The 56,478-nt window shown below is 68.9% G+C and carries 52 protein-coding genes (1 of these 52 cut by a window edge); 26 read left to right on the forward strand and 26 right to left on the reverse strand.

Annotated elements, in window-relative coordinates; translation table 11 throughout:
- Positions 1-444 precede the first annotated feature (444 nt).
- The 3 genes from IFU11_RS08920 (at position 445) to IFU11_RS08930 (ending at position 4,395) form a co-directional block, all read left to right on the forward strand.
- Entirely contained in the window at positions 445-1,977 is a 1,533-nt protein-coding gene (locus tag IFU11_RS08920; protein WP_192018706.1) for a sugar transferase, read from the forward strand.
- A 415-nt stretch (positions 1,978-2,392) separates the two neighbouring features.
- A complete protein-coding gene (locus IFU11_RS08925; RefSeq protein ID WP_192018707.1) occupies positions 2,393-3,187 on the forward strand; it encodes a CDP-alcohol phosphatidyltransferase family protein in 795 nt (264 codons plus the stop codon).
- Positions 3,184-4,395, forward strand: coding sequence for a glycosyltransferase family 4 protein (locus IFU11_RS08930; protein ID WP_192018708.1), 1,212 nt, complete (start codon positions 3,184-3,186; stop codon positions 4,393-4,395). Before IFU11_RS08925 ends, IFU11_RS08930 begins: the two co-directional genes overlap by 4 nt.
- A gap of 96 nt (positions 4,396-4,491) precedes the next feature.
- Here the strand turns inward: IFU11_RS08930 and IFU11_RS08935 are convergent, their stop codons facing one another.
- The 4 genes from IFU11_RS08935 to IFU11_RS08950 all read right to left on the reverse strand — a co-directional run bounded on the left by IFU11_RS08935 (position 4,492) and on the right by IFU11_RS08950 (position 8,477).
- On the reverse strand, positions 4,492-5,409 hold the full coding sequence (locus tag IFU11_RS08935; RefSeq protein ID WP_192018709.1) for a hypothetical protein: 918 nt from the start codon (positions 5,407-5,409) through the stop codon (positions 4,492-4,494).
- On the reverse strand, positions 5,394-6,536 hold the full coding sequence (locus IFU11_RS08940) for a Gfo/Idh/MocA family protein (protein ID WP_197977383.1): 1,143 nt from the start codon (positions 6,534-6,536) through the stop codon (positions 5,394-5,396). The genes IFU11_RS08935 and IFU11_RS08940 overlap by 16 nt, the downstream gene beginning before the upstream one ends.
- Positions 6,529-7,680: a DUF1972 domain-containing protein gene (locus IFU11_RS08945; RefSeq protein WP_192018710.1), complete on the reverse strand. Its 1,152-nt coding sequence runs from the start codon at positions 7,678-7,680 to the stop codon at positions 6,529-6,531. The genes IFU11_RS08940 and IFU11_RS08945 overlap by 8 nt, the downstream gene beginning before the upstream one ends.
- A gap of 161 nt (positions 7,681-7,841) precedes the next feature.
- Positions 7,842-8,477 carry an arsenate reductase/protein-tyrosine-phosphatase family protein gene (locus IFU11_RS08950; protein ID WP_192018711.1) on the reverse strand — a complete coding sequence of 212 codons (636 nt, stop codon included), beginning with the start codon at positions 8,475-8,477 and terminating at the stop codon, positions 7,842-7,844.
- Positions 8,478-8,728: 251 nt separating this feature from the next.
- On the opposite strand from IFU11_RS08950, the gene IFU11_RS08955 reads away from it, so the two are divergent.
- The 5 genes from IFU11_RS08955 to IFU11_RS08975 are packed head-to-tail and all read left to right on the forward strand — an operon-like array spanning position 8,729 to position 14,999.
- Positions 8,729-10,171 (forward strand): polysaccharide biosynthesis tyrosine autokinase, encoded by a 1,443-nt coding sequence (locus tag IFU11_RS08955; protein WP_192018712.1) that lies wholly within the window; start codon positions 8,729-8,731, stop codon positions 10,169-10,171.
- 38 nt (positions 10,172-10,209) lie between these two features.
- Positions 10,210-11,313 (forward strand): glycosyltransferase family 4 protein, encoded by a 1,104-nt coding sequence (locus tag IFU11_RS08960; protein ID WP_192018713.1) that lies wholly within the window; start codon positions 10,210-10,212, stop codon positions 11,311-11,313.
- Positions 11,313-12,662 (forward strand): oligosaccharide flippase family protein, encoded by a 1,350-nt coding sequence (locus IFU11_RS08965; protein WP_192018714.1) that lies wholly within the window; start codon positions 11,313-11,315, stop codon positions 12,660-12,662. The genes IFU11_RS08960 and IFU11_RS08965 overlap by 1 nt, the downstream gene beginning before the upstream one ends.
- The gene (locus IFU11_RS08970; RefSeq protein ID WP_192018715.1) at positions 12,649-14,067 is read left to right on the forward strand and encodes a hypothetical protein; all 1,419 of its coding nucleotides are present in this window, start codon (positions 12,649-12,651) and stop codon (positions 14,065-14,067) included. The genes IFU11_RS08965 and IFU11_RS08970 overlap by 14 nt, the downstream gene beginning before the upstream one ends.
- Positions 14,064-14,999: a glycosyltransferase gene (locus IFU11_RS08975; protein WP_192018716.1), complete on the forward strand. Its 936-nt coding sequence runs from the start codon at positions 14,064-14,066 to the stop codon at positions 14,997-14,999. The genes IFU11_RS08970 and IFU11_RS08975 overlap by 4 nt, the downstream gene beginning before the upstream one ends.
- 116 nt (positions 15,000-15,115) lie before the next feature.
- Here IFU11_RS08975 and IFU11_RS08980 read toward each other — a convergent pair whose 3' ends face one another.
- Together IFU11_RS08980 and IFU11_RS08985 are read right to left on the reverse strand one after the other, a co-directional pair.
- A complete protein-coding gene (locus IFU11_RS08980) occupies positions 15,116-20,794 on the reverse strand; it encodes a PKD domain-containing protein (RefSeq protein WP_192018717.1) in 5,679 nt (1,892 codons plus the stop codon).
- Between the two features lie 214 nt (positions 20,795-21,008).
- Entirely contained in the window at positions 21,009-21,647 is a 639-nt protein-coding gene (locus IFU11_RS08985; RefSeq protein ID WP_137242278.1) for a hypothetical protein, read from the reverse strand.
- A 228-nt stretch (positions 21,648-21,875) separates the two neighbouring features.
- Here IFU11_RS08985 and IFU11_RS08990 point away from each other — a divergent pair, with 228 nt between their 5' ends.
- From IFU11_RS08990 to IFU11_RS09010, 5 genes are all read left to right on the forward strand, one after another.
- The gene (locus IFU11_RS08990) at positions 21,876-22,919 is read left to right on the forward strand and encodes a glycosyl transferase (RefSeq protein ID WP_137242279.1); all 1,044 of its coding nucleotides are present in this window, start codon (positions 21,876-21,878) and stop codon (positions 22,917-22,919) included.
- Positions 22,916-23,896 (forward strand): glycosyltransferase family 2 protein, encoded by a 981-nt coding sequence (locus IFU11_RS08995; protein WP_137242280.1) that lies wholly within the window; start codon positions 22,916-22,918, stop codon positions 23,894-23,896. The genes IFU11_RS08990 and IFU11_RS08995 overlap by 4 nt, the downstream gene beginning before the upstream one ends.
- On the forward strand, positions 23,893-24,615 hold the full coding sequence (locus tag IFU11_RS09000; RefSeq protein ID WP_137242281.1) for a polysaccharide deacetylase family protein: 723 nt from the start codon (positions 23,893-23,895) through the stop codon (positions 24,613-24,615). The genes IFU11_RS08995 and IFU11_RS09000 overlap by 4 nt, the downstream gene beginning before the upstream one ends.
- A 181-nt stretch (positions 24,616-24,796) precedes the next feature.
- The gene (locus IFU11_RS09005) at positions 24,797-25,267 is read left to right on the forward strand and encodes an adenylyltransferase/cytidyltransferase family protein (RefSeq protein WP_137242282.1); all 471 of its coding nucleotides are present in this window, start codon (positions 24,797-24,799) and stop codon (positions 25,265-25,267) included.
- Between the two features lie 101 nt (positions 25,268-25,368).
- A complete protein-coding gene (locus IFU11_RS09010) occupies positions 25,369-26,091 on the forward strand; it encodes a polysaccharide deacetylase family protein (protein ID WP_137242283.1) in 723 nt (240 codons plus the stop codon).
- A 91-nt stretch (positions 26,092-26,182) separates the two neighbouring features.
- On the opposite strand, the gene pip is transcribed toward IFU11_RS09010, so the two are convergent.
- Positions 26,183-27,142, reverse strand: coding sequence for a prolyl aminopeptidase (gene pip / locus IFU11_RS09015; RefSeq protein ID WP_192018718.1), 960 nt, complete (start codon positions 27,140-27,142; stop codon positions 26,183-26,185).
- Between the two features lie 133 nt (positions 27,143-27,275).
- Positions 27,276-28,163, reverse strand: coding sequence for a KPN_02809 family neutral zinc metallopeptidase (gene ypfJ, locus IFU11_RS09020; protein ID WP_192018719.1), 888 nt, complete (start codon positions 28,161-28,163; stop codon positions 27,276-27,278).
- Between the two features lie 164 nt (positions 28,164-28,327).
- Between ypfJ and IFU11_RS09025 the strand changes: the two genes are divergently transcribed.
- The 4 genes from IFU11_RS09025 (at position 28,328) to IFU11_RS09040 (ending at position 30,849) form a co-directional block, all read left to right on the forward strand.
- The gene (locus tag IFU11_RS09025; RefSeq protein WP_192018720.1) at positions 28,328-28,651 is read left to right on the forward strand and encodes a hypothetical protein; all 324 of its coding nucleotides are present in this window, start codon (positions 28,328-28,330) and stop codon (positions 28,649-28,651) included.
- 308 nt (positions 28,652-28,959) lie between these two features.
- Positions 28,960-29,298, forward strand: coding sequence for a hypothetical protein (locus tag IFU11_RS09030; RefSeq protein WP_192018721.1), 339 nt, complete (start codon positions 28,960-28,962; stop codon positions 29,296-29,298).
- Positions 29,299-29,852: 554 nt separating this feature from the next.
- Positions 29,853-30,212 (forward strand): hypothetical protein, encoded by a 360-nt coding sequence (locus IFU11_RS09035; RefSeq protein WP_192018722.1) that lies wholly within the window; start codon positions 29,853-29,855, stop codon positions 30,210-30,212.
- Positions 30,213-30,372: 160 nt separating this feature from the next.
- Positions 30,373-30,849, forward strand: coding sequence for a hypothetical protein (locus tag IFU11_RS09040; protein WP_192018723.1), 477 nt, complete (start codon positions 30,373-30,375; stop codon positions 30,847-30,849).
- On the opposite strand, the gene IFU11_RS09045 is transcribed toward IFU11_RS09040, so the two are convergent.
- From IFU11_RS09045 to IFU11_RS09090, 10 genes are all read right to left on the reverse strand, one after another.
- The gene (locus tag IFU11_RS09045; RefSeq protein WP_192018724.1) at positions 30,846-33,551 is read right to left on the reverse strand and encodes a phage tail tape measure protein; all 2,706 of its coding nucleotides are present in this window, start codon (positions 33,549-33,551) and stop codon (positions 30,846-30,848) included. The genes IFU11_RS09040 and IFU11_RS09045 overlap by 4 nt on opposite strands.
- A 369-nt stretch (positions 33,552-33,920) precedes the next feature.
- A complete protein-coding gene (locus tag IFU11_RS09050) occupies positions 33,921-34,172 on the reverse strand; it encodes a hypothetical protein (protein ID WP_192018725.1) in 252 nt (83 codons plus the stop codon).
- Between the two features lie 2 nt (positions 34,173-34,174).
- Complete coding sequence (locus tag IFU11_RS09055) at positions 34,175-35,131, reverse strand: hypothetical protein (RefSeq protein ID WP_192018726.1); 957 nt, start codon at positions 35,129-35,131, stop codon at positions 34,175-34,177.
- On the reverse strand, positions 35,128-35,307 hold the full coding sequence (locus IFU11_RS09060) for a hypothetical protein (RefSeq protein ID WP_192018727.1): 180 nt from the start codon (positions 35,305-35,307) through the stop codon (positions 35,128-35,130). The genes IFU11_RS09055 and IFU11_RS09060 overlap by 4 nt, the downstream gene beginning before the upstream one ends.
- Positions 35,308-35,343: 36 nt before the next feature.
- Positions 35,344-35,838, reverse strand: a complete 495-nt coding sequence (locus IFU11_RS09065) for a hypothetical protein (RefSeq protein WP_192018728.1) — start codon at positions 35,836-35,838, stop codon at positions 35,344-35,346.
- 25 nt (positions 35,839-35,863) lie between these two features.
- A complete protein-coding gene (locus tag IFU11_RS09070) occupies positions 35,864-36,685 on the reverse strand; it encodes a hypothetical protein (protein WP_192018729.1) in 822 nt (273 codons plus the stop codon).
- Positions 36,682-36,975, reverse strand: coding sequence for a hypothetical protein (locus tag IFU11_RS09075; protein WP_192018730.1), 294 nt, complete (start codon positions 36,973-36,975; stop codon positions 36,682-36,684). The genes IFU11_RS09070 and IFU11_RS09075 overlap by 4 nt, the downstream gene beginning before the upstream one ends.
- Complete coding sequence (locus IFU11_RS09080; protein ID WP_192018731.1) at positions 36,972-38,189, reverse strand: tyrosine-type recombinase/integrase; 1,218 nt, start codon at positions 38,187-38,189, stop codon at positions 36,972-36,974. The genes IFU11_RS09075 and IFU11_RS09080 overlap by 4 nt, the downstream gene beginning before the upstream one ends.
- Positions 38,186-38,635: a hypothetical protein gene (locus IFU11_RS09085; protein ID WP_192018732.1), complete on the reverse strand. Its 450-nt coding sequence runs from the start codon at positions 38,633-38,635 to the stop codon at positions 38,186-38,188. Before IFU11_RS09085 ends, IFU11_RS09080 begins: the two co-directional genes overlap by 4 nt.
- Positions 38,632-38,829 carry a helix-turn-helix domain-containing protein gene (locus IFU11_RS09090; RefSeq protein ID WP_192018733.1) on the reverse strand — a complete coding sequence of 66 codons (198 nt, stop codon included), beginning with the start codon at positions 38,827-38,829 and terminating at the stop codon, positions 38,632-38,634. The genes IFU11_RS09085 and IFU11_RS09090 overlap by 4 nt, the downstream gene beginning before the upstream one ends.
- A 98-nt stretch (positions 38,830-38,927) precedes the next feature.
- Here IFU11_RS09090 and IFU11_RS09095 point away from each other — a divergent pair, with 98 nt between their 5' ends.
- Positions 38,928-39,473, forward strand: coding sequence for a hypothetical protein (locus tag IFU11_RS09095; protein ID WP_192018734.1), 546 nt, complete (start codon positions 38,928-38,930; stop codon positions 39,471-39,473).
- Entirely contained in the window at positions 39,466-40,575 is a 1,110-nt protein-coding gene (locus IFU11_RS09100) for a tyrosine-type recombinase/integrase (RefSeq protein ID WP_192018735.1), read from the forward strand. The genes IFU11_RS09095 and IFU11_RS09100 overlap by 8 nt, the downstream gene beginning before the upstream one ends.
- A 143-nt stretch (positions 40,576-40,718) precedes the next feature.
- On the opposite strand, the gene IFU11_RS09105 is transcribed toward IFU11_RS09100, so the two are convergent.
- Positions 40,719-42,800, reverse strand: coding sequence for an acyl-CoA dehydrogenase family protein (locus IFU11_RS09105; protein WP_192018736.1), 2,082 nt, complete (start codon positions 42,798-42,800; stop codon positions 40,719-40,721).
- A gap of 161 nt (positions 42,801-42,961) precedes the next feature.
- Positions 42,962-44,956 (reverse strand): DNA helicase RecQ, encoded by a 1,995-nt coding sequence (gene recQ, locus IFU11_RS09110; protein WP_192018737.1) that lies wholly within the window; start codon positions 44,954-44,956, stop codon positions 42,962-42,964.
- 208 nt (positions 44,957-45,164) lie between these two features.
- On the opposite strand from recQ, the gene IFU11_RS09115 reads away from it, so the two are divergent.
- Complete coding sequence (locus tag IFU11_RS09115) at positions 45,165-45,824, forward strand: fasciclin domain-containing protein (protein ID WP_137242286.1); 660 nt, start codon at positions 45,165-45,167, stop codon at positions 45,822-45,824.
- Positions 45,825-46,460: 636 nt separating this feature from the next.
- On the opposite strand, the gene IFU11_RS09120 is transcribed toward IFU11_RS09115, so the two are convergent.
- The 5 genes from IFU11_RS09120 to IFU11_RS09140 all read right to left on the reverse strand — a co-directional run bounded on the left by IFU11_RS09120 (position 46,461) and on the right by IFU11_RS09140 (position 50,379).
- On the reverse strand, positions 46,461-47,120 hold the full coding sequence (locus IFU11_RS09120; RefSeq protein WP_192018738.1) for a copper resistance CopC family protein: 660 nt from the start codon (positions 47,118-47,120) through the stop codon (positions 46,461-46,463).
- Entirely contained in the window at positions 47,120-47,887 is a 768-nt protein-coding gene (locus tag IFU11_RS09125; protein WP_192018739.1) for a YcnI family copper-binding membrane protein, read from the reverse strand. The genes IFU11_RS09120 and IFU11_RS09125 overlap by 1 nt, the downstream gene beginning before the upstream one ends.
- A 145-nt stretch (positions 47,888-48,032) precedes the next feature.
- Positions 48,033-48,647 carry a hypothetical protein gene (locus IFU11_RS09130; RefSeq protein WP_192018740.1) on the reverse strand — a complete coding sequence of 205 codons (615 nt, stop codon included), beginning with the start codon at positions 48,645-48,647 and terminating at the stop codon, positions 48,033-48,035.
- 122 nt (positions 48,648-48,769) lie between these two features.
- Positions 48,770-49,213, reverse strand: a complete 444-nt coding sequence (locus IFU11_RS09135) for a DUF3592 domain-containing protein (protein WP_192018741.1) — start codon at positions 49,211-49,213, stop codon at positions 48,770-48,772.
- Between the two features lie 47 nt (positions 49,214-49,260).
- Entirely contained in the window at positions 49,261-50,379 is a 1,119-nt protein-coding gene (locus IFU11_RS09140; RefSeq protein ID WP_192018742.1) for an AI-2E family transporter, read from the reverse strand.
- A gap of 118 nt (positions 50,380-50,497) precedes the next feature.
- Between IFU11_RS09140 and IFU11_RS09145 the strand changes: the two genes are divergently transcribed.
- The 5 genes from IFU11_RS09145 to IFU11_RS09165 all read left to right on the forward strand — a co-directional run bounded on the left by IFU11_RS09145 (position 50,498) and on the right by IFU11_RS09165 (position 55,858).
- Positions 50,498-51,448 carry a pirin family protein gene (locus tag IFU11_RS09145; RefSeq protein ID WP_192018743.1) on the forward strand — a complete coding sequence of 317 codons (951 nt, stop codon included), beginning with the start codon at positions 50,498-50,500 and terminating at the stop codon, positions 51,446-51,448.
- A 113-nt stretch (positions 51,449-51,561) separates the two neighbouring features.
- Positions 51,562-52,143: an ECF transporter S component gene (locus IFU11_RS09150; RefSeq protein ID WP_192018744.1), complete on the forward strand. Its 582-nt coding sequence runs from the start codon at positions 51,562-51,564 to the stop codon at positions 52,141-52,143.
- Positions 52,144-53,892, forward strand: coding sequence for an ABC transporter ATP-binding protein (locus tag IFU11_RS09155; RefSeq protein ID WP_192018745.1), 1,749 nt, complete (start codon positions 52,144-52,146; stop codon positions 53,890-53,892).
- Positions 53,889-54,719 (forward strand): energy-coupling factor transporter transmembrane component T family protein, encoded by an 831-nt coding sequence (locus IFU11_RS09160; protein WP_192018746.1) that lies wholly within the window; start codon positions 53,889-53,891, stop codon positions 54,717-54,719. Before IFU11_RS09155 ends, IFU11_RS09160 begins: the two co-directional genes overlap by 4 nt.
- A gap of 47 nt (positions 54,720-54,766) precedes the next feature.
- Complete coding sequence (locus IFU11_RS09165) at positions 54,767-55,858, forward strand: Rv2578c family radical SAM protein (RefSeq protein ID WP_192018747.1); 1,092 nt, start codon at positions 54,767-54,769, stop codon at positions 55,856-55,858.
- Positions 55,859-55,926: 68 nt separating this feature from the next.
- Here IFU11_RS09165 and IFU11_RS09170 read toward each other — a convergent pair whose 3' ends face one another.
- The gene (locus tag IFU11_RS09170; RefSeq protein ID WP_192018748.1) at positions 55,927-56,349 is read right to left on the reverse strand and encodes a GNAT family acetyltransferase; all 423 of its coding nucleotides are present in this window, start codon (positions 56,347-56,349) and stop codon (positions 55,927-55,929) included.
- A gap of 67 nt (positions 56,350-56,416) precedes the next feature.
- On the opposite strand from IFU11_RS09170, the gene IFU11_RS09175 reads away from it, so the two are divergent.
- Positions 56,417-56,478: the start of a carboxylesterase/lipase family protein gene (locus tag IFU11_RS09175; RefSeq protein WP_192018749.1), read on the forward strand. The gene runs 1,456 nt beyond the window's last position; the window shows 62 of its 1,518 coding nt (coding positions 1-62); it begins with the start codon at positions 56,417-56,419; the stop codon falls past the right edge of the window.

Genomic DNA, 56,478 nt, shown 5'->3' on the forward strand with positions numbered 1-56,478 from the left:
TGACCGGCGCGAGGTCGGTGGACCGTGCTGTCCCCCACCGGACGGTGTCGAGAACAACCGACGAGGTCCGTCGTCATCGCGGCCGATGACGACGGAATCGCGCGTCGGGGGCCCTCCACACCCCCAGCATTGGGGGCGGCGACCCCCCTGGAGTGGGGGATCCGCCGATGACCCCCCGCTTCCTACAGTTGAGGGATATCCAAGGGGGACGCTCATCTCGACCGGTATCACCGGTCGGTCGTGGGCACACGAGCGACGTCGCGTTCTCCGCGGGCGGCCCGAACCGCCCTTGCGCATCGCGCATCCGAAGCACACCCGAACCCCACAAGTGGATAGCAGCCCCATGACGACGTACCCGAACCGCCGTCGGTCCTCCCGACAGACCCGTCCGCGCACCCGAAGCGCGGCGCTCGCCCAGTTCCGCTCCGAGGGGTCGACCCGAGCATGAGTGCCGACGTGAACGACAACGCCTTCCCGATCACAGGCCCCATCGCGCTCGTCCGACGCCGAGCTGCTGCGCTCGGCGCGGAGTCCTCCACCGTCGCGGTCAAGTCCATGACGCAGCGCGAGTGGTCGAAGCGCTACCGTCGCTGGCTCATCCTCACCGACAGCGTCATCGCGCTCTTCGCCGTCTCCGCCGCGTTCGTCGTGCGGTTCGGCGACGACCCGGTCGGCCCCGAGGCCCAGCAGCTCTACATCCTGCTGTCGGGGGTCATCGTGCTCGTCTGGCTCGCCTTCCTCGGCTTCACCAGGACCCGGGACAGCCGCATCATCGGTTCCGGCGTCGCCGAGTACAAGCGCGTCGTCAACGCCAGCGCGTTCGCCTTCGGCATCCTCGCCATCGTCTTCCTCATCCTGAAGATCGACATCGCGCGGGGGTACTTCATCCTCGCGCTCCCCGCCGGGACACTCGCGCTCCTCGCCTCCCGCTGGATGTGGCGCAGATGGCTGCTCAGCCGTCGTCGCGTCGGTGAGTACACCGCGCGGACGGTCGTCGTCGGCCGGCGTGACGACGTGGCGTACGTCCTCGAACAGGTCGCCAAGCAGCACAGCATGAGCTACACCGTCGTCGGTGCGGCCGTGGTCGACCAGGAGACGGCCGAGCCGTTCTCGAGCCGGGGAACCTCCGTCCCGGTCATCGCGCACATCGACGGCGTCGCCCAGGCCGCCGCGAACCTCACCGCCGACGCGGTCATCATCGCCGGCCCCGTCGACGGCGGCAGCGACTACGTCCGCCGACTCGGGTGGGACCTCGAGGGCACGGCGACCGAGCTCGTGCTCGCGGCCCGACTCACCGACGTGGCCGGGCCCCGCATCCACTTCCGCCCGGTGGAGGAGCTACCGCTCATCCACGTGGAGATCCCGCAGTTCGAGGGCGGTCACCACATCATGAAGCGCGCACTCGACATCGGGCTCACGAGCCTCGGGATCCTCCTCATCTCGCCAGTGCTGGCGCTCGTCGCCCTCGCCGTCCGGCTCGACAGCCCGGGCCCGGTCCTCTTCCGGCAGGAACGCGTCGGCAGGAACGGTGAGCGCTTCACGATGTTCAAATTCCGGTCCATGGTCACCGACGCCGAAGCCGTCCTCCCCGCCCTCATGGCGCAGAGTGAGGGCAACGGCGTGCTCTTCAAGATGAAGAACGACCCGCGCGTCACCCGCGTCGGTCGCATCCTGCGCAAGTACTCCCTCGACGAGTTGCCGCAGCTGTGGAACATCCTCACCGGCGACATGAGTCTCGTCGGGCCCCGGCCGCCGCTCGCGAGCGAGGTCGCCGAGTACGAGAAGGACGTCCACCGGCGTCTGCACATCAAGCCGGGCCTCACGGGCATGTGGCAGGTCTCCGGACGTTCCGACCTGACGTGGGAGGAGAGCGTCCGCCTGGACCTCTACTACGTCGAGAACTGGTCCATCACGGGCGACCTGATGATCATGTGGCAGACCGTCAAGGTCGTGCTCAAACCGGTCGGCGCGTACTGATGTCAGGACTGCTGTCGGTGATGCCCCCAAAGCGAGGGGTGTCCTGCGAAAAGAGGACAAATCCCCTTCCAGAGGGGGCAACACTTCGATACAGTCGTCACCATCACCGCCCGCAGTCGCACGGCGAGTCACCCGAAAACGGCTCGATCGCACAGCTGCTCACCGGCGAGACCCGCACACCCGAACCCGCCCGCGACGCACTGCAGCGACGACTTACCCGAGCCGTCGACGCATCACATCCGGCACCGTACGCGCCTCGCCACGATTCCCGCACCCCGGCACCCGTCCGGTCGCGGAACACCCGAACCCGGGCGCGCCTTCGTCGCCCGACCGCTCACGACCGCTCACCCGAATCAGCGATCGCCTGCAGCGCCCACATGAGAACACAAGGACCGGCATGACCCGAACTGCCCCCATGACTCAGCCCACGGAAGACCCCGAAGTCGCCGAGCGGTACTCCGACATCGTCGCCCGTCTCGCCGGTGCACAGAAGAAGCGGACGCGAGGCGCTCCGGCGTACTCGATCTACGTCAACCGCAAGGCGGGTCGTTACCTCGCCGCAGCGGCGTACCAGCTCGGTCTCACGCCGAACATGGTCACCGTGATCAGTGCGGTCTTCACGTTCAGCGGCATCATCATGCTCGCGACCCTGCCCCCGAGCATCGGTCTCGGTGTCGGCGTGTGGCTCTGTCTCGCGATCGGGTACGCCTTCGACTCGGCCGACGGCCAGGTCGCACGGCTGCGCGGCGGCGGGTCACCGTCCGGTGAGTGGCTCGACCACGTCATCGATGCGACGAAGATCTCGTCCCTCCACCTCGCCGTCCTCATCAGTGCCTTCCGGTTCTTCGAGCTGCCGACCCCTGCGCTGTTGCTCATCCCCATCGGCTACTGCGTCGTGGCGGCCGTCGCGTTCTTCGCGATCATCCTCAACGAGCAGCTCAAGCGCGTCTACGGCGCCGACCCGGCTCCGGAGAACGGCCACAGCACCATCCTGCGCTCGCTGCTCGTCATCCCGACCGACTACGGCTTCCTCTGCCTGATCTTCGTGCTCCTCGGTGCCCCGCAGGTGTTCTTCGCCGCCTACACCCTCATGTTCCTCGCCAACGCCGGCCACCTGCTGCTCGCGTCGGTGAAGTGGTTCCGTGACATGGAGCGGCTCGGGACCGTCGGATCCGCATCCGGCGGCCAGCCCGTCGCGCTCGGCCGGTGACCGCCATCGACGCATCGGAGACCACCCTGGACGCTCACGAGCTCGACGACACCTCCACCGCCGATGCCGGGCAGACGGTCCTCATCGCGAATCCGTCGGGTGACGTCTACGGGTCGGACCTGCAGATGCTCGAGAGCATCAGCGCGTTCGTCGGGCGCGGGTACCGGGTGATCGTCGCCCTCCCCGCCGACGGCAAGCTGGTCCCGAGGCTGCTCGCCCGCGGCGCGGAGGTCCGGTTCGTCCCCTTCCCCGTCCTGCGGCGGGCCAACGCCTCTCTGGGCGGCGTCGCCTCGCTCGCGATGGAAGGCCTGCGATCCGTCCGCTTCCTGCGGAGGGTCATCGAGGAGATCGCGCCGACCGCGGTCTACGTCAACACGGTGACGCTCCCGTGGTGGATCCTCGCCGCACGCCTGACGCGCACACCGGTCGTCTGCCACGTGCACGAGGCGGAGACCGCGGACGGCAGGCTGGTCCGGTTCGCCCTGAACTCGCCGCTGATCCTCGCCGACGCGCTCATCGTCATCAGCCGCGCGGCGGTCGAGGCGACCACCACGGCCGCACCCGGGCTCGCCCGGAAGGTCCGGCTCGTCTTCAACGGCGTCGCCGGCCCCGACGTCGATCCCACGCCGGCGCCGATCGGCTCCGAACCGCATCGACTCGCGATCGTGGCCAGACTCTCCCCGCGGAAGGGGCCCGACATCGCGCTCGACGCGGTCGGGATCCTGCGCCGTGCCGGACGCGACGTGCGGATCGAGATCGCTGGCACGCCGTTCGAGGGGTACGAGTGGTTCGAGCAGCAGCTCCGGGACCGTGCCGACCAGCCGGACCTCCGTGGCGCGGTCACCTTCTCCGGCTACGTCTCCCCGATCTGGCCGGCGCTGGAGCGCGCGCACCTCGTCGTCGCCCCCTCGCTCCGGGAACCCTTCGGCAACGCCGTGGTCGAGGCCCAGCTGGCGCTGCGACCCGTCGTCGCATCAGCAGCGCTCGGTCATCTGGAGAGCATCGAGGACGGCGCGACCGGCCTGCTCGTGCCGGCGGGTGACGCCGAGGCCATGGCCGCAGCGGTCGCCGAGCTCCTCGACGATCCGGACCGGAGCGCACGGATCGCCGACCGGGCCCGCCGCTCGGCGCAGGAGCACTTCTCCCCGGAGCGCTACCGATCCGAGATCATCCAGGTGGTCGAGTCCGTCCGGCGCGTCCGCGTCTGACGACGAGGCCCCCGACCGGCCGACGCACCGACCACACGAGGAACGGCCCCTGGCATGCCAGGGGCCGTTCCTCGTGTCAGCTGGGCTCGCGCCCGATCACACCCCGAAGAACTCGTCGACCAGGCGGCGCGTGCTCTGGATGTTCTGCCGGCTGGAGGCGCCGAAGACCATCGACTCGATGTTCGGCTGCTCGGAGAGCCATTCGATCGCCTCGCGCGGCGGGATCGCGCCGGACGCGTAGACGGACATCGCGACGGCACGGAACCGACGCTCCTCGAGGACCCGCTGGTAGCCCTCGATCCCTCCCGACATGCGGAAGCCGATCTTGTTGATGTTCGAACACACGATCGGGTTCTCGAGGCCGGCCTCGTCCAGGGCGTCGAGCAGCAGGGGCAGGTTCATCGTGATGAACCCGGGCTGCGCGTGGTACTTCGTGCGCACGTGGTGGTCGAAGATGGCGAACGCGTCCTTGAACCCGAGGCCGAGCAGGAGGTCCACGACGACGTTCTGCAGCCAGATCACCGGCGTCTCGACGCCGCGGAACATCGCCATCTCGGCGTCGATGAGCAGCGTGATGATGCCCTCGACGTCCTTCGTGGCGAACGCCTTGCCGCCACGCAGGGCGGCGTTCATCAGGCCCTCCTCAGGAAGGAAGCGCTTGAGCGCACCGAGCATGCCGTTCTCCGTGACGGCGTCCGCGTACTTGTGCGCGTACGGCATGCACGGTTGGAACGTGAAGTCGGCGTACCGCGTCGGGTCGAGCCGTACCCGCTCCGCGACCTCGGCGATCCGGTCGTGCGTGGTGCACATGAACGAGGTGATGCCCTCGTCGTACGCGACGTCGAGCACGTCCATGATCGCGCCGGTGTCCTGGAAGCGCATGGCCTGGGCGCGCGCCTTCTCCTCCGACATGTGGTTGACGCCGAAGAACTGGTTGTCTCCGAACAGGAGCCGGGGAAGCTTCGGGGCAGCGGTCGCGGCCGCGCCGGTCTGGGTCTCTACGCTCGTCGCCATGGGAGGAGGCCTTTCTTCTTCGCGACGGGAGCGGGTGCGGCCGTCGCGGCTCGGGTGGACGGGCCTGCCGCCGCGTCGATGGTGAGGAGTTCGAGGACGTGGTCGGTGGCGGCCGCGCTGGTGAAGGAGTTCGTCCCCAACACGGCGCCCTCGACGACCCGGGTGACGAAGTGGTCCAGCTGTGCGCTGTACTCCTCGCCTCGCAGGTAGTACCAGACCTCGTCGGTGAGCTCGGTGGTGTACTTGACGTTCCAGCCGGTCTCGTAGCCCTCGATCTCGGGCGCGGTGTCGCGCAGGTAGACCTGGCATTCCTGCCGGTCGGCGTGGATGCGACCGGCGGTCCCGGTGATGGTGATCTGCGTGGTCATCTTGCGGTAGGACTCGTCCGACCAGTTGACGGAGAGCTGCGCGCTGACGCCGGCGTCGAAGAAGAGGGTCGAGAAGACCTCGTCCTCGGTGTGCTCGGAGAACACGCTGCCGAGGACCGTGCCGCCGACGCCGATCGGCTCGCCGGCGTACCAGGTGAGGAGGTCGACGGGGTGGGCCGCGTAGTCGTAGAGGCAGCCACCGCCCTCGTTGCGGTTGCTCCGCCAGGTCGAGCCGCGCGACTTCAACACGACGGGACCGTAGGCCTCCGCCTGGATGTGCGTGACGCGACCGATGGCACCGAGGTCGAGCAGACGCTTGACCTCTCGGAACGCACCAACGAAGCGGTTGTGGTACCCGACCTGGGTCACGACGCCGCGACGCTCGGCGAGTGCGGCGAGTTCATCGGAGTCGGCCGCGCTCAGGCTGAGCGGCTTCTCGCAGAAGATGTGGAGACCGCGCTCGAGCACCGACTTCACCATGGGTGCGTGGAACTTCGTCGGCGTCGCGATGATGACCGCGTCGAGCTCGACCGCGGCCAGCATCTCGTCCACCGAGGTGAAGGTCTTGAGGCCGGTGTACTTGCCGAGGACGTCGAGGATGTAGCCGGTCGAGTCGACGACCGCGTCGACGCTCACCCACGGGTGGGCCTTGATCATGGCGAGGTGGGAGAGGCCCATCTTGCCGAGACCGATCACGCCGACCCGCACGCGGGCCGTCTCGATGGGCACTTCCGCGGCCGGGGCGTTCGTTTCAGACACGTGCGACACGTGCACCTCCAAGGTAGGTCTGCAGGACGGTTTCGTATTGGCCGGCGACGTGCTCCCAGGTGAACTCCTCGGCGTGCCGCGCGGACGCGGCGGAGGACAGGGCGGCACGGCGGGCGGCGTTCTGGAGCAGCTCGCCGATCCGTGCGGCGGCGTCGCGTGCGGTGGTGAAGTAGAGGGCGCCGTCGCCGGCGACCCATCGGTTGTACGGGTTGTCGTGGGCGATCACGGCGTTCCCGGCGGCCATCGCCTCGACGAGCGAGGGGTTCGTGCCGCCCACGGTGTGCCCGTGGAGGTAGCCGAGCGCGTGGAATCGGAGGGCGGCGAGCTCCTCGGGGTCGTAGACCGACCCGACGAACGCGACCTCGTCACTCGCGGCGTCGAGGACGGCGCGGTGGTACGGGTCCGTCTCCGGGGTGTAGGTGCCGAAGACGGCGAGGGTGACGCCACGTCGTTCGGCCGAGAACGCCTGCACGAGCTCCAGGATCGTGTTCTCCGGGATCGGGCGGCAGATCAGCGTCAGGTACTCCCCCGGCGTCAGCCCGTGGGCCGTCAGCGGTGCGACCGGTGCCGAGTCGACACGGTGTGCGCCGTAGGTGATCGTCGTCAGCTTCGACCGCTTCGCCTTCTTCGCGAGGTAGGTCTCGATCTCGGGGTGGTCGGCGATGAGCGTGTTCCCGACCCAGCACGCGATGCGTTCGTTCACGTAGAGGATCGCCTGCTTCATGAACCCCCAGCGCGCCCGTGACCATTCGATGCCGTCCATGTTGATGACGTTCGGGATGCCTTTGAGACGCTGCAGGACGTTGAAGACGGCGGTGTTGTAGCCGAACGTGAGGCAGACGTCGTCGAACCGCGAGGCGTGTCTGATCGACTTCAGGTCGAACAGCGAGGTGCCCTTCCACCCGTCTGGACCGACGGGGATCGTCACGCGTTCGATGCCGCGCCACTCGTCCTCGACGATCGGCCCGTGGCCGTCGGACTGGCAGTAGACGATGACGCGCCACCCCTGATCCCGGAGGAAGACGGCGATGTTCTCGGCTGCCGTCTCGAACCCTCCGTAGGCCGCCGGGATCCCGTGCGTGCCGAGGATGCGAACCGTCGGCTGCCCCTGACGCCGTGCAGCGTTGTCCCCCATCGAGCTTCTCCTCATCGCTCCAGGCGCCGTTCGGGCGGCGCGGACACGAAGCGTGTCTCGGCTGGAATGCTGAAGAGCCTACCGCCCAACATTCGTCGGAAAACGGGAAAATCGCGCCCTGCGTACCCCCAAAGACAGGGGTAGTGATGACCCTCGAACCGCTACCGCGTGAGGGCTTCCACAGCGGCGCCGAACCGCTCGACCGAGCGCTGGACTGACCGCAGGGTCGTCCGGTGCGCCCGCTTGCCGAGGTTGTGTCCGTCGGCGATGTCGAGCGGGTCGACGTCGCTCCCGAATCGCGCGAACAACCCGGTGCGCTCCGGCTTCGGAGCAGGAGCGAGACCGCGACGGGCGTTGAGCAGGGCCGCCAGGTCGGACAGACGCTGATCGGCCGTCGTGCCGGCACCGGGGCGCCAGGTGGCGATCGCCTGGTCGGGCGCCTCGGCGAGTGCGGCCGCCTCGCGGAGTGTGAAGACCTTCGACCTGGCCTCGGGCGACAGCCGGGCGAGTGCGGAGCGCTCGGCGCGGCTCGCGGTCAGCACGAGCCCCGCACCACCGATCATCGACTTGGTGACGCGGCGTGCACGATGAGCTGGCGCCTTCGGTCCCTCCGACGGCAGGCCGAGGACCGCGGCCGCGTCAGCACACATCTCGTGCCCGCGACTGACCTCGATGCCGGCGCTCGAGCAGACGAGGCGGTCGAAGCCGGGAATGGTCGAGAGTCGGGCTTGGAGGAGCTGTTCCGCGAGCGGGGAGCGACAGACGTTGGCACTGCACACTACGAGGATCCGCGCCATGACGTCCTTCGGTTTTCGCTCGGGGGAAGAATTCCGACAATCGTAGCGTGAGCGCCACACCCCCTTGACCGACACCGAAGGAGACCGTCCTGAACCCCGTCGAACGGGGGTCAACCGTGGCGGTGGACACCCTCGGACTGGGGGTCATCAAACGGCCCGTACCCCCCTGAGTGGGGGCGTCTTTCCCCTGATAAACCGGGAAATCGTCGGTACGCTGAGGTGTTGGGTGTCAACAAACCAGGGGGAGTCAGATGGATCTCGGCGACTACATCGCAACGCTGCGCAAGCAGTGGATCGTCATCGTGGTGCTTGCACTCGTCGGCGCGACCGGAGCCTACGTCTTCGCACAGACGATGGCACCGCAATACCGTTCCACGACGAGCGTGTTCGTGACCACCGAGGCCGGCAACTCCACGACCGAACTGGTCCAGGGATCCACGTACGTGCAGAACCTCGTGCAGTCCTACGCCGTCCTCGCGTCCTCCCCGATCGTGCTCGAGCCGGTCATCAACGAGCTCGGCCTCGACATGAGCGTCCAGGACCTCGCGGAGTCGGTCAGCGCCGACGCGCCCCTCAACACCGTGATCGTCGAGATCTCCGCGGTGTCGACCAGCGCCGAGCAGGCGCAGAGCATCGCGGCGGCCGTTGCGAACTCCCTGTCCTCCGCGGTGGACGGCATCTCCCCGAGGGACGATCAGGACCGCCCGGCCGTCCAACTCACGATCATCGCGCCGGCCAAGCTCCCCATCTTCGCCTTCGCGCCCAACACCAAACTCCTCGTCGCCGGAGGCGGACTCGGCGGACTGCTGATCGGCGTGCTGTACGCCTTCGGCCGGGAGCTCCTCGACACGAGGATCCGGTCGCTGCGCGAGCTGCAGCAGGTCTCCGACACCCCCGTCCTCACAACGGTCGCCCGCACGCGGAAGGGTGAGCTGCCGACGCAGGCGATGATGCGGAACCCGAACGGCATGATCGCCGAGGGCTTCCGGAGTCTCGCGACGAACCTCAGTTTCGCCGACGTCGACGAACGGATCACCTCTGTCATCGTCACCTCCGCGCTCCCCGGTGAGGGCAAGAGCACCGTGGCGCTCGGCCTCGCCCTCGCGATGACCGAACGCGCACCGCGCGTCCTCCTCATCGACGCCGACCTCCGCCGCCCCTCCATCGCCGGCTACACGCAGATCGAAGGCGAGGTCGGCCTGACCAGTGTCCTCGTCGGCGACATCACCCTCGAGGAGGCCGTGCAGCCCTGGGGTCGGGGCAACCTCGACGTCCTCGCCTCCGGTGGGGTGCCGCCGAACCCGAGCCAGCTCCTCGCCTCCGACGCGATGCGCCAGCTGGTGGACCGCGCCAAGGAGTCGTACGACTTCGTCATCATCGACACCGCGCCGATCATCCCGGTCACCGACCCGCTCTGGCTCACGCACATGACCGACGGTGCGATCGTCGTGTCCCGGTACAAGTCCACCCGCCGCCAGCAGCTCCACCGCGCGCTCGAGACCCTCGACGGCGCGAACGCCCGCACCATCGGGCTGGTCCTCAACGGCCTCAAGCAGGACGAGACGAGTTCCTACTACCGCTACAACTCGTACCGGTCGGCTCCCGACGCCGTCGCGCTCGGCCCCACCGCGACGGGAACCGCCGCCCCCGCGGCGAACGACTCGGCGCGCACGCCGTCCATGGCCGGCCGCTGAGCCGCTGGCCGACGACGCGCCGAAGGGACCGACGAACGATGCCAACACCCGCTCGCCTGAGCCATCCCCGCGCCAGGCTGTACGAGGTCGTCCGCACCGCGCACCTCGAACGCGCCCGTGAACTGGCGCCTGCGAGCATCGTCTACCGTCGTCGCCGCTACGACTTCGATCCGAGCGTCGCTCCGGGCGTCGAGCTCGTCCAGGCCGAGCCGATGGCCGCAGCACGGCTGCTCGTCCGCTCCGGCGTGACCGCGCTCGAGGTCAACGAGCCGCTCCAACTGTCCTCCGCCATCGCCACGCTCAGCACCCTGCTCGCCCTCGACCTGCGAGGACGCCTCCGGGGAACACGGCCGCTCGTGGTGACGTACGCCATCGAGAACCTCGACCCGATGTCCGCCCGTCCCGCCCGCCTGAAGTCCCGCGTCAAACTCCGGGCGCAGCGATGGGCCGCTGGTCGCGTGTGGCGTCGTCTCGACCGCATCGTCTACGGGACGACCGGGGCCCGCGATCTGCACGCCCGGGTCCTGCCCCTGCGACCCGACCTCGAGTCCACGGTCATCGAAGCCCTGCCCGCGCCCATGTCGGCGCGGAGCGAGGTCGTCCGGGACCCTCTGCAGATCGTCTTCCTCGGAGCCCTCGTCGGGCGGAAGGGCTTCCCCCTGCTCGTCGAAGCGTGGTCGATCGTCCTGCAGCGCGAACCGCGCGCCTCCCTCGTCATCCTCGGCTCCGGCGAGCTCGAGCCCGCAGCGACCGCGCTCAGCGACCGCCACCCGTCCGTCACCTTCAACCGCGACCCGGCACGCTCCGTGATCTTCGACACCCTCGCCGCGAGCCGCACGCTCGTCCTGCCCTCTCAGCCGCGTCCCGACTGGCGCGAGCAGGTCGGCCTGCCGATCGTCGAGGGCCTCGCCGCCGGCTGCCTCGTGGTGACCACGACGGAGACGGGCATCGCCGGCTGGCTGGACGAGCACGGCCACCGGGTCGTCGAGCCGGGGGACGACGCGGTGGCACTCGCCGAGGCCATCCTCGCGACGATCGCCAGCACCCGGACCCCGGAGGACGTGCTCGCGGACCTTCCCGTCCGTGACGGCCGTCTTGCCGCCGACACCTGGCTGTTCCGTGACGCCGGCGGTGATCGCTGATGGCGCGCGGCAGGGGCGGCATCTGGGCCTCCGTCAGCCAGACGGCCATCGCGAAGATCTTCGTGATGGGGCTCTCCGGCGTCCTCGGCATCTTCACGAGCCGGATGATCATCGAACACTTCGGCTCCGGCGCCTACGCCCAGTACGGGCTGTTGACGAGCCTGCCGGCCCTGCTGCCGTTCGCCGACCTCGGCATCGCCGCCGTCGTCATCAACGCCATCGCCGGATCCGACGACCCGAAGCGCGACCTGCAGGTGCGGCGTTCGATCGTGACGGCGTTCCGGATCCTCACCGTGTCGGGCGCGGTCATCATGCTCGTCGCCATCCTCATCACCGTCCTCGACCTGTGGCCGGCGATCCTCGGCAACGGCCTCGCACCCGACGGCGGCAGCGTCGCGGCGTTCCTCTGCCTCGCGACGTTCGGACTCGTCCTGCCGATGACCGTCGGTCAACGCATCCTCATCGGGGTCGGCAAGACCAGCACCCAGGTCGCGACGCAGGCGATCGCCGCTCCGGCGATCTTCCTCGGCGTGTGGCTCTTCGTCGTCACCGGGTTCGACGGCGGCTCGTTCGTCGCCGTCCTCTCCTACGCCGCGAGCGGGGTCGTCGCCGCCGTCTGCCTGGTACTCGCCGCGCGCTCGATCAGCCCGCAGGTCTGGCAGGCGATGAAGGAGGTGCCGAAGCTCCGCAGCGCTCCGGGCGTCCCCGCGTTCGCCCTCGCCTGGCCGATGGTCGTCCAGATGATCGCGTTGCCCATCGCCATGCAGACCGACCGGTTGCTGCTCAGCCACCTGACGACCGGACCGGAACTCGCCCAGTACAACCTCGCGACGCAGCTCTTCGGCCTCGTCATCCAGACGATCGGTGCGGCCGGGCTGGCGCTGTGGCCGATCTATGCGAAGGCGCGGTCCGCGAAGCGCGTGGAATCGCCACTCGTCCCGACGCTGTGGTTCCTCGGCGGCGGGCTCGCCCTCGCGGTCGTCCTCGCAGCGATCTCCCCGTGGATCGCCGGGTTCGTCTCCGACGGCGAGATCACCCTCGGCTGGCCGATCCTCGTCTCCTACGTCGTGTTCGTCGCCCTCCAGGCCGCGAAGTACCCGGTCGGGATGTACATGACGGACGCGAAGGGCCTCCAGTTCCAGGTCCTCCCCATCCTCGTCATGGTGCCGCTCAACCTCGGCCTCTCCTGGGTGCTCATCCCCGTCCTCGGCGCCGCGGGCCCCATCGTGGGATCCGCGGTCGCCGTGGCGATCTGCCAGGTCGTCCCGAACCTCTGGTACGTCCAGCGCGACCTCGCGAAGCGACGCCGGCTCGCTGCGGAAGCGGAGCCCGTCGATGTCGCTCACTGATCCGAAGACGAACGCGGGCCCGAAGGCGAACGCCGTCCCGCGGTGGCGTGCGGCGCGGCCCCGTCCCGCGTCACCTGGCGTCGTCGGAGCACCCGCGGACGAGCGGCTCGAACCGCTCCCCGTCCTCCGACCACCGACCGATCCGACCATGGCGACGGTCCACCGCATCATCGCCATCGTGTTCCTCGTGCTCCTCGGCGCTCGCCTCCAGGTCTTCCAGGGCTTCACCGTGGGCTTCGGCGTGGCCCTGATCCTGCTCCCCCTCTGGGTGGGCGAGCTGCGGAGGTACCGCGGCGGGGTGGTCCTGCTCCTCGGAGGGCTCGCTGCAGCGGTGTCGGGGCTCTGGCTCACGGCGGCCATGGCCGACGACCACCAGACCGGCCAGGGCGTCGCCATCGGCGCGACCATCGTGCTCCTCGGCCCGCTCGTGTCGGTCGCGTGCATCGTCTGGACCCGGACGGTCCTGACGCCGTCGCACATCATCGTGTTCTACGGCCTCGGGCTGCTCGTCCGTGCCGTCATCGCCGGCCCTGGCGGTACCGCCTACATGTCGAACGTGTGGAAGTTCCAGTACTCGGTGCCGTTGACCGTGATCCTGCTCGGACTGGCCCTGGCGACCCGCCGCCGTTGGATCGAGGTCGCCGTCGTCGCCGCCCTCGCAGCCGTGTCGATCCTCAACGACTCCCGGTCGCTGTTCGCGATCCTGCTCCTGACCCTCTGCCTCGTCGCCTGGCAGATGCGCTCCGCCGGCAAGAGCCGCAAGGCGTCGACCGCCCGGGTCATCATCGGGATCGGCATCGCCGCGGCGTTCGTGTTCAACATCGGCCAGGCCCTCCTCCTCGACGGGGTGTTCGGCGCGGAGACCCAGAGTCGCACCGTCGCGCAACTCGATCAGTCGGGATCCATCCTCCTCGGCGGACGACCGGAGCTCGCCGCGACCGCCGCCCTCTTCCTCCACCAGCCGACGGGGTACGGGAGCGGCACCTACGCCTCCCTGAGCGACGTGCTGGTCGCCAAGACCGGCATGGCCTCCATCGGGTACGACCCGAACAACGGCTACGTCGAACGCTTCATGTTCGGGACCGGGTTCGAGGTCCACTCCACCATCGGCGACCTCTGGGTCCGCTTCGGCCTCATCGGGCTCGCCCTGGCCGCGCTGATCGCCTGGTTGACCATCTACGGCCTCGGGCACGGCATCGCACGACGCAACGCGAGCGCGGTCGTCATCTTCCTGGGGGTGCGGACCTGTTGGGACCTCTTCTTCAGTCCGCTCTACAGTTCCGTTCCGACGCTCACCCTGTTCCTGGGGCTCGCCCTCATCCTGAAGGTCGGCACCGACGGCCCTGCGGCGGGACGACACCCGGCGGCCCTCGCGTCCGAGCACCGCCGCGGGGACGCAGCATGACCGGACCCGTGCGTTCACCCGAGGGGATCGGCATCGTCGTCGTGAACTACGGCGACCCCGCACTCCTCGAGCAGAACCTCGCGACCCTGACCCGCGCCGTACCGGGCCTCCGGACCGTCGTCGTCGACAACTACTCCTCCCCTGCCGCACGCGACGCCGTCACGCGGCTCGCCGACGCGGAGCGCTGGGACCTCCTCCTGCCCGACGACAACCTCGGGTTCGGTGCCGGCATGAACCTCGGCGTCGCCCGGGCGATCGGACTCGGCGTCGAGCAGGTGCTGCTCCTCAACCCGGACGCATCCCTCACGCCCGAGGCGCTCGACGTGCTCTCGCATCGTTGCGCTGAGCAACCGATGACGATGCTCGCTCCGCGGATCGAGCGACCGGACGGCAGCCTCTGGTTCGACGGGGTGGATCTGTACCTGCACGACGGGACGATCCGATCGCGGAGACGACGCGAGGACCACCCAGGGGCAGCCGTGGCGCCCTGGTTGAGCGGCGCCTGTCTCATGCTGAGCGTGGAACTCTGGGCGCGCACCGGCGGCTTCCACGACGCCTACTTCCTCTACTGGGAGGACGTCGACCTGTCGCACCGAGTGGTCGCCGTCGGCGGTTCGCTGGCCGTCGTCGAGGAGGCCACCGCGGTCCACGACGAAGGCGGCACCCACGACCGCTCGGACGCCGCCTCGGCGCGTGCCAAGTCGACGACCTACTACTACTTCAACATCCGGAACCGACTCCTCTACGCGGCCGAGCACCTCCCACCGGCCGAGGTGCGGGCCTGGAGACGCTCGACCATCCCCGTGGCCTGGTCCGTGCTCCTGCAGGGAGGTCGTCGGCAGTTCCTCAGCACCCGCAGCCCGCTCCGTGCGGGTGTCCGCGGGGTCGTCGACGGGCTCCGGCTCTCGAAGGCCGCCGCGCGCGGTCGCTGACGTACACCGTCACGCACGCAGGCCGTCGCCTCGGCGTCGCCGCTGCGATGAACGCCTCCCCGCACGTCGAACGGCCGGTCATCCCGAAGGACGACCGGCCGTTCGTTCGCGGTGGACTAGACCGTCGGCTTGACGAGGTACTCGTCGAACCGGGCGATGATCGGGCCGTTGGTCGCGGTGCCCGAGATGTACTGGTTCAGTCCGACCGTGCCGGCCGCCTGCAGCGCGGCCGTCGAGTCGACGCTCGTCAGCTGCCAGTTCGTCGGTTCGGTCGTGCCGGCCGCCCAGACCTTCGCCCGCACCGTGGTGGGCGAGGTGCCGAACACCTGCAGGCGGACCTGCAGCTGCTGGCCGGGGACGTACACGAGGTCGGCGATGTTGACCGCGGACAGCGTGGTCCCGCCCTGCAGGAGCTGCAGCTGCACCCCGCTGTTCGAGCGGATCCAGACGCGCGCCGCGTAGTTCGCCGAACCGACCTGACGGCCGATCACGGAGACGTAGTTGCCGCCGCCGGTCGGTCCCTGATCGAACGAGACCTTGACGCTGCTGTCGGAACTCGTCTGGCTCACGCCGTTGAGCGTGGTGGCCCGGGTCTGGCCGGCCGGGGTCGTGATCACGGCCTTGCCGTCGGCGAGGCTGAACGCGGACGGGTTGTTCGCCGGTGTCCAGGCGCCACCCGCCTCGGCCGTCCCCCACCCGGCACCGGCCGGACGCTCGAAGGCGTCCTGCGCGGTGGCCGGGGTGACCGGGGGCACGACGACCGTTCCGGCCACGGTGACCTGCTTCTGGGTCACCGCGGTGGCACCGGCGTTGTCGGTCACGGTCAGCGTCACCGTGAAGGTGCCGTCGGCCGCGTACGTGTGGCTCGCGGTCGCTCCGGTGGCGGTGGCCCCGTCTCCGAAGTCCCAGGCGTACGCGGTGACGGTGCCGTCGGTGTCGGTGGATCCCGACCCGTCGGTCGTCAGGGCGAGGCCGGTCACGCTCGTCGTGAAGGCGGCGGTCGGTGCGACGTTCGGCGGCGGCGCCTGCACCGTGACCGTGCTGGTCTTGGTAGCGGAGGCTCCCGCGTTGTCGGTCACGGTGAGCTTCACCGGGTAAGCACCGGCGGCCGCGTAGGCGTGGCTCGTGGTGACACCCGTCCCCGAGGCGCCGTCTCCGAAGTCCCAGACGAAGGACGCGATGGAGCCGTCCGAGTCGGTCGACGTCGAAGCGTCGAAGGAGGCGGTCAGGAACGTCGCCGCCTGCGTGAACGCCGCGGTGGGCGGCACGTTCGCCGGCGGGGCCGTGACCGAGCCGGAGGGCTGCGCGATCAGGTTGCCGAAGCGCGTCACGACGGTGCCGCCGGTGGCGGTCCCCGAGATGTACGAGCGGAGGCTCACCGAACCGGCCGCCTGCAGCGATGCGGTGCTGTCCGTGGCCGTGAGCTGCCAGGCCGCGGGCTCCGTGGATCCGATCGCCCAGACCTTCGCCTTGAGCTCGGTCGGCGAGGTCCCGACGGCCTGGAAGCGGACCTGCAGCTGGGTGCCGGGCAGGTAGGTCAAGCCGTCGATGTTCACCGCCTTGAGGATCGTGTTGCCGTTCATCAGCTGCAGCTGCACGCCCTGGTTGTTCCGGATCCAGATCCGCGCGGCGTAGTTGTCGGCTCCGACGACGCGGCCCATGACCGAGGCGTAGTTTCCGCCACCGGTGGAGCTCTTGTCGAAGGACAGGCGGACCTGCGTCTCGGTGTCCGTGGCGCCGACCGTGGTCAGCTTGGCGGTCCGGGTCAGGCCGACCGCGGTCGAGATGAGACCGCTGCCACCTGCGACGGAGTAGTTGGACGCCGCATCGAGGGTCCAGGCCCCTCCCACATCGGCGGAACCCCATCCGCCGGTGACCGAGCGGGCGAAGGTGTCCTTCGCCAGCACGGTCGCCGCGGGCGGAGCGACGACGGTCACGGACTGCGAGGTCGTCGTGCTGGCCCCACCGTTGTCGGTGACCGTCAGCGCGAGCGTGTACGTCCCGCCGGCGGCGTAGGCGTGAGCGGCCGTCGCACCGGTGCCGGTCGCGCCGTCACCGAAGTTCCAGGCGTACGAGGCGATGGTGCCGTCCGGGTCGCTCGACGCCGAGCCGTCGACCGTGACCGTGAGGCCCGTCGCGGTCGGCGTGAACGCGGCCACCGGCGGCTGGTTCACGGGGACGGTCGTGACGACCGCCTGGCTCGTCTCTCCGAGGAGCCCCTTGTCGTCGGTCACCGTCAGGTGCACGGTGAACGAGCCGGCGGCGGCGTACGTGTGGCCCGGGTTGACGCCGGTCCCGGTCGTGCCGTCGCCGAAGTCCCAGGCGTACGAGGCGATCGTGCCGTCCGTGTCGACGGAGGCGCTGGCGTCGAACTGGACGCCCAGCGCGTTGACCGCTGCGGTGAACGACGCCGTGGGGGCGACGTTCGGTGCGACGACGGTCGCCGGGTGCTGCAGTGTCCCCGTGCCGCCGCGGTTGTCGGTCACGGTGAGGGTCACCGTGTAGGTTCCGGCTGCCGCGTAGGCGTGGTCGGCCGTCACCCCGGTGCCGGTGGTGCCGTCGCCGAAGTCCCAGGTGTAGGTCGCGATGGTCCCATCGGTGTCGACCGAGCTCGAAGCGTCGAAGTGCGCGGTGAGGTCGGTGTTCGTGACGGCGAAACCGGCGGTCGGAGCGACGTTCGGCAGGATGCCCAGGCCGAGGTCGTGGTGCTGGGTGACCTGCGCCGACGTGAGCGGCTGTGCGTAGACGGCCACCTCGTCGATGCGTCCGCTGAACGTGCCGGCGGTCCCGCCCCACGTCGTGTCGGAGCCCACACGCCAATACCCGGTGTAGTCCTGGGCGCTCGTCTGCGGGTTGGTGCCCTGGAGGACACCGTCGACGTAGAGCTTCATGCCCGCCGACGACTGCTCGGCCACCACGTGGTGCCAGGTGCCGTCGTTGTATGCGGCGGGCGTCGTGATCGTGTTGGTCTGGCCCGTCCAGGTCCCGAAGGTGAGCTGACCGCCGTTCTCCATGTAGACGTGTCGGTCGTAGCCGCCCGATCCGCCCTGCTGGTTGGCGCCGAAACCGATGATCTTCCCACCGTTGGTGGTCGTGGTGTTGAACCACGCCTCGAGCGCGTAGCTCGTCGGGTTGGAGTAAGCGGTGTCGCTGGCGACACCCGAACCATCGGGACCGAACTGTGCGGAGCGGTTCCCGGCGACGCCGGCGAGCGCACCGTTCTGGTCCTTCGCGACGGCACCGTAGTAGGTCGCCGGGCCGTCGTTCCGGCCGGAGTCCTTCGCCGTGGTGCCGGTCGTCTCATCGAAGCGCCAGTAGGACGTCGGATCGAGGTTGAACACCGCGGCACCGTATGCGTCGGTGGGAGCGGCCGGGACCGGCGAGGTCCGGCCGGAGGCCACGTAGTGGTTCACGATCGTGTCGCGGTCGAGGACCGTCGGGTAGATCGCGGTGTCGTCGATGGCGCCGGCGAAGTAGTCGCTCGAGCGCGAGCCCGGCCAACCACCGAGGTTGTCGCCGCCGACCCGCCAGTAGCCGGTGAAGTCCTGGCCGCTCGTCGTGTCCGTGCGGCTGTCGAGCTTCTTGCCGTCCACGAACAGCTGCATGCCGTTCGCACCGAGCGTTGCGACGACGTGGTGCCACTCGCCGTCGTTGTAGGCCTTCGAGGACTGCACGGTCCGGACGGAGCCCGGGTAGACGCCGAACATCAGGCGCCCGTCGTTGTTCATGAAGATCATGCGGTCGTAGTTGCCGGAGGTCCCGGTGGAGTTCCCACCGAATCCGAGGATCTTGCCGCCGCGGTCGGTGGTCGTCTTGATCCACGTCTCAGCGGTGAAGGTGTTCGGCGCCTTCTGCGCCGTCGTCGTCGAGGCGGCGCTGTCGCTCGTGCCGGCGAACGTCGTCGCGGTCGTGTTCGAGCCGATGATGGCGCCTGCCGTCCCGCGCGTCGTGTTGTTCGTGAGCGTCAGGTCGTCGCCCGTGGCCCAGTCGTAGCCGGCGGTGCCGCTGGCTTCGCCGAGCGGCCAGAACGACGTGGGACCGGACGCGAGGACCGCCTGCGCGTACGCGGACGTCGAGCCGTCGGCGGACACGGTCACCGGGACGTTGTCGCTCATCGTCGAGTTGCCGAGCGGGTCGGTCACCTTGACGCGGTAGTTGACGGTCGTCCCCGGTGCGAGGCCGCTGTCGGTGTACATGAGGTTGCTGACCTTCCAGAAGGTCGAGCGGACGGACTTCGTCATGATCGGCGTGGCCGTCTGGTTGTTGCGGATCAGCTCGTACTTCAGGAGTTCGTTGTCGCGGTCGTTGTTCGTCTTCCAGGAGACGCGCACGGTGCCGCTGGCGAGGGAGATCGCGGTGATGGGGAAGGCGCTCCCCTTGAGCTTCGGACCCTCGAGGTTCGGTGCGACCGCCTTCGTCGCGAACCGGACCAGTCCCTGCTGCGACTTGTTGTTGACGGCGAGGAACTCTCCGCCGTAGACGACGTAGTTCGTGCTCGCGGCGACGCTCCACGGACCCTGGTTCTGGTTCGTCGCGTTGCCCGGCGTGAAGTCCGGGAACCAGCTCAGGATGCTTGGCGTCGGCTGACCGGCGTAGTTGTAGTAGCCGTACGGGTCTGCCGTGGCCGTGCCGGTGGTGGTCTTCGAGAACGCCAGTGCGTTCTGGAAGGTCCACGGCTGCGTCTGCGGGAAACCGCCGATGTTCCCGCAGTAGTGCGGGTGGCCGGCGATGTAGACGGCGTCGCCGTGGGAGGCGACCGAGTAGGAGTCGCCGTGGCAGTCCTCGACCCAGTTCATGTCACCGTTCGCCCAGCCGGCGTTGAAGGCACCCTCGAGGTTGCCGCCCGAACCGAAGACGTAGCCGGTCCCGTAGACGTTGTTCGCGTCGCTCGTGAGCGAGTAGATCGCGGCGTTCGCGCCACCGTTGCGGATGAGGCCGTTGACGTTCCACGGGAGGAGCGCGCCGGCGGTCGCGTCGACGGCACCGAGGCCGTAGCCGGGATTGCTGCTGCCGTTGAGCGTCGTGAACGCTCCGCCGAGGATCACCTTGGACTGGTCGGGAGCGATCGCGAGGGCGCGGACGACGCCGCCCTCGGTGACGGGAGCCCAGGGCAGGAGGGCACCGGCGTTGGTGAACGCCGCCGCTCCCTTGCGGGTCTGGCCGGCGGCGTTGGTGAAGCCGCCACCGACGTACACGGTGCTGTTCGTCGCCGCGACGCTGTAGCCGATGTAGTTGAGGATCGGAGCGAAGGACTTGAGGGCACCGGTCGCCGTGTCGAACGCGGCGATGCGCGAGCGGTCCTGTCCGTTGACCTTCGTGAAGCTACCGACGACGTAGAGGGTCTTACCGTCCGGCGAGGCCGTCACGGCCTTGACCTCGGCGTTGAGGACCGGAGCGAAGGAGTTGATGAGCACGCCGGTGGTGAGGTCGTAGGCGAGCAGGTAGGTGCGGTCGACCTCGCCGACGCCGGCTGCGTTGCCGGCCGGACGGGCCTTGGTGAAGGTTCCACCCGCGTAGACGGTGTTCCCGACGACGACCTGCGACCACACGGTCTTGTTGATCTGCACCGTGGGAAGCGCGTCCGCCGAGACGGTCGACGCCTCGCCTGCGCCCTGGGGGACCGTGTCGGCCACCGCCGGGGCCGCCGTGGCGGTGAAGGTGAGCAGCGCGGCGAACACCGCACCGATCACGCCGAGTGCCAGGGGCTTCTTCAGCTTGGACGGGACGCCGCGGGCGTCGTTGCGGCTCGGCGCGTGCGCGCTCGGTCGATCCTGGGATCGCAGAAATCTGGACACGGGTTCTCGGGTTTCGCTGGAGGCGGGCTCGGGGCGCGACAGGGCTCCGCGGACGGGCCGAGGGGTGCGATCGTGTTTCGGATCCACGATCGCCGGCCAGGTGCAGGGGTGCCTCGCTCGTGAACCATAACGCGGGGGGCATCAGGGGCGTCACCCCCAAAACAGGTCCGATTTCCCGGGGATCCTGCGGGGGTCAGCGCGGATGCGGATCGGGTCAGCGGGGAGCGGTGACCCGGAACACGGCGGCGGGGACGCCGGCCTGGTAGTCGACGATGATCGTGACGTCGTCCCGCTGCTCGACGGGCACCGTGTACACGAACGTCGCGGTCGCGGTATCGCCGGCCGCGACCTCCGACTCGAAGGGCACGGCACCGGGTTCGGTGAGGGGCTCCGCGGGTACGCGGTCGGCCCCGGAGTACGCGGTGACGACGACGGTGCTGAGGTCGATGCTCGCGTCGGTGTCGTTCACGATCGTGACCGTGAACCGGACCGCCGGTCCCGCGGTCTCACCGGGTGCGTTCGCCTCACCGTCGACGGCCTCGAGCGTGCCCAGGCTGACGGTCACGCCGCTGACGATCTCGACCGGTGCGTCGCCGGCGACCGGGTCGCGCTCGGGAAGCGCTTCGGCCGGGTCGGTGATGATCGGACTCGGCGTGGGGGTGCCCGTGATGGCCGGCGGGTTCACGACGTCGCCGGTGCCGACGCGGTTGGCGTTCACCGCGAACACCACGACCACGGCCACCACCACGACGACGACCGCCGCGAGCACCGAGATGACGACCACCCGGCGTCGGCGCCGCGGGTCGGGTGTGCTCGACGTGGGGGTCTGCTGCTCTGCTGCCGGCTCGCTCACGCCCGTACCTCTCCTCGACGACGGCCACCCGGCGCTCGATGCCCCGAGTGTACTGCCTCGGCTCCGTGTGCAGCCTCGTCCGGCTCGCGACCTCGGCCGTCGCCCATGTCACAATGGCTCACACCACCCGACGCCTCCCCGATCTCGCAGCGGACCCTCGGATGCCGGAAGGCACCGACGGACGCCGAGCGCGACCGATGCACCCGAGCACCGACCCCTGGAGGGTTCATGAGCGGACACCTGACCGTCCTGCAGCAGTTCCCCGTGCCACGCCCGACGACGAACCCGTATCTCGTGATGCTGGCCGACCACCTCCGCGCGGTCCCCGGGGTCTCGGTGCAGAACTTCACCTGGAAGGGCGCGCTCCTCGGGCGGTACGACGCGTTCCACATCCACTGGCCCGAGATCCTCGTGTCGGGGCACACCCCGCTGAAGCAGTTCCTCCGCCAGTGCCTCACCGTGCTGCTCGTCATCCGGCTCGCGATCACCCGGACCCCGATCGTCAGGACGGTGCACAACGTCGAACTCCCGCAGGGCATCTCGCGGGTCGAGGTCGCGCTGCTCCGCCTCATCGACCGACGCACGGACTTCCGGATCACGCTCAACGAGACGACGACCCTGCCCGAGGACCAACCGTCCATCCTGATCCCCCACGGCCATTACCGTGAATGGTTCGCCCGTCACCCGCGCGCGGCACAGCAGGACGGTCGGTTCGGCTACTTCGGCCTCATCCGCCGCTACAAGGGTGTCGAGACCCTCATCGAGGCGTTCCGATCCGCGGCGGCCACGACCCGAGGACTCTCGCTCCGCGTCGGCGGCAAACCGTCGACCACCGAACTCGCCGACACCCTGACCGCGCTCGCGGGCGAGGGAGACGACGTCCTCCTCGACCTCCACTTCCTCGGTGACGACGAACTCGTGGACATCGCGACCTCGTCGGAGCTCGTGGTCCTCCCGTACCGCTTCATGCACAACTCCGGCAGCACCCTCGCCGCCCTGTCACTGGACCGCCCGGTGCTCGTGCCGGACAACGCGGTGAACCGACTCCTCGAAGCCGAGGTCGGGCCCGGCTGGGTGCATCGGTTCTCCGGTGAGCTCGACGCCGAGGCACTGCTCTCGGCGATGGAGCACGTCCGCGCCGCAGCGCGCGGCCCGGTGACGTTCGTCGACCGCGATTGGGATCTCGGAGCCGCACGACACGTCGAGGCCTACCGACGAGCGATCGCCGCGCGACGCGGGACTCCAGCGCCCACGGTCGGGGCCGCGCGATGACCGGGTCGTCCGCCGGCAGGCCCGACGCCCGCGCGGCCGAGGTCCGCCTCATCGTCGGCATCCTCACCTTCCGACGCCCGGCGACCCTCGCCGCGAGCCTGCCGAAGGTGCTGGAGCAGACCCGGTGGCTCCGCGACGCCGACGCGTCCGTCGTGAGCACCGAGGTCCTCGTGATCGACAACGACCCCGCGGCGAGCGCCAGGGAGGTCGCCGGTTCGACGCCCGGCGTCCGCTACGTGGTCGAACCGACCCCGGGCATCGCGGCGGCACGGAACCGCGCGCTCTCGGAGGCGGACCAGGCGGAGCTCCTCGTCTTCATCGACGACGACGAGGAACCGGGCGAGCACTGGCTGCTCCCGATCGTCGAGACGTGGCGGGCGACGGGCGCTGCGGCGGTCATGGGCCGCGTGCAGTCGCACCTGCCGGAGGGAACCGACCCGTGGGTCGTCGCGGGTGGGTTCTTCGACCGCGTGCAGCGCACGACGGGCACCGTCATCGGCGAGGCCGCGGCGGGGAACCTGCTCCTGGACCTCGACCAGGTCCGGGCACTCGGCGTGCGGTTCGAGTCGAAGCTCGAACTGGGCGGTGGTGAGGACACGCTCTTCAGCAAGCACCTCGTCCGGCGGGGTGGACGGATCGTCTGGTGCAACGAGTCCGTCACCCACGACTTCGTCGAACGGGACCGCGCGACGAAGCGCTGGGCGTTGCAGCGCGCGTGGAGCCATGGCAACACCAGGATCACGGTGGAGCGTTACTTCGCGGCAGGACGTCGTGACCGGGCGCGGATCCGTGTGGTCGCGGCGGTCGGCGGTGCCGCTCGGGCCGCGGTCGGTGTGGCACGTTCCGTGTTCGGGACGCTCACCGGCTCGCTCCATCACCGGGCGCGCGGCGCGCGAGCCATCCGGAAGGGTGGCGGCATGTTCGTCGGCGCCTTCGGCGTGGTCTTCCGGGAGTACGCGCGGGACGAGCGGTCATGAGCGGCCTCGGAGCACGGCTCAAGGATCGCGTGAAGCGGTCGCTGCCGGTCCTGGGCTCGATCATCGAGGTCGAGACCTCCACCCCGACCGTCGTGTTGACCTACGACGACGGGCCGCATCCGGTCGGCACGGACGGCGTCCTCCGATCCCTCGCCGACGCCGAGGCGACCGCCACGTTCTTCGTCCTGCTGAGCAGCGCTCGCCGTCACCCGGAGCTCATCCCGCGGATCACCGCGGAGGGGCACGAGATCGCGTTGCACGGTGTCGACCACCGTCGTCTCACGGCGTTCACCGCCGAGGAGGTCACCCGTCGCACCGTCGACGCGAAGCACGAGCTCGAGGACCTCGCCGGCACGCCCGTCCGATGGTTCCGGCCGCCGTACGGCGCGCAACATCTCGCGACCTGGCGCGCCATCCGTCGGGCCGGTCTCGAATCCGTCCTCTGGTCGGCGACCACCTGGGACGCACGTGCGGTGGCCCCCGAGGAGCGCGTCGCCCACGCCCTGTCCGACTGCCGCCCCGGCACGATCCTGCTGGCGCACGACGCCTTCGCCGGCCCGGCCGACGGTGTCGACGACGGGGCCGAACCCGAGGTCGACCGAGGGGCGCTCGCCGCGACCCTGCTCGCCGAGTTCCGGGCGCGAGGCTGGGTCGGTCGGTCCCTCGCCGATGCGCTCGTGCAGGGGCGCCCGATGAAGAGCGCCATCTTCTCCTCCTGACGCTGGCCTGCACTGCGCGGGGATCGCCCCTGCGCCCCGTCCGGGTGCCACTCGAAAGTGGACTCGGCAAGCGTTGATGACCCTCATAGGCTCGCAAGAGGCCCGATGGATGTGCCGAATGCCGGAGTCGATCCCGACGGCTCCGTGCGCACACCACCACGAGCATGCCAGGGGGCAGACCATGACGGATCGCAGTGCAGTCGGACGCGTCGGCTACGCCGCAGGGGCGTTCGACCTCTTCCACGTCGGCCACCTCAACATCCTCCGTCACGCGAAGAGCGCCTGCGACTACCTCATCGCCGGGGTCGTCTCCGACGAGCTGCTGCGCACCCGGAAGCGCATCGAGCCGATCGTCCCGCTGACGGAACGCCTCGAGATCGTCCGTCACATCGGCTTCGTCGACGAGGCCGTCGAGGAGACCTGGGAGGACAAGCTCCAGGCGTGGGACGCCCTGCGGTTCGACATCTTCTTCAAGGGCGACGATTGGCGCGGGACCGCAGAGGGCCTCCGTCTCGAAGCGGAGTTCGCCAAGGTCGGCGTCGAGGTCGTCTACTTCCCGTACACGATGAGCACCTCGAGCACGGCACTCCGCCGTGCACTCGCCCAGCTCGAGGAGCAGCGCGAGCTCGACACCACGCTCGTCCAGGCCTGACACCCGCCCTCCCTGCGCCCGTTCCGCCGCCGCGCCCGCGCTCCCGTTCGCCACGGCGGCGAGGTACTGTTGGACGGATCGACACACAGGGTGGTGGACACATGACGAAGGCTCGGCAGGCGCTGCTCGCACGCCTCACCGGTTCGCTCCCCGTCCACGGTTCGATCGTCGGTGTCGCCACCGAGGAGCGCACGGTCGTCATGACCTACGGCGACGGTCCGAGCCCTGACGGCACCCCAGGCGTCCTCGACGCCTTGGCCGACGCCGGCGCGACCGCGACCTTCTTCGTCCTCGTCGGCCGCGCGCGGAAGCACCCCGAGCTCCTCGAACGCATCGTCGCCGGCGGGCATGAGCTCGCGCTGCACGGCGACGACCACGTACGCCTCACCGACTTCTCCGAGGAGGTCGCCTACCGGCGCACCCTCGCGGCGAAACAGGAGCTGGAGCAGTTGAGCGGCCAGTCGATCGAGTGGTTCCGGCCGCCGTACGGCGCGCAGAGCATCGAGACGTGGCAGGCCGTCAAACGAGCCGGTCTGCAGACGGTGCTGTGGACGGCGACCGCCTGGGACGTCAAGGACGTCGGCGAGCACGAGCGCGTCGCCCACGCCGTCCGGCACTGCCACCAGGGCTCGATCCTGCTCGCCCACGACGGCTTCGCCGGCCCGGCCGACGGCGTCGACGACGGCCCGGAGCCCGAGGTCGACCGCGGCGCGCTCGCAGCCGAGCTGCTGAGCGGCTTCGCCCGCGAGGGTCTCGTCGGCCGCTCGCTCGGCGAAGCCCTGCGGGTGGGCAAGGCCGTCCGCCGGGCGCGCTTCACGGAGTGATCATCCCCGGTCCCTGAACCGACCCCGGTCCCTGAGCCGCCCCCGGTCCCTGAGCCTGTCGAAGGGCGTCGTCAGGGACCGGAGCAGCCCCTCAGTCCTTCGCGAAGCGGTCCGTCGCGTCGATGAGCGCCGACAGGATGCCCGGCTCGTCGAAGGCGTGCCCCGCGTCGGGGACGATCGTGAAGTCCGCTTCCGGCCAGGCCCGGTGCAGGTCCCACGCGGTGAAGACCGGGGTGCACATGTCGTAGCGGCCCTGGACGATCACCCCGGGCACTCCGGCGAGCTTGCCGGCATCGCGGATGAGCTGCTCGGGTTCGAACCAGCCCTTGTTCGTGAAGAAGTGGTTCTCGATGCGCGCGAACGCCACCGCGAAGTGCGGGTCGGTGAACCGGGCGACGGTCTCCTCCTGCGGGAGCAGGGTGATCGTCGAGGACTCCCACCGCGACCAGGCGACGGCCGCCGGACCGTGGACGGCCGGGTCCTCGTCGAACAGGCGGCGGTGGTAGGCCTCGATGAGGTGGCGGCGCTCGCCGACCGGGATCGGCTCGAGGTACCCCTCCCACAGGTCGGGGAAGACCGCGGAGGCACCGCCCTCGTAGAACCAGTCGAGCTCGGCGTCGCGCAGCGTGAAGATACCGCGGAGCACGAGCTCGGTGACGCGCTTCGTGTGCTTCTGCGCGTACGCGAGCGCGAGGGTCGAGCCCCAGGACCCGCCGAACACCATCCAGCGCTTGATCTTCAGCGCCTTCCGGAGGACCTCGAGGTCGGCGACGAGGTGCCAGGTGGTGTTCGTCGACAGGTCGGCCGCCGGATCGCTCGCGTGCGGGGTGCTCCTGCCGCAGCCGCGCTGGTCGACGAGGACGATGCGGTACCGCTTCGGGTCGAAGAGCCGACGGTGGATCGGACTCGTCGCGCCGCCCGGGCCGCCGTGGAGGAACACGACGGGCTTGCCGTCGGGGTTGCCGGAGGTCTCCCAGTACAGCGACTGCCCGTCGCCGACGTCGAGCATGCCGGTCTCGTACGGCTCGATCTCGGGATACGGCTCACCCATACGGTCCACTTCCTCCTGTGTTCACGACACGTGTCTCATCTAGCATGCCGCACCCATCGCCCCACAGCTCGCGAGGGGTCCCGAATGGCCGGCTCGGCACACGCGGAACCGACCATTCGGGACCCCTCGCGGGCTAGAGCTGGTCGGCGGACACCGAGAAGGTGTCGCACGCGGACGGACCGGACTGGTAGCCGGTCATGAACCAGCGCTGCCGCTGCTCGGCGGAGCCGTGGGTCCACGCCTCGGGGTTCACCTGGCCGTTCGCGGCCTCCTGGATGCGGTCGTCACCGACGGCGGCCGCGGCGCTCAGGGCGTCGTCGATCTCCTGCTGGGTCACGGGCTTCAGGAAGGCGACCCCCTTCGCGTCCTCGGTGTCGGACGCCGCGGCGACCCATGCTCCGGCGAAGCAGTCGGCCTGCACTTCGATCCGGACGGAGTCGGAGGCCGGGCCCGTACCACTGCGGTCGGCGCGATCCATGATGCCGGTGAGCGCCTGGATGTGGTGACCCCACTCGTGGGCGACGACGTACATCTCGGCGAGCGGTCCGCCCGAGGCACCGAAGCGGTCGCGCAGTTCGGCGTAGAAGCTGGTGTCGATGTAGATGGTCTGGTCCGGCGGGCAGTAGAACGGGCCGGTGGCGCTCGTGGCGGCGCCGCAACCCGTGTTCGTCTGCTGGTCGAAGATGATGAAGTCCGCCGGCGAGGTGTAGTCGACGCCGAGCGCGGGCAGCTCCTCGGCCCAGTAGGCGTCGAGCGACGAGTAGGCACCGCCCATGCGGCAGTCGACGTTCGCGTTCGCGTCGGCACCGGTCTGGCACTCGTCGGAGAGCTGGCTCTCTTCCTGCTGGCCCCCGCCGATGCCGCCGCCGCCGAGGATGCCCGAGACGTCGACCCCGAGGAACTGCGAGATGAGGGCGATCACGATGACGCCGACCGCGCCGCCACCGACGGCGATGCCGGTCGTGCGGCCCCGTCGCTTGACCTTGTTCCCGCTGATGTCGGCGTTGTCGTTGAACGTCATAGGTGTTGTAGGCGACTCGCGCCCGCCTCCGTATCCCCTGATTCCATGCGGTTCTCGCTGTTGGCCAGTGTAGGGCGGTTTAGCCTTTTCTAGAGGCGCTTGCGGACTCACTGCGGACCTGATGAGGGCGTTACAGAACCCGAAAGCTCTGGCATACTCGCCCTATGACCGACAACGCACCACAAGAACTTCAGCTTCCTGTTCAGTGGGTCTTCGACCAGATGAGCCTCCCGGTTAGCGCCAACCAATTGTTGCTCCAGCAGGGGCCACCAGTCGGGGACAAACCCTTCGACGGCTACTACGTCATGGTGGGGCATCTGCAGCCGCCCGTCATTACGGCGGAGAGCCGCCCCGAAGACTTCGTGGGTCAGGTGCTTCCTGTTGTCCCGATCACGCGCTTCCACGTCTCACGAGACCGTCTCGTGGAGTTCCGCGACTTGATCACGACGTTCCTCGACGGCACGGATCCGGAACTCATCGGGTCATGAAATTCGCGACGACCGCGACAACGCTCGTCCTCGCCGCCGGAATCGGGCTGTCAGGCGCAACAGTCACTGTGCCAGAGCGTCCCGCACGAAACGAGCCTCACGCAGCGACAGACACGGTGCGGTTCCTAGCGTCCGCGATGGCAACGCCGGCGCGAATGGCGGTGACCGAAGCCTCTAGCAACTCTCAGGGTCATACGGCTAGGATCCAACCGACGGCCCTGTCATCTCGCGCTAGCGCGCTTGAGATGACGACAGCGGTTGACACACTCGCAGATGCGCCTGCGGCGTCCCCAACAGGAGGTGACTACTTGACTACCCGATTCCAAGAGATCTCGGTCCTGCACGACGGGTGGCTCGGGCCGGGATCCTTGGCGCCTCGAACAGACCAGGTCGCAGACCTGGTTCAGATCCAGAGCGCTTTCGAGCCGATCTGCGACACTGTTTCGGTTGCGCCGGCAGGGGACGGCAGCATCATGATCGAGTGGGTTCGAGGCAACGTCGAATACACCGCTTCACTCGAGTACACAGGTTCGCTCGTGCTGTCTACCGAGCAGCTTGATGCTCCTTCGTCAGCTCACGAAGACGAGGTCGAGTACAGTCTCGACGCCCTCCTCACTTTCGTGCAGAACGGCGCAAGGGTTGCCTGACGCGGACATCTTGCCGCTCACCGGAACGGATGAGCTGCTTCTACGCCAGGTCCATCCCTTGCAGCTCACCAACGGAGTTCCAAACAGCGCGGCATTCAAGCCGTACAACTCAGATCCGACGCGCCTGTCGACCCGACGCGAGCACATCGGTGCAGAGCGAGCGCATGCAGAGTGGATAGCCACGCCTCACGAGTCCGCAGGGACTTGGGCAGTGTCCGTGAACGAAGCCGAGTCCGATACGTTCACCGTCTACGACGACTCAGCCCAAGACGGAGTACCAGAGGGACATGCCTCCATCGACTTCGAGACTTGTGAACTGACAACCACTCGCGGAGCGAAGGCGCTGAAGCGCCATGCGGAGAAGCGCGGGCGGCTCTATCCTCCAGAAGAAGGCGCCCCGGCTGAATGAGGCCGGCTGGCCGAAGGCGAACGTCGTCCTCCCGCGCCAACAGCAGATCTGGGACGAACTCCTCGCCGGCCGTTCCCAACAGGGTCACGGAGGTCGTCCGTAGTCGAGTCGGCGCCCCCTCGCTAAGCTCGTTGCCAACCAACCAATGGAGGTCAAGTTGCGCGACTGCAGCGTCCAGAACTGCGGCAGGACCGCAACCGAGATCGTGGCAACGAACGTCGAGGGCAGCCCTTACACGGAGACTGTAACCTGCCCGGAGCACGCTCTAGAGATTCGAGCAGGCGCCGCGTTCATCGTCGGCGAGAAGCAGGAGCTTGTCATGGGTGACAATCTCCCGCTCGAATTGGTCACGTACCGCGTCAAGTTCGACCCGCACGGTCTCATCTTCACCCTGTCACTCGGCCGCGGTCCGGAAGTGCAACAGGTCGTCCAGTTCCGCACCGGCTCAGACTTCCGCTTCGGAGAACCCGGGGATCTCTTCGCCGGCCCCACCGACGAGTCATAGTGAAGACGGTCCCCTGCGGACAGTGCACCGAACCGATGGAGCTCGCGGCGAAGCCACGCGAGCAGTGGGGTGCCATAGCCGACTACCGCAGCCATGAGGAGTGGCGCTGCCCGAACGGACACACCCGAGAGGTGACCGACAGCGAGGATCGCTGGTTCGAGTGAGCGCGCTCCCTGACACGTTCGATGCGACGATCGCCGGCATGCGCTCGATCGTCGATGAGCTGCAGAACCAGGGGCACCCGGAAGGGCTGTGGTTGGTCGGTACCTTCGCGTTCTGGGCTGTGAGCTTGGACGACGGGCTGCGGTGCCTACGAGGGAATGCCTACGGTGCCGAACGGGAAGCTGATCCCGATGGGTCGGTCATGGCCGGCATTCGCCTGGCGCGCAACGCGGTCAGTCACGGTCAGGTGGTGTGCGCGGCGCCGCGCGGGCTCTCGATCCCGTTCGCGATCCCGTTCATGATCGGTGCGTGGAAGTGGCTGCAGCGGGACGAGATCGCAGGGTGGGCGCCGAGGGCGAATGCCTACCTGCCGCGGCAGCAGCAGGTGTACGACGAGCGTCTCGCCGGCCGCTTCCTTGTCGAACCGCTGGCTGACGCGCTCCGATGGTTCGAGCACTGCGGCCCTTCGTCCTAGTTGCGGCGAGCCTTGAGCCTCCGCGACGCCTCGAAGACCTGATCGGGCAAGGAACGTCCTGGCAGGGGGGTCAGCTGGAAGGTCGGTGAGTACGTGTCTCCCTCGCGAATGTGGGTGACGGGCGCCTGCTGCGCGTGGTGGCCGTAGAGCGGCGCGCCTGCGTAGAGCGGCCGTGAGGGTAGGTCTGGTGCGGTGAGTGCGCTGACAGGTCCTCCGTCGGCGAACCCGTACATGATGCCGCCGTCGTGCATGAAGTCGAGCGCCCGGCGGTTCTCAGGGTGCGCCAGGGTCTCCTTCGTGGAAACGAATTCGTCGGCGTGCACAATGCCGCGCGGCACGAACTTGTCTCCGGGGCCGGTGTATCCGCCATAGGCGTACTCCTGCCCCGGCAGGACAGGCGTGTTGACACCGGTCACCGTCGCCGAGATGCGGATACCCTCTGCGGCCTTCCGCTGCACGAACGCGATCGTGTCAGCCAGGGCGGAGATCTTGTTCTGCGCATCCGCAGTATCAGCGATCATCGTGAACTCGCGCTCAGTGGGGATCGCATAGATCTTGTCGGTGAGCAGCTGAGCGGCGTCCGCGTTCCCGGTCAGGGCGAGCGCTCGGTCGTACACGGCCTGACGCCCTGCCTCGAGCGTGGCCTTGTAGTTCGCAGTGTTGCCGTCGAGATCGAATTGAGCTTTGGCTGCGTCCTGTGACTTCGACGCGAGGTCGAGCAGCAGATCGGAGTTGTCACGACCGGCCTGTGTGCTGAGGTCGAGTGTCGCCGCGTAGCCTTCAGTGCCCTCGGCAATCAGACGGATCTGCTCGTCAGCCGCGGCCAGGGCCTCCTGGTAGTCGCTGTTCGCCGAGATCGCGTCCTGGTTGACGCCGTTCGCCTCGTTGACCGTGTCGATGAGTTGCATGAGCTTGCCCTGCAGATCGTCGACAGCGTTGCCTGCATCGAGGTAAGCGTCGGCGGCATCCTGCGTCGAGGTTGCTGCGCCGTCTGGCGCTTCCTGCTGGTCCTTGAAGTTCTTCTGACTGGTTTCGAGTTGCCCGGACAGATCGCGGACGTTCTGCGACGCGATCCCAGCGCGGATGCCGACGCCTGAGAAGAACGACGCCACGGTGTTGTTCTTGCCGAGCTTCGCCTCCACGTCGTCGAGTGCTTTGCCGCCCTCGATCACGGCGTCGGTGAGCTCCTTCTGGGAGATGCCGGCTTCCTTCGCCGCCTCGTACGCACCGGCATCAGCGAGCTTCTTGGCGACGAGCTCACGCGTGTACCCAGTGAGCGCGCCCGTCGTCTTGTCGAGAGAGTCCTGGAACTCGGAGGCGTTGGCCGTTGCCTCCGCCTGGCGGGAGGCCCACAGCGAGAACGCAACGATGCCGAGACCGAGTGCGCCGGCGGTGAGGCCAATCCCTCGAGCGGCCGAAGCGCCGCTGATGTTCAACGCGATGAGCGCTGCTTTGAATTCGGCGATCTTGGGCACGGCAAGGAGGGCAGCTCCGCCGGCGACGCCGATGACCGCCACGAGAGCTCCGAGCACGAGGGCGGTGGCGAGCACAGGCTCTGGGAGGTCCCCGAATGCGGTGACGGCGCCTGTGGCGCTCTGCACGATTGCGCGGAGCGCGTCGTTGGCCGGCGATCCCGTCCGGATCAGAGCTGTGTCGAATGCGCCTCCGAGTGCCTCGACGTCGCCGGACAGATTGTCGAGCCTGATCGCGGCTTGCTCGGCGGCGTAGCCCTGGTCGTTGACCTTGTCGGTCCAGTCCGAGATCCCGTCGGCGCCCTCGGAGTACAGCACGGTGGCGGCGCGGACGGCGTCCGATCCGAAGATGGTCGCCATGGCGGCGTTGCGCTGCTCGGGCGTGAGGTCCTTGAGCGCGTTTTGAAGGTTGCCGGCGAACTCAGACAAGCCGATGAAGTTGCCCTGAGCGTCGTAGGCGCTGATGCCGAGCTCGCGCATCTTCGCTTCTGCTTCGGCGGACTGCGGAGTGAGTCGCTGCAGCATGGATTTGAACGAGGTGCCGGCGTCGGATCCGAGGAGGCCCTGTGACGCGAAGGCAGCGAGGGCGGCCGTTGTCTCGTCGATTGAGAGGCCGGTCTGGTTCGCAACCTGAGCGGACTGGTTGAGCGCAGCGGACAGGTCGGTGACATCACCCATCGCCTTGCCTGCGCCAGCTGCCAGGAGGTCAGCGACGTGCGACATGTCGGTGCCGCGGAGGTTGAAGGTCTTGAGCGCGACAGCGGCGATACCTGCCGCCTCCGCGACGCCAAGTCCGCCGGCGGCCGCGAGGTCGAGGGCGCCGTCGAGCCCGCCGGCAAGGATGTCCTGAGTCGAAACACCGGCCTTACCGAGCTCCTCAATCGCGTTGGCTGCCTCGGTCGCGGAGAAGACAGTCCGGGCGCCGGCATCGAGCGCCGCTTCGCGCAGCAGGGCCATGTTGTCGGCGGACTCACGCGTGCCTGCTTGGACGAGCGACATGGCCTGGTCGAACTCGACAAACTTGGCGATCGCCATACCGACGCCGACTGCAGCGACCGTGCCGATAGCAAGCATCGAGCTACCGAGAACGTCGAACGCCCGCCCGCGCTGCGCCATGCGTTCAGCCTCGGTACCGGCCTCTCGCGTGACGCGCGCTGCGCGCTCCATGCCTTGCATGTAATCGTTGACCTGGGCAACGAGAGTAACTCTGAGAAGACGTTCGTCGGACACGGCGGAGCCATTCGCTAATCCGCCGGGATCGACACGCGGTCCAGGGTTGTATCAACCCCGCCGCGTCTTGCGGGGACAGATTAACAGGTGCCGCAGACAACGGAGTCGATGACGCGATCGCGCTGTCATCGGAACCCCATGACGCGGCCTGAAAACATGTTTGATTTCGGAAAACCTCCGCCTCACCTCCCCGGCGGTCCGCCGGCAGAGGGGCCCCAGGGGGCCTCCCCCCACCCCCTCGGCCGGTCGGCTGGGGTGGGGAGAGGCGGGAGGTGACCGGTTCGGCTGTCTGCGCCTCGCTGCCGCCGCTGGGCGGGTGTGCACGAGTGTGGAGCTGTCGTGCACAGTGCGGAGGCAGCAGCGGGGCGCTCAGTCAGCGAGCAGGGAGTGGATGCGCGCCTTCTTCAGCGCGTTCACGTTGTTGTCGTTGGCTTCGGCTCGTGCGAGCTGGGTGTCTGCCTCGACGTACGCTGCGCCGGTACCGGCAGCACGAGACAGTCGGGCGTGGATCTCGGCGGCCGCTTGTTCGAGATCCATGGAGGGTACGAGCGTGGGCTGGTCGAGTCGAGCGAGGTACGCCGTGACGCGGGCCGCGTGCTCTGAGGGTGTCAGTGTAGGCATGGTTACTCCTGGTCGGTGTCGAATGATGGCAGGGAAAGGGTGATGCACTTGATGCCTGAGCCCTCGAAGTAGGCGCGGCGAGAGGCGTGCGCCTGCTTGAGGGACGCTCTACTGGCGGGCTTGCGCACGATGTCGGAGAGGAGGTTGTGGCGCTCCTGCAGCTGTGCCAGGTCGGGCACCCATGGGTGCATTTCCGTGGCGATGAGACGGAGATAGGCGCCCCGGTCCACATCGTCGGGCCAGGTACGGACGTCTCGTCGTTCAGGAACCTTCGGGGCGCTGCGCAGCCAGTCCAGCCACATCTTCCCGCCCGTCCCCAGTTCGGCACCGCCCCGCGCCTTGGTCGCTCGCCAGTCCAGTACCTGGCTCTCGCGGTCGAAGGCGTCGCGCAGATATCCGGACAGCTCGAACGCGGGCCGAAGCTCTTCTCCGTCCTCGTACAGCTTGAGCGTGAAGGATCGCTGCAGGTCCCGGATTTCCTCGTAGGCGTGGACGCACGCCAGGAGCTGTCGCCACGCACTCGACGCACTCGGACCGGAAGCAGTCGCCCCCTCTGCGGAGATGATCGACCCAAGCTGCTTGTCGAGCTGCCGCACCGTCGAGACGAGCCGAGTCAGTTCGGCGTTGAGGAAATGAAGCGGCCCTGCGAGTTCATCCGCCGTGTAGACGTCGCTGCGGGATGCGGCGAGCGCCGCGGAGGTGCGGTGTTCGGATCTGAGGTCGTTGATGAGGTCGAGGCGGAGTTGCCCGTTTCTCGCCTCCTGGGCGCGGTCTTGAATGGCGGCCCAGAGTTCGTCGATGGGCGCTCCGGCTTTCAGGAGCTCTTGGTACCGATCGAATGCGCCGCCGATGGGGATGTTCTGTGCTTCGGCGCTGAGTTCGTGGAAGCGGCGCTGGGTGGCTCTCGTGGACTGTTCGCGTTTCGGGAGAAGGGCGTGGGCGTGGTCGGTGATGGTCATCGTTCAGCCTTTCGGGGGTGGGTTCGGTCGAAGAGGTCGCGGCCGCCGGCTACGGTCTTGGGGGCGTCCGGGTCGATGTTGGTGCGGTCGTTTGGCTTGTCGTTCACGTGGTCGTTGCTGGTGTCGCGGTTGCCTCGGCCTCGGTTGAAGCGGTCGGCGCCGTCTTTGACAGTCATGGGGTGCCTTTCGTGTGTAGGGCGGTGGATGCTGGGTCAATGAGTGCTGGGTGGTGTTCCTCCCTGCGCGGCGGCGATCGCGCGAGCCAGGTCGTCCCGCAGGCGTCGGACAGACGACGGGCCGAAGCGCGACTGATGGGTCATGACATGCCCGATCGCGAGCTGCAGGCCGACGGCCGCGGTCTCTGCGACACTCAGGGTGCCGAGAGTGGATTCGATCTCGCCGGCATCGCGCTCGAGCGACGCGATCGTGAGGCGGGTCGCGAGGACCACATGCTGCGGCGCCCGGTCCGCGGCGTGCTGCGCGAGGTTACGCCGCAGCACCGTTGTTGCGGCATCGGTACTGCGGCCGGCCTGCAGTTCAATCAGGGTGCCGTAGAGCGCGGCGAGCGCCGTGACGATCTCACGTAGCTGCGGGTCGAGGTCGCGGGCGTCGATGAGCGCGTTCAGCGCTGTGAGGCGCTTCAAAGGTGCTTCGGCGAGATCAAGCACCAGGCGCAGCGCGGCGGCGTACGCGGTCGGGGCGCTCATGCGGCGTCTTCTCGATTTGAAATGGTCATGCGGGTACTCCTGTCGCGTTGTTGAGCCATCGTTTGCCGGCGTCTGAAAGATGGGTTGCGTCGGCGGGGTCGAGCTCACCGGTGATCTTCTGTCTCTCGGCCTCCCCGTGTAGCTCGTTGATCGCAACGTCCGCTTGCTCGCGCGTCCACGTGTTCCAGAGGTCGAGCGTGTCGTCCGACGGAGCTTCATGCGTCGTCGTGATGTAGAGATCTCGGAGGTAGTCGAGCTGCTTCTCGGAGACACCACGTTTGGAGCTAGGCTGCGGCGATCGCCGACGGTGATCTTTACGCTCTGCGGGAGCTTTACTGCCGTCAGGCTTTCGCTCTGAGCCGACAATCTGTAGACCGCGCGCGTCCTTCGTCGTCGTCGCTTTCCTGGTGCCTGGTCCTGGTCCTGGTCCTGGTCCTACGTCACCGTCTCCGTAACGCGTTACGTCACCGTCTCCGTAACGCGTCGACGAGTCCTCTTTCTCGGCTTGGCTCTTGCGCCAGGCTGACTGGCGATCTCGCGCCATCTTGCGCTTCCGTTCGACCTCCTCGGCCGATGTCTGCCCGGCAGCTCCGGTCCAGTCGTCGATCAGGTACCCGCCCCCGTCAACGCGTCGCCACAGGCCGGCATCCACGAGCTCGTCAGCTGCGACAGGATCGAACGGGTACGGCATCGAGATCAACGCCAGCGTGTGTGCAGGGATCAGGCCGTCGGTTCCTTGCTCGTTCCCGTACATCAGCGCGCGCGTGTAGAGGTGCCATGCTTCACGAGACAGGCTGAGTATGTGAGGTTGGAACAACCACTGACCTCGCAGTCGTGCGTCTGTCATTCGGGCCTTCCTGCCTCGCGCACGAAACGACGAGCCTCAGCGAAGGTCGGAATGCGGCGAGCGCCGTCAACCCTCGCCGTAGTGTCGGGGTTGTCCGATGACGCCCCTGTGGCGATCGCGCGCAGCGCGGCCGCGAGCTCCAACGCCTCATGAGGGAACAGGATCAGCTCTCCGCCCGGGAAGCTGAGCTGCACGGTCGCCGCCGCCGCGTCTTGAGGAAGCGGCGCAGCCTCGACGACCAGATACCCGCCCGCAAAGCGCGCGTCAACGGTCCGCGGCGTGACCGTCATGCTGCGACCGCCTCGACGAGGTAACGAAGCTCAGCGGACGTCGAGTGGACGTATCGCTGGGTCGTCGCCGCTGAGGCGTGTCCGAGCAGCTGCTGGACGGCGAACGTGTCCTTGTTGATGGCGTAGGCACGGGTAGCGAACCGGTGGCGGAGCGAGTGCATCGACACCTTCGGCGGGAGCAGGTTCGCGATCTTCTTGCCGAGGTGCTGGGGGCTCACGTGACCGTTGCACTGGCCGGGAAACACGTAGCCAGGTCCCCTGGAGCGGAGGGCCGTGGCGAGGGAGAACGGGAGGGGCAGCACCCGGATCTTGCGCCCCTTGCCGTGGACGCGCAGCGCCCAGTCGTCTTCCTTGCCGATGACGTCGGCGACGTGGATGACGGCCACTTCAGCGCGACGCAACCCAAGTTCGGCGGCGAGCTGCAGCATCAGCCGCTCGTCCGGGTCCGCTTTCGCCATGGCAGACGCCAGAGCCTCATCCGAGCACGGCATGCGAGTCTGGACCCCTCCGCGCGGTGCCCGGAGCTTCTTGGCCGGGTTCTTCCTCGACAGGCCGGCACGCTTCATCCAGCCGCACACTGACTGGAACGCGTCATAGTTGAGGCGCTGGTACTCCGGCGACCAGTGAGGCGCCTGCGGGGCGATCCACGATGTGATGTCGTCGACGGTCATCGAGGTCAGGTCCAGGTTGGGGTTACCTCGAGCGAACCGTCGGAAGACGACGCCCTCGCGGATATCGATTGTGCTGTCGGAGATCCCGGCGGCGCGCATGTCCTTGCGGTACCGCTTCCCCAGCTTCTCCGCCTGCGGTGTCGTCGGCAGCTTCCGCAGCCGGCCCGAGGGCGTCTCGGTCGGGTTCTCGTCCACCTTTCGTGTGCGCTTCGCCCACGCGCCCCACCCACGGATCGCCGACAGCTGAGTCCGGTCGGTGTTCGCGGTGATCTCACCGGCCGCGACGCGCGCATGCATTGTCTCCGCGTAGGCCGCGAAGTGCGCCGGCTCCGAGTCGTAGGGATCCACGGGCAACTGCAACAGGTACCGCCGGAGGTACTTCACGCGCACGTCCGCCGACGCCGTCGATGGCTCGCCGGTCCGCGAAGTGGCGCGCGACGCAGCGATGCAGTGCGCGTGATAGAGCTGGCAGGTGTCCTCGATCTTCCGGCACCGGTCGGCGGCTTGCTCCGGCCCGAGCTCAGCCAAGGTCTCCGCGGTCATGCGATCACCGACAGGCGCCACGACGCCGGCAGAACGATCGATGCGGCGAGCGCGGCAGCACGTGATGGGACCACCGGGGAACCACTGGCGGGGTCGAGATCCTCGCGCTCGAGGTGGCGGCGGTAGACCGGCGCAGCGAAGGTGATCGATCCATCGTCGCGGGGTGCCTCGTGGACGACGATGCACCCCGCGCTCGTGATGTCGGCGGTGTGGTCGCGGAACGGAGCACCGCCGGCATTTGCCGGGTACCAGCCGAACAATGGCGACTCGTGCTCAGGTTCGCCGCACCACTCGAAGAGGTGGCATCGGCCCTTGTCGGTGTCGGGGGCGAGTGAGAGAATGCCCATGGTTGCGTTATGACCTTTCGTGATCCATGCCGCCGGGCCTGTTGATGCAGGTGCCGGCGGCTTCTTGTTTTGGGGTGCGGCGAGCGCCGCGCACTTCATGCACTGAGCGTCGGGGATTGCCCGTCAGCGAAGCTCCGCTCGAGGTACTCGTCGACATCTTCTTGGCGGAAAAAGACTCGGCCGGCAATGCGCGCGCTCTTCGGCCCGGTGCCCTGATTGCGCATCCACCTGATCTGGCCAGGGGTGCGGCGGAGGATCTCCGCGACCTCATCAACGGTGAGGAGCTTGGTCATCGGCTCGCCTTTCTAGTATGTGGGTATTAGATGAGCTAGTTGCAGTTAAACACAGCGCCTGCTGTTGTGCAATAGGGATTTCTAGTACCGTCGTACTCGTGAATGATCGAGATGCCACCATCGGCCGCAATCTGGCGGCACTGAGGGGCGACATGCCCCAGAAGACCCTGGCCGACCTGATGCGCGAGGCTGGCTGGAAATGGTCCCAAGCGACTGTGTGGAGCGTCGAGAAGGGTGAACGTCCTCTGAAGCTTGCGGAGGCGGAGTACCTCACGACGAACATCTTCAACACGCAACCCTTCGCTCTGCTCGGGCAGGAGTGGGAGTCGCTCGTGCAGTCTTCACTCAACGAGCTGACCCGCAGTCGAGTAGAGCTGTCCGAGGTGGTCACGCGATACGTCACGGCCCAACGAATGCTCGCGGCGCGCCTGGACATGAGCTCCGACGAGGACGCTCCTGCCGCTCGCGGCAAGATCCCCGACCATCAGGTCGCGGTCGCCTCGAAGTACTTGGCCGAGTCACCGCAGGAAGCCGCGCGAGCCATCGTTCAGCAGATCTTGAGCCAGAAGGCGGAGCTGTGGGAGACCATCGACGCGGATGGACAGGCTCTAGATGGCCTGCGGGAGACTCTGCGGAATGGCTAGCTTCAAGAAGATCCGGGACGGCGTCTGGCGGGCGCGCTATCGGGACCCCGATGGCAAGGAGCACGCCCGGCACTTCCACAGCGAGAGCGCCGCCCGCGACTTCGTGGCGGAGATCCACGTCTCCCTCAAGCGCGGAACGTACGTCGACCCGAAGGCCGGCCGCACAACGGTCGCAGAGTTCTTCGAGGAGTGGGCGGCACGGCAGCTATGGGCCCATGGCACCGAGAAGGCGATGCGACTCGCGATGAAGCACTGCAGCTTCCAGAACGTCGAACTCGGCAAGGTGCGGCGGTCGCACGTCGAGACGTGGGTCAAGCAGATGACCGTCAAGCCGCTGGCAGTTGGGACGATCAAAACCCGCTTCAACAACGTGCATGCGGTCATGCGCGGCGCCGTCCGCGACCGGATGCTCGTCGTCGATCCCATGGACGGGGTGCAACTCCCCCGTGCCCGCAAGCTCGAGCACACGATGAGCCTCCCCACGCCCGCAGAACTGCACACGCTCCTCGAGTCCGTCGACGAGCGATTGCAGATGATGGTCGAGCTGTGCGCGTTCGCAGGTCTCCGGCTCGGCGAGGCGATCGCGGTCCAGGCCGGTGACTTCGACTTCCTCCGTCGCACCCTCTTCGTGCAGCGCCAGGTCATCCACCGCCGCGGCCACGCCGGCGAGATCACTCCCCCGAAGTACGGCTCAGAGCGGCTCGTGTTCGTCCCGGACGCGCTGCTGCACCGGATCAGTCGGAGGATCAGCGAGACAGGCACTCACGGCCCGCAGGCGTGGCTGTTCGCCGGCCGCTACGACTTGCCACCGCACCCGGGGACGATGAGCCGACTCTGGCGCGACGCCGTGGAAGATGCGGGGCTGCCGCCGTATCACGTGCACGATCTGCGGCACTTCTACGCGTCCGGACTCATCGCTGCCGGCTGCGACGTGGTCACCGTGCAGCGCGCGCTCGGACACGCGAAACCGACGACGACGCTCAACACCTACGCGCACCTCTGGCCGACGGCCGAGGACCGCACCCGGAAGGCCGCGGCAGGCCTCGTGGAGAGCGTTACGGGAGCGTTTGCGGACTCAGCTGCGGACTCGTCGACCGCATAGCCAGTGTTTCAGCGGGCTACAGCCCAATTACGAGCGTTGTCGTTGAACGTCATGTCGGCACCCTATCGCGCAGCGCGAGGTGAGGCATATCGTCGCCGGACCCTTGCGCCGACGACGATATGCCTCCTGTCAACCGGCTGCGGTCAGCGGGACTTCTTCGTGAGCGTCTTCTCGTCGACGGGAGCGTCGCCCGAGGCACGGAGCTCGGCGAAGTAGTCGGCGGCCTCCTGCTGGCGCTGCGCCTCCTGGCCGGTCGCGATGGGTGCGCGCACATGCTCAGGCGCGAAGCCGAAGGCCTCGACGAGGTCGAGGGCGTGCGGACGCAACCGGGCGATGAGGCGGTCGACGTACGCGCTGACGGCCTGGCCGCGCTGCGGGGAGAGGCGCCCGTGGATGAGGTACCAGGCGAGGTGCTTCTCGATGAGCGAGAGCCCGAAGAGGTCGTGCACCCAGGTCAGCACCTGCTTGGTGCCGGGGTCCTGGATCTGCTCGACACCCTCGGTGAACGCCTCCCACTGGAGGAGCTCGCCGTGCGCACGCGCGGCCTCGATGAGTTCGTTCTGGTGTGCGTTGAACAGGTCGGACGCGGCCTGCTTCGAGAGCTTGTTCGCGCCGCGCAGCTTCGTCGCGACCTCGGCGATCATCGATTCGACGCGCTCCGTCAGCAGCTCGCGCTGGACGTTCGTGTCGCGCAGCTGGCTCACCGAGCGTGCCGTCGACCCGAAGTCCTTCACGGTCTGTGCGAGGCTCCGGAGCCCGCTGCTGTGCACGGCGCGGTCGGTCGCCTGCTCGACGACATAGCGGGCGAGGGCACCGGCGTCGACCTTCGCGAACTTCCGGCTGTAGTCGGTGAGGAGCCGCTTGGCGACGAGCTGCAGGAGCACGTTGTTGTCGCCCTCGAACGTCGCGTAGACGTCGAGGTCGGCGCGCAGGCCGGTGAGGCGGTTCTCCGCCAGGAAGCCGTTGCCACCGCACGCCTCGCGCGCCTCCTGGAGCGTGTCGAGCGCGTGCCAGGTCGACAGTGGCTTGAGCGCCGCCGCGAGCGTCTCGAGGTCCTGACGGTCGTCGTCCGAGTCGGCCTTGCCGCTGAACACCTCGTCGAACTTCACGAGCAGCCGGTCGTGGGCGAAGATCTGCGCGTACGTCGTCGCGAGGCGCGGCAGGAGCCGGCGCTGGTGGCGCTGGTAGTCGAGGATGACCTCCTCCTGGGTGTCGCTGCCCGCGTTGAACTGCCGACGCTCACTGCCGTAGGTGATCGCGATCTGCAGGGCGAGGGCGGAGGCCGACGTCGCGGCTCCGTCGAGGGACACCCGGCCCTGGACGAGCGTGCCGAGCATGGTGAAGAAGCGTCGCCCGGGGCTCGTGATGGGCGAGGAGTAGGTGCCGTCCTCGGCGACGTCGCCGTAGCGGTTGAGGAGGTTGGTGCGCGGCACGCGGACGCCGGTGAAGTGCAGCCGGCCGTTGTCGATGCCGTTGAGCCCACCCTTCAGTCCGTCGTCTTCGCCGCCGATCCCGGGAAGGAATGCGCCCTCGCCGTCGCGGATGGGCACGTAGAAGCAGTGCACGCCGTGGTTCACGCCGTTCGTGATGAGCTGCGCGAACAGGGTCGCCGCCTTGCCGTGCACGGCCGCGTTGCCGAGGTAGTCCTTCCACGCCGCGCGGAACGGGGTGTCGATGACGAACTCCTGGGTCTCCGGGTCGTACGTCGCGGTCGTCGCGATCGAGGCGACGTCGGAGCCGTGACCGGACTCCGTCATCGCGAAGGCACCGGGGACGTCGAGGTTCATCGCGCCGGGCAGGAACGCGTCGTGGTGCGGCTCGGTGCCGAGGTGCAGGATCGCCGCACCGAAGAGGCCCCACTGGACACCGGACTTGATCTGGAGGGACGGGTCGGCGAGGACGAGCTCTTCGAACCCGGCGATGTTGCCGCCGTGGTCGTCGGCGCCGCCGAGGCGCTTCGGGAACGCCTTGAGCACCTGGCCGTTCTCGACGAGAAGCTTCAGCTGGTGGAAGACGCGGTCGCGGTGGTCGTCCATCGACTGGCCCTCGATGCGCTGCATCTCCGGCTTCGCGGCGAGCGCGCGAGAGGCGAGACGGGCCTCCGGCCAGGTGCCGAGCAGCTGGTGCGCGAGCGCCGGGACGTCGATCCGCGCGTCGGACGGCGCCACCTCGACCGTCGCTGCCGTGGTACCGCTGACGCTCGTCCGGATCGCTGTGTCGACCATCGCTGTGTCCTGCCTTTCACCCATGAAAACCTCCCACAATGGTAGGACTGTCATAACGATGGGTGAAAGCGCCTGTGGGATGTGGACAAGGGTCCGCCCGATCGCCGTCGATCGACTTGGTCCTCCCCCACAGCTGTCGCAGCTCGCTCTCAGGAGCGGCGTCAGGCGTTGGCGGCGACGACCTCGATGAGCGCCTGCCCGTAGGCGTCGAGCTTCTTCGCACCGATGCCGCTGATGCCGTCGAGCGCACCGAGCGAGTCGGGCTTCGCCGTCGCGACCTCCCGCAGGGTCGCGTCGCCGAAGACGATGTAGGCGGGGACGCCCTGCTCCTTCGCCACCCCGGCCCGCCAGGCACGCAGGGCCTGGAACAGCTCGGCCGCGGCCGGCTCGAGCTCGGCGTTCGCGTTCGACGAGCGGGAGGACGACCTCGACGAGGAGCGTGCGGCACGTTCCGGCTCGCGACGCATGGCCACCGGCCGGTTCCCGGCGAGCACCTCGGCGCTCCCGTCGGTGAGGCCGAGCGTGCCGTACTCGCCGACGGTGGCCAGGAGGTCGCGTGCGAGCAGCTGACGGACGACGCCGCGCCACTCCTGGTCGCTGAGGTCCTCGCCGATGCCGAAGGTCGCGAGTTCGTCGTGCCGCTGCTGGGCGACGCGGTCGGTCCGCTTGCCACGGAGGATGTCGATGATCTGCCCCGCGCCGAAGGACTGGTTGCGCTCGCGCTTCAGGCGCACGATCGTCGAGAGGAGCTTCTGCGCCGGCACGGTGCCGTCCCAGGTGACCGGGGGTTCGAGACAGGTGTCGCAGTTGCCGCACGGTGTGGAGGGCTGACCGAAGTAGCGCAGCAGGTTGACCCGACGGCAGTCGACGGTCTCACAGAGGGCCAGCATCGCGTCGAGGTGCGCGCTGAGGTTGCGCTGGTGCGCGAGGTCGCCCGGCGACTCGGCGATCATGCGCCGCTGCTGCACGACGTCCTGCAGGCCGTAGGCGAGCCAGGCGATTGACGGCTCGCCGTCGCGCCCCGCTCGGCCGGTCTCCTGGTAGTAGCCTTCGACGCTCTTCGGGAGGTCGACGTGGGCGACGAAGCGGACGTCCGGCTTGTCGATCCCCATGCCGAAGGCGATGGTCGCGACGACCACGACGCCGTCCTCACGGAGGAAGCGCGATTGCGCAGCCGCCCGCACGGAGGCGTCGAGTCCGGCATGGTACGCCACGGCGTCCACCCCGTTGTCGCGCAGGAGCTGCGCCGTCTGCTCCACCGTCTTGCGACTGAGGCAGTAGACGATCCCGGCGGTGCCGGCCGGCTGTTCCTTCACGAACGCGACGAGCTGCTTGCGGACCTCGTTCTTGCCGACGATCCGGTACTGGATGTTCGGGCGGTCGAAGCTCGAGACGAAGTGCTTCGCCTCGCCGAGGTGGAGCCGCTGCGTGATCTCCTGGTGCGTCGCGTCGGTGGCGGTCGCGGTGAGCGCGATGCGCGGGACGTCGGGCCAGCGTTCGGCGAGCTCACCGAGCATGAGGTAGTCGGGGCGGAAGTCGTGCCCCCACTGCGACACACAGTGCGCCTCGTCGATCGCGAGCAGTGCGATGGTGCCCTGGCTGAGGAACCGCCGCGTCGCGTCGGAGCTCAGGCGCTCGGGCGCGACGTAGAGGAGGTCGAGCTCGCCGGCGAGATAAGCCTGTTCGACCCGGGAACGCTCAGCGGGATCCTGCGTGGAGTTGAGGAACGCGGCGCGGACGCCGACGGCGAGGAGTGCGTCGACCTGGTCCTGCATGAGCGCGATGAGCGGGGAGACGACGATGCCGGTGCCCGGTCGGAGCAGGGCGGGGATCTGATAACAGAGGCTCTTGCCCCCACCAGTCGGCATGAGGACGACCGCGTCGCCGCCGCCGGAGACCTGCTCGATGATCTGCTGCTGCTCGCCGCGGAACGCGTCGTACCCGAAGACCGTGTGGAGTGCCTCCTGCGCCGTGGCGAACTTCTGGCCCGCCGCACGGGCGGCCACCGGAGCCGCAGCGGCTGGAGCGGACGCGACCGCTCCGCTCCCCCACGCGACACCACCGCCGAGGTACGCGTCGTCGGGCGGTGGGGCGTCGAAGTCGTCGGGAGCGTCCGCGTCGTCCGGGATCCAGTCGGGTTCGGTGCTCCAGCTCATCCGTCGATCGTAGCCGCAGCGGCTGACACCCCGGTGCCCCTCCACAGGAACGGATCCGAAGAATTTCGCTCCTCTTAATGCGCGACCCCGTCCGACACGCGATCGGATCTTTTTCCAAACCACCCCCGTGGGGGCTCCGAAGTGTCATCGAGGGCCGGTTCTGAGAGGCACTCGACAACCGGTCCAAACCTCATCAAAGGAGAATCACATGCGTACCATCAAGCGAAACCACATGGCAGTGCTCGCACTCGCCGCCGTCGCGACCTTCGGCCTCGCAGCCTGTTCCAGCGGCTCCAGCTCCGACAGCGGTTCCTCGATGGAGCCGAGCTCCGCTCCCTCCGAGTCGAGCATGACCGCCGACCCCGCAGCGGACCTCGTCGGCTCGGGCTGCGCCGCCTACGCTGACGCCGTCCCGGACGGTGCTGGCTCCGTCGCCGGCATGTCGGCCGACCCCGTCGCCGTCGCCGCGTCCAACAACCCGCTGCTGACCACGCTCACTGCTGCGGTCTCCGGCCAGCTGAACCCCGACGTCAACCTCGTCGACACGCTGAACGGCTCCGAGTTCACCGTCTTCGCCCCGGTCGACGACGCGTTCAAGAAGATCGACGCCGCGACGATCGACAGCCTCAAGACGCCTGAGGGCGCTGCGACGCTGACCTCGATCCTCACGTACCACGTGATCCCCGGCCAGATCGCTCCGTCCGACATCGACGGTGAGCAGACCACCGTCGAGGGTGGAACCGTCAAGGTCGAGGGCTCGGGTGACAACATCACCGTCAACGGTGCCAAGGTCATCTGCGGTGGCGTCAAGACCGCCAACGCGACCGTGTACCTCATCGACTCGGTGCTGATGCCGCCGGCAAAGTAGCCGACCGCGGGTTCACCCGCACGCTACACCGGTAACAACCGAACAGCCCCGTCATCCTCTCGAGGATGGCGGGGCTGTTCCGTTGTGTCGGGACCGGAACCCGCTCGCCCGATCCTCCCCCGGTCACTGAGCCTGTCGAAGTGCCCACGAAGCACCTCGCCAGCCGACAGCACCATCGACCGGACCGCCCTTCGACAAGCTCAGGGACCGAGGCATGGCACCTCCCCCGGTCACTGAGCCTGTCGACGTGCCCCCGAAGCACCTCGCCAGCCGACAGCACCATCGCCCGGACCGCCCTTCGACAAGCTCAGGGACCGAAGCATGGCACCTCCCCCGGTCACTGAGCCTGTCGACGTGCCCCCGAAGCACCTCGCCATCCGAGGACACCATCGCCCGGACCGCCCTTCGACAAGCTCAGGGACCGAGGCATGGCACCTCCCCCGGTCACTGAGCCTGTCGACGTGCCCCCGAAGCACCTCGCCAGCCGAGGACACCATCGCCCGGACCGCCCTTCGACAAGCTCAGGGACCGAACGGGGTGCCGCTCAGGGACCGAACGGGGTGGCGCTCAGGGAACGCACGGGGTGCCGGCCCAGGACCGGACAGGGTGTCGCTCAGGGACCGGACGGGGTGCGGCTCAAGGACCGGACGGGGTGTCCGTGCCCTGGTCGTCCGAGATGGGCTCCGGCTTCCGCCGGGTCACGAGCAGCACGCCGATGCCGGCGATCAGGACGACGCCGATCGCGCCGACGATCCACCACACATCGCCACTGAGCCCGCCAGAGGACGACTCCGGCTCGACACCGCCCGCCTCCGATGAAGGCTCGACCGTGGAGGCACCGCTCGTCGCGCACGCGGGCTTCGCACTCCCCGCGGCGAGTTCCTGGCCCTCGGCCGGCGCCCACTCGAAGGTGTAGCTGCCCGACAGCGGGTGGCCGTCGGTCGAGACGAGCTGCCAGACGACGGTGTACTCGCCGGCTTGCCCGAGCTGCAACGGCATGACGAGCGCAGGTCCGTTCACCGCTGCGCACGCGGTGCCGTAGTACAGCAGCTCGTCGCCGGGACCGGTCACCTGGATCTGGTTGGACTGGCCGGCTTCCCCGAGGTCGAGCAGGTTGTCGTTCGTCGTGATGACGAGCTGCTCCGGCTGCTCCGTGATCGTCGAACCCTCGGCCGGCGTCGTCGAGACGATGCTGTTGTGCGCTGAGGCCGGCTGGGCCACGGCGAGCACCGCTGCGACCGCGAGGAACGCGGTCGCAGCGGTGCCGACGAGACGGCGACGACGGGAGACCGTCATCAGGCCTGGCGCTTCGCGTCGGACGCTGCGCGGCGTGCGGAGGCAGCGATCACGATGCCGGCGGCACCGACGACGAGACCGGCGATGCCGAGCACGCGGCCCAGCACGTCGGTGGTGCCGGCGTCGGTCGAGGCAGCGGCCTCGGTGTGGTCGCCGTCACCGTCGTCGTCCATGGCAGCGCCACCGTGGTGGTCGCCGGCCTCGGCAGCGGTCACGACGACGACGGGCGCCGGCGACTCGAGGTCGTCCTCGGTCTGACCGTCCTTCGCGACGTCGGTCCAGTCGGTCTGGCCGACCTCGCACGTCTGCGTCACCGGGAAGACGAGGGTCTTGCCCTCGGCGTCGGCCGGCAGCTGGACCTGGAAGGAGACGGTGTCGCGGTAGCCGTCGGCGAGGGGCGTCTTGGCCGTGTAGACGACCGTGCCGACGCGCTCGGCGAGCTGCTCACCGTGACTGTCGGTGATGGGCTTCGCGAGCGGGGCCATCTGCTTGTCGATGGTCCAGTTCGGGTTGACCGTCGGCGTCACGGCGTTGATCTCCTCGGGGATCTTGAAGGAGAGGCTCGTCGTGGGCGAGCCGTCGCAGCCGTGACCGACGGCGAAGCTCAGCACCGTGTAGGAGCCGGCGGCCGTGGAGGTCGGCGTGACGCTGACGTGGGCGCTGGCGGCGAGCGGCGCGCCGACCGCGAGGAGCGCTCCGGCGCCGATGGCGACGGCACCGAGTACGGCGGGCTTGCGGAAGGTGGGGCGGGGGGTGGTTGCGTTCATGATCGTCCTGTCGACTGATCCGCACGGCGTCGAGCGTGCGGAATGGGGGGTGGCTCACGCCGGATGGCGCGCCGAAGGGTGCTGCTGCGTCGGGGCCGACCCGGCCACGCACGGCACCCGTCCCGGTCGGAGGGTGGTGCGTCGGTCAGGCGGCGGCGAGAGCCGGCGGACCGCGGTGTCGCAGGTGGAGCAGGACCACCCCGAGGTTGCGCGGACGGCGGTTGACCCGGACCCAGCGCACCCGACGGGGCGCGGGGACGAGGTGCGTCGGTGCCGCACGGCGGGCGAGGATCCGGACGGTCAGCGCGGCGAGCGCTGCGAGCGTCGCGCGTTCCGCGAACAGGATGGCTGCGATGGTCGCGACGGCCGCGACGAGGTGCGCCGCCCACATCGTGGTGTCGCCGTGGGTGTGCGCCGCGGTGACGCCGCCGGTCGCGAGTTCGACGACCCCGTGCCGGTGCCAGTCGGCGGGGCCGGTCGCACCGCCGGATGCGACCGTGGCGCTGACGGTGCTCGGGACGAGGGTGAAGAGCGCGTGGTAGCCGAGCTGACTCACGAGCACGGAGGCGACGACCCCGAGTGCGGTGATGCGGCGGCCGGCGAGGAGGACGCAGACCAGGACGGCGAAGGTGCCACCGACCAGGAGGACGAACGCGGACGGCGCGGCGGCCCCGCCGATCGTGTGCGAGAGGGCGGCGGCGAAGGTGGCGAACGCGGCTGCGGCGGTGCCGCGGGCGACACGGGCCCACCGTTCCGTCATGCGATGCCTCCGGGAGAGCGAGCGGACCAGGTGTCGACGCTCGTGTTCACAGCCTACCCGAGCGTCGCCCTTCGACAGGCTCAGGGACCGGGAGGGGTGCTCAGGGACCGAGGAGCGGGTGGTCAGGCCCCGGTGTCGGCGACGAACAGCAGCACGATCGAGGCGATGGAGCAGACGACGCCGATGCCGAAGGTCACGCCGAAGAGCAGGCGGAGTGCCCTCGTGTGATCGGCCGTCCGGCGGAAGCGTGCGCGCGACGGTTCCCGGCGGGCGTAGAAGACGTTCGGCTCCTCGGGGTCGCGCAGGGCGTCGAACTCCGCATCCGTGACGGGTCGTGAGTACAGCTCGGCCGCCTCGGTCATCCAGCGGACCTCGCGCCCCGGACCTCGATCGACGTCCCCGCCGCCCGCGTCGTCCGGCAGGTCCACGATGACCCCGTGCGTCTCCACCCAGCTGCCGTCCGCCGCCCGCGCGATGAGCATGACGAGCAGCACGACGACGGCGCTGCCGAAGCCGATCCAGGTGAAGACCTCGAAGACGAGGCCGAGGAGATCGTGGGGGTCCACGATCACATGCTATCCGGCGGGCGGACCCACGACCCGGACGGCCTCGCTCAGACGGACTCGGGTCGCTTCTGCCGCATGGGCTCGGCCGGCTGGTCCGGACCGTTCCAGACGCCGATGATGCCCCACGCGACCGCGGCGATCGGGACGGCGAGGACCGCGCCGACGATGCCGCCGAGGATGGTGCCGGCGGTCAGGGCGAGGAGGACGACGAGGGCGTGCAGCTTGAGCGAGCGTGCCATGACGACGGGCTGGAGGAAGTTGCCCTCGAGCTGGTTCACGAGCACGACGATGCCGACGACGATCAGGGCGGCGACCGGACCGTTGGCGACGAGTGCGACGAGGGCCGCGAGGATGCCGGCGGCGGTCGCACCGACGATCGGGATGAAGGCGGTCAGGAACACGATGACGCTGAGCGGGAGCGCGAGCGGGACACCGACGAACAGGAGACCGACGCCGATGCCGATCGCGTCGACGGCGGCGATCGTGGCGGTGCCGCGCACGTACCCGCCGAGGGTGTCCACCGTCTTGCCGCCGATGCGCTTGGCGCGGTCGTACGCGGTTCCGGTGAAGGGACGGAGCAGGAACTCCCAGAGCCGCGGTCCGTCCTTGAGGAAGAAGAACAGGACGACGACCATCAGCACCAGGCCGGTGAGGAAGCTCGCCGTCGCGGAGACGCCGGCGAGCGCCCCGCTGCCGAACTGGCTCGAGGTGAGGAAGTCGACCGCGGTCTGCTTGGCGTCCTCGATCTGCTTCTCGTCGATGTCGAACGGCAGGGTGCCGAGCCAGTCCTGCAGCTGCCCGAAGCCCTTCGAGGCGGAGTCGACGAGGTCGTCCCACTGGCTGCGAACGGCCCAGACGATGAGCCATCCGATGCCGCCGAGGACGACGAGGATCGAGACGAGGGCGATCCAGGTGGCGAGGATCGACGGGAGCCCCTTCGACCGCATCCACCGCATGAGCGGGTAGATCGCCGAGGCGAGGATGAGCGCGATGACGACGGGGATCATCACGAGGGAGAGCTGGGTCAGCGCGAAGACGATCAGTGCGGCGACCGCGACGATGGCGAGCGTCTGGATGCTCCGGGTCGCGAACGTGCCGATGCGGTCGTGCCAGAGGCCGCGGGCGAGCGGTTCCGGTGCGTCCTCATGCTTGTCGAACAGGCCCATGGGATCCCCAATCTCGGCAGCGGCGGAGCCGGACGGACCCCGCGCCCAGTCAACCACGTCGGTGCGGGCCGAGGTCAGGCCGAGCGGGAGTAGCGTTGTCCGTGATAAGGAGGCGCTCATGACGAGACTCGACGCCGACCCGGTCCCCAGCGTCTGCCACGCACCTGACGGATCCGGGACGAGACTCCTCGAGGCCCGCGAGGTCCCCCTCGGCGGTGTCCGCGGCCTGAGCGTCCATCGCACCCTCCCGCAGCGCGAGCTGCCGATGATCGGCGCCTGGTGCTTCCTCGACCGCTTCGACGAGGACCGCTCACTGATGCGCGTGCTGCCGCATCCGCACACCGGCCTGCAGACCGTGACGTGGCCGCTCGTCGGCGACATCCGCCACCGCGACAGCGTGGGCAGCGACGTGGTCGTCCGCCCGGGCGAGCTCAACCTCATGACGAGCGGTCGAGGCGTGTCGCACTCCGAGTTCTCGGTGGGCGAGGAGGCGGCCGCCATGCACGGCCTCCAGCTGTGGGTGGCGCTCCCGGAGGCCGCCGCCCAGGTGCCGGCTGCGTTCGAGCAGCACACGGACCTGCCCGTCCACCGCGCTCCAGGCTTGGAGGCGACCGTCCTCATCGGCACGCTGGGCGGCGTGACGTCGACCGCGACCGTCCACTCGCCCCTGCTCGGTGCCGACGTGACGATCGAGGCCGACACCGTCGTCGAGGTGCCGGTGGATCCGTCCTTCGAGCACGGCGTCCTCGTGCTCGACGGGGCGCTCGAGGTCGGCGGCGTCGAACTCGGCTCCGGCCCGTTGCTCTACCTGGCGCCCGGGTGCGATCGCCTCGAGCTCCGGAGCGCGAGCGGCGCCCGCTTCGTGCTCCTCGGAGGGACGCCGTTCCCGGAGGAGCTGGTCATGTGGTGGAACTTCGTCGGTCGCAGCCACGAGGACATCGCGTCCGCCCGGGAGGACTGGGAGGCGGGGTCGCCGCGCTTCGGGTCGGTCGCCGGCCACGGCACGGACCGCATCCCTGCGCCGCCCTTGCCGAACGTCCGTCTGACCCCGCGCCGACGCTCGATCTGATCGCCCGGACGGGGCGCTCGGGACCCCGTTCCGAGCGGTGTCGGTCGGCGTCTCGACGGGCTGATAAAGGATAGGCTGTCCTCAGGAGATCGGCTGCTCGTGAAGGTGGGCTCATGCAACGTCTGAGTACGCGACTGCTGCTGACCTGCGCCGCCATCGGCGTCGGCGGCGGCCTCGTCTTCGTCGTCTCCGGGTACGTCGGCGGCACGATCTCCGCGACCGCCCCCGTGCTCTACGGCCTCATCATCGGCGTGTACTTCCTGCCGGGCGTCGTCTCGCAGGCGCTCCTCCGACGTGGTGGCGTGGCCCTCATGGCCGGGCTCACCGCCGGCCTCGTCTCAGCGGCGTTCAGCCCGCAGTGGTTCTTCCGGTACTTCGGCACCGGCCTCGCGATCGGGCTCCTGCAGGAGATCCCCTTCGCCGTGTCGCGTTACCGCGCCTGGAGGGCCTGGGTCTTCTACCTGGCAGCGGGCATCGCCGGACTCGTCTTCGGCGGCTCCGTGCTCGTCGTCCTCGGGATCGAGCATTTCGCACCCCTCGCCCAGACGGTCTACATCGCGCTCTTCGTCCTCAGCCCGATCGCCTTCACCGCGCTCGGGCGGGCGGTCGCAGCGGCCCTCGCGAGAGCCGGTGTGGGGCGGTCCATCGCGAAACCCCTGCAGCGCGACCGCGGCTCGGCCGGCACGCGGGCCTGAGTGGACCCCGTACCGCCGACGCACCCCGCCACCGTCGTCCGGCGGGTGCGCATCCGCCACGACGAGCGCGAGGAGTGGACCCCGGACGACGTGTCGTTCCAGGTCGCACGCGGTGAAGTGGTCCTCCTGCTCGGGCCGAGCGGCTCGGGGAAGTCGACGCTCGCGCTGGCACTCAACGGCCTCGTCCCCCACGCCGTCCCGGCCGAGTTCGAGGGTGCTGTGGTCACCGGCGGGCTCGACACGGCCACCTCGACGGTCGCGCAGTTGAGCGAGCACGTGGCGATGGTGTTCCAGGACCCCGACGCCCAGATCGTCACCGGAACGGTCCTCGACGAGGTGTGCTTCGGCCCGGAGAACCTCCTGCTCCCCGTCGAGGAGGTGCTGTCCCGCGCCGAACGCGCGCTCCGGCAGGTCGCGCTCTGGGAGCGCCGGGCCGAGAACCCCGACCGGCTCTCAGGCGGAGGCCGACAGCGACTCGCGATCGCCTGCGCCCTGGCCATGGGGAGCGACCTCCTCGTCCTCGACGAGCCGACGGCGAACCTCGATCCGGCCGGGATCGAGGAGGTCTACGCCGCCCTCCGCTCACTCGTCTCCGGACCCGACGGCGCCGGGAAGCGGCATGCGATCCTGCTCGTCGAGCACAACCTCGACGCCGCCATCGACCTCGTCGACCGGGTCGTCGTCCTCGATCGTGACGGGCGGCTCGCCTTCGACGGCCCGACCCGCGACGTCCTGCTCGGCCACCTCGACGAACTCCTCGAGATGGGCGTCTGGCTGCCGGTCGCGACGCTCGCGGCCCTGCGACTGCGGGAGGGCGGTGTCCTGCTGCCGATCCTCCCCCTGACACCTGCCGAGCTGACCGCCGCACTCGACGGGACCGCACTGCCGACGCCGCCGCCGGTAGCCATCGCCCCGGCCATCACCGGGCGGTCGGTCGCGGTCCGCGTCGACCGGCTCCGCGTCGAACGCGGTCGCGGCCGCCGGCGCACCCCGATCCTCCACGAGGTGAGCCTCGAGGTCGGGACGGGCGACTTCCTCGCGGTGATCGGGACGAACGGTGCCGGCAAGACGACCCTGCTGCAGGCGATCGCCGGGGTGGTCCGTCCTCCCCGCGGGCGCATCGACGTCGGCGGGATCGACCCGGGGCGTAGCGACGTCCGGACGATCGCGGCACACATCGGCTTCGTCTTCCAGAACCCCGAGCACCAGTTCATCACCCACACCGTCCACGATGAACTCGCGCACGGCCTGCGGATCCGGGGTGTCGACGACACCGAGATCGAGCGGCGCGTCGACGACCTGCTGCGGCGGTTCGGCCTGGAATCCGCACGCGACGTGCATCCGTTCCTCCTCTCCGGCGGCCAGAAGCGCCGACTGTCCGTCGGGAGCGCCCTCATCGCCGGAGCTCCGGTGCTCGCGCTCGACGAGCCAACCTTCGGTCAGGACCGGGCGCGGGCGAACGAGCTCCTGGACCTCCTCGCCGGGCTCAACGCGCAGGGCACCACGGTCCTCGTCGTGACCCACGACCTCCAGCTCGTCGCCGATCACGCGAGTCACGTCGCGGTGATGGCCGGCGGTCGCCTGCTCGCCCACGACACGACCGCCGCGGTCCTCGGCGACGACGAGCTCCTGCGCCGCGCGGGGCTCCGCCCACCGCCGCTCGCCCAGGCGATGCGCTCGCTGGTGAACCACCCCGACTGGCGGCACCTGTCGAGACTCGACGACCTGCCCGGGGCGGCCGCCCGATGAGCGCCACGACGATCGACCCGTACGCCTCGGGCACGGCACCGGCCGGTCGATTCCTGTACCGGTTGAACCCGCTCGCGAAGCTCGGTGCTCCGCTCCCGGTGATGATCCTGCTCGCGTTCACGAGGGACCCGGTCACGCCGGCGCTCTTCATCGCCCTCGCGGTCGTGGTCATCCTCGTCGGGGCCAGCCTCACGCGGACGGTCGCCCTCCTGCTCTTCGTGGCACTGCCGCTCATCGTCGCGATCATGTCGTTCAGCTTCGGCCTGTGGACCGACCCGAGCCGCGTCGACCAATCCGTCCTGCTGTTCCAGGTCGGCGACTACCGGTTCTTCCTCGGGGCGCTGCTCGTCGGCCTCGCGACGGCACTGCGACTCGCGGCCCTCCTCGTCCTCGCCTGCATCGGCGGCCTCACCTCGACCGGCCCGGAGTTCGTCCGCGCGATGATCCAGCAACTGCACGTGCCCTACCGGATCGGGTACACGGCGCTCGCCGCCTACCGGTTCGTGCCGCGGTTCGGGCACGAGCTGGAGGTCATCCGTTCCGCCCACCGGGTCCGCGGCATGGCCGAGGGTCGCGGACCGATCGCCGCCGTCCGCCGTGCCGCCGGCACCGTCGTGCCGCTGCTGGCCGGTGCCATCCGCCACGCGGAGCGGGTCGCGCTCGCCATGGACTCCCGCGCGTTCGGTGCCCATCCGCAGCGCACGGAGCGGACCCGCATCCCCTTCCGGACCCGCGACTGGTGCTTCATGGTCGCCTTCTGGCTCGTAAGCGCCGCCCTCCTGTGGTGGGGTCTCGCCGCGGGCCCGGGTCCCGTCATCCGGAACTGATCGTCCGGAGTCACCCGCAGGACTCGAACATATGTTCTAATGGAGGCATGCGGTGGAGTGGACAGGAACTCGGGGTTGAGGCGACGTCGGCGCTGCCGGGCCTCGCGAAGCTGAACAACCTCGTTCGCAGCGTCCAGACGCCCGAGTTCGCCGGGATCACCTTCCACGAGGTGCTCGCGAAGTCCGCACTCAACCGCGTGCCGGGCCAGTCCGTGATGCCGTTCGGGTGGACCATCAACCCCTATCGGGGCTGCTCGCATGCGTGCGTGTACTGCTTCGCACGACCGACGCATTCGTACTTGGACCTCGATGCCGGGAAGGACTTCGACTCGCAGCTCATCGTCAAGGTGAACGTCGCCGAGGTCCTCGAGAAGGAGCTCGCGAAGGCGAGCTGGGGCAGGCACCCGGTGGCACTCGGCACGAACACCGACCCGTATCAGCGCGCCGAGGGCAAGTACCGGCTCATGCCGGAGATCATCAACGCCCTCGCCGACTCGGGAACCCCGTTCTCGATCCTGACGAAGGGCACGCTGCTCCGGCGCGACCTGCCCCTCCTGGCCGAGGTCGCTCAGCGCGTACCGGTCGATCTCGCCATGTCGATCGCGATCTACGACGACGAGCTGCAGCAGTCGATCGAACCCGGCACCCCGACGGCGGCGGCCAGACTCGCGACCGTCCGCGCGGCTGCCGACCTCGGCTTCGACGTCGGGGTCTTCATGATGCCGATCCTCCCCTACCTGACCGACACCGTGGACCACCTCGACCTCGCCCTGTCGCGCATCCGCGAGGCCGGCGCGAGCACCGTCCTCTTCTCGACCCTGTACCTGAAGGCCGGCGTCAAACCCTGGTTCATGCAGTGGCTGTCGCGGGAGCACCCCGAGCTCGTCGAGGGGTACACCTCGATGTACGCCGACGGCGCCTACGCCCCGAAGGAGTACCGGAAGTGGCTGGCGGCGCGCATCCGCCCGATGATCCGCGAGCACGGGCTCGAGCGCGGCACCGAAGACCCCGCCACCGGGGGTGTCCGCTCGTCGGCGCTCGGCATGCTGCGCAACGGGTACGGCGAGCGGGCCGAGCTGCGCAAGCGCGCCCCGGAGTTCGTCACGACCGGCCTGCAGGTCCAGCCGACCCTGTTCTGACCCGTTCGTTCGCCCATTCTTGGGCGAGCCAACGCCCGTTTGCCCAAGAATGGGCGAACGAACCGGCGTCAGGCGTCGGGGATGAGCCGCTTGCTCAGCAGCGCGACCTCGTCGGTGCCGTACCCGAGCGCCTCGTAGAACCCGATCACCCGGTCGTTGCCGGTCCGGACCATGAGGTTGATCTTCGGGCACCCGAGTTCGATGAGCAGGCGTTCGGCTTCGGCCATGAGCTCCCGCCCGAGCCCACCGCCCTGCTGGGCCGGCGACACGGCCAGGTAGTGCACCCACCCGCGGTGGCCGTCGTACCCCACCATCGCGGTGCCGATGAGGGCGCCATCGCCGTCGGTGGCTATGAGGAACAGCTCGGGCTGCGTCGTCGACTTGCGCTCGATGTCCTTCGCCGGGTCGTTCCAAGGCCGGGTGAGCCCCACGGTGTGCCAGAGCGCGATGACGGCCTCGGTGTCGGAAGGCGTGAAGGGACGAATCTGCATCAGCCCAGTCTTCCGCACCCGGGGCGTCGATACAGTTGGTCACCCGAGCATCGACGAACGGACCCGTATGAGCATCGACCCTGGCCTGGAACCGACCGGCGAACCGATCCCTGCGCATGGCGGATCGAC

The organism is Plantibacter sp. CFBP 8804, from assembly GCF_014841225.1.
GTDB classification, from domain to species: domain Bacteria; phylum Actinomycetota; class Actinomycetes; order Actinomycetales; family Microbacteriaceae; genus Plantibacter; species Plantibacter auratus.

Bases quoted from the DNA above. Each gene is read 5' to 3' on its own strand.
- IFU11_RS08920 (WP_192018706.1), top strand. From the start codon at position 445: ATGAGTGCCGACGTGAACGACAACGCCTTCCCGATCACAGGCCCCATC.
- IFU11_RS08925 (WP_192018707.1), top strand. From the start codon at position 2,393: ATGACTCAGCCCACGGAAGACCCCGAAGTCGCCGAGCGGTACTCCGAC.
- IFU11_RS08935 (WP_192018709.1), bottom strand. From the start codon at position 5,409: ATGGCGACGAGCGTAGAGACCCAGACCGGCGCGGCCGCGACCGCTGCC.
- IFU11_RS08945 (WP_192018710.1), bottom strand. From the start codon at position 7,680: ATGGGGGACAACGCTGCACGGCGTCAGGGGCAGCCGACGGTTCGCATC.
- IFU11_RS08950 (WP_192018711.1), bottom strand. From the start codon at position 8,477: ATGGCGCGGATCCTCGTAGTGTGCAGTGCCAACGTCTGTCGCTCCCCG.
- IFU11_RS08955 (WP_192018712.1), top strand. From the start codon at position 8,729: ATGGATCTCGGCGACTACATCGCAACGCTGCGCAAGCAGTGGATCGTC.
- IFU11_RS08960 (WP_192018713.1), top strand. From the start codon at position 10,210: ATGCCAACACCCGCTCGCCTGAGCCATCCCCGCGCCAGGCTGTACGAG.
- IFU11_RS08965 (WP_192018714.1), top strand. From the start codon at position 11,313: ATGGCGCGCGGCAGGGGCGGCATCTGGGCCTCCGTCAGCCAGACGGCC.
- IFU11_RS08970 (WP_192018715.1), top strand. From the start codon at position 12,649: ATGTCGCTCACTGATCCGAAGACGAACGCGGGCCCGAAGGCGAACGCC.
- IFU11_RS08975 (WP_192018716.1), top strand. From the start codon at position 14,064: ATGACCGGACCCGTGCGTTCACCCGAGGGGATCGGCATCGTCGTCGTG.
- IFU11_RS08990 (WP_137242279.1), top strand. From the start codon at position 21,876: ATGAGCGGACACCTGACCGTCCTGCAGCAGTTCCCCGTGCCACGCCCG.
- IFU11_RS08995 (WP_137242280.1), top strand. From the start codon at position 22,916: ATGACCGGGTCGTCCGCCGGCAGGCCCGACGCCCGCGCGGCCGAGGTC.
- IFU11_RS09000 (WP_137242281.1), top strand. From the start codon at position 23,893: ATGAGCGGCCTCGGAGCACGGCTCAAGGATCGCGTGAAGCGGTCGCTG.
- IFU11_RS09005 (WP_137242282.1), top strand. From the start codon at position 24,797: ATGACGGATCGCAGTGCAGTCGGACGCGTCGGCTACGCCGCAGGGGCG.
- IFU11_RS09010 (WP_137242283.1), top strand. From the start codon at position 25,369: ATGACGAAGGCTCGGCAGGCGCTGCTCGCACGCCTCACCGGTTCGCTC.
- pip (WP_192018718.1), bottom strand. From the start codon at position 27,142: ATGGGTGAGCCGTATCCCGAGATCGAGCCGTACGAGACCGGCATGCTC.
- ypfJ (WP_192018719.1), bottom strand. From the start codon at position 28,163: ATGACGTTCAACGACAACGCCGACATCAGCGGGAACAAGGTCAAGCGA.
- IFU11_RS09025 (WP_192018720.1), top strand. From the start codon at position 28,328: ATGACCGACAACGCACCACAAGAACTTCAGCTTCCTGTTCAGTGGGTC.
- IFU11_RS09035 (WP_192018722.1), top strand. From the start codon at position 29,853: ATGGAGGTCAAGTTGCGCGACTGCAGCGTCCAGAACTGCGGCAGGACC.
- IFU11_RS09050 (WP_192018725.1), bottom strand. From the start codon at position 34,172: ATGCCTACACTGACACCCTCAGAGCACGCGGCCCGCGTCACGGCGTAC.
- IFU11_RS09055 (WP_192018726.1), bottom strand. From the start codon at position 35,131: ATGACCATCACCGACCACGCCCACGCCCTTCTCCCGAAACGCGAACAG.
- IFU11_RS09060 (WP_192018727.1), bottom strand. From the start codon at position 35,307: ATGACTGTCAAAGACGGCGCCGACCGCTTCAACCGAGGCCGAGGCAAC.
- IFU11_RS09065 (WP_192018728.1), bottom strand. From the start codon at position 35,838: ATGAGCGCCCCGACCGCGTACGCCGCCGCGCTGCGCCTGGTGCTTGAT.
- IFU11_RS09070 (WP_192018729.1), bottom strand. From the start codon at position 36,685: ATGACAGACGCACGACTGCGAGGTCAGTGGTTGTTCCAACCTCACATA.
- IFU11_RS09075 (WP_192018730.1), bottom strand. From the start codon at position 36,975: ATGACGGTCACGCCGCGGACCGTTGACGCGCGCTTTGCGGGCGGGTAT.
- IFU11_RS09080 (WP_192018731.1), bottom strand. From the start codon at position 38,189: ATGACCGCGGAGACCTTGGCTGAGCTCGGGCCGGAGCAAGCCGCCGAC.
- IFU11_RS09085 (WP_192018732.1), bottom strand. From the start codon at position 38,635: ATGAAGTGCGCGGCGCTCGCCGCACCCCAAAACAAGAAGCCGCCGGCA.
- IFU11_RS09090 (WP_192018733.1), bottom strand. From the start codon at position 38,829: ATGACCAAGCTCCTCACCGTTGATGAGGTCGCGGAGATCCTCCGCCGC.
- IFU11_RS09100 (WP_192018735.1), top strand. From the start codon at position 39,466: ATGGCTAGCTTCAAGAAGATCCGGGACGGCGTCTGGCGGGCGCGCTAT.
- IFU11_RS09105 (WP_192018736.1), bottom strand. From the start codon at position 42,800: ATGGTCGACACAGCGATCCGGACGAGCGTCAGCGGTACCACGGCAGCG.
- recQ (WP_192018737.1), bottom strand. From the start codon at position 44,956: ATGAGCTGGAGCACCGAACCCGACTGGATCCCGGACGACGCGGACGCT.
- IFU11_RS09115 (WP_137242286.1), top strand. From the start codon at position 45,165: ATGCGTACCATCAAGCGAAACCACATGGCAGTGCTCGCACTCGCCGCC.
- IFU11_RS09120 (WP_192018738.1), bottom strand. From the start codon at position 47,120: ATGACGGTCTCCCGTCGTCGCCGTCTCGTCGGCACCGCTGCGACCGCG.
- IFU11_RS09125 (WP_192018739.1), bottom strand. From the start codon at position 47,887: ATGAACGCAACCACCCCCCGCCCCACCTTCCGCAAGCCCGCCGTACTC.
- IFU11_RS09130 (WP_192018740.1), bottom strand. From the start codon at position 48,647: ATGACGGAACGGTGGGCCCGTGTCGCCCGCGGCACCGCCGCAGCCGCG.
- IFU11_RS09140 (WP_192018742.1), bottom strand. From the start codon at position 50,379: ATGGGCCTGTTCGACAAGCATGAGGACGCACCGGAACCGCTCGCCCGC.
- IFU11_RS09145 (WP_192018743.1), top strand. From the start codon at position 50,498: ATGACGAGACTCGACGCCGACCCGGTCCCCAGCGTCTGCCACGCACCT.
- IFU11_RS09150 (WP_192018744.1), top strand. From the start codon at position 51,562: ATGCAACGTCTGAGTACGCGACTGCTGCTGACCTGCGCCGCCATCGGC.
- IFU11_RS09160 (WP_192018746.1), top strand. From the start codon at position 53,889: ATGAGCGCCACGACGATCGACCCGTACGCCTCGGGCACGGCACCGGCC.
- IFU11_RS09165 (WP_192018747.1), top strand. From the start codon at position 54,767: ATGCGGTGGAGTGGACAGGAACTCGGGGTTGAGGCGACGTCGGCGCTG.
- IFU11_RS09170 (WP_192018748.1), bottom strand. From the start codon at position 56,349: ATGCAGATTCGTCCCTTCACGCCTTCCGACACCGAGGCCGTCATCGCG.